43 protein-coding genes, 1 tRNA gene and 2 rRNA genes (1 of these 46 only partly in view) are annotated in these 48,321 nt (G+C 54.5%); 21 read left to right on the top strand and 25 right to left on the bottom strand.

Annotated elements, in window-relative coordinates; all coding sequences use genetic code 11:
- Nucleotides 1–638 precede the first annotated feature (638 nt).
- From rpmH to ACQG03_RS21745, 9 genes are all read left to right on the top strand, one after another.
- Nucleotides 639–779, top strand: a complete 141-nt coding sequence (gene rpmH, locus ACQG03_RS21785) for a 50S ribosomal protein L34 (protein ID WP_000831330.1) — start codon at nt 639–641, stop codon at nt 777–779.
- A gap of 16 nt (nt 780–795) precedes the next feature.
- On the top strand, nt 796–1,155 hold the full coding sequence (rnpA, locus tag ACQG03_RS21780; RefSeq protein WP_006808764.1) for a ribonuclease P protein component: 360 nt from the start codon (nt 796–798) through the stop codon (nt 1,153–1,155).
- Nucleotides 1,119–1,376, top strand: coding sequence for a membrane protein insertion efficiency factor YidD (gene yidD, locus ACQG03_RS21775; RefSeq protein WP_001307474.1), 258 nt, complete (start codon nt 1,119–1,121; stop codon nt 1,374–1,376). Before rnpA ends, yidD begins: the two co-directional genes overlap by 37 nt.
- Before the next feature lie 2 nt (nt 1,377–1,378).
- Complete coding sequence (gene yidC / locus ACQG03_RS21770; protein WP_023298949.1) at nt 1,379–3,022, top strand: membrane protein insertase YidC; 1,644 nt, start codon at nt 1,379–1,381, stop codon at nt 3,020–3,022.
- A gap of 72 nt (nt 3,023–3,094) precedes the next feature.
- Nucleotides 3,095–4,459, top strand: coding sequence for a tRNA uridine-5-carboxymethylaminomethyl(34) synthesis GTPase MnmE (gene mnmE, locus ACQG03_RS21765; protein ID WP_063163369.1), 1,365 nt, complete (start codon nt 3,095–3,097; stop codon nt 4,457–4,459).
- Nucleotides 4,460–4,570: 111 nt separating this feature from the next.
- Entirely contained in the window at nt 4,571–5,746 is a 1,176-nt protein-coding gene (locus tag ACQG03_RS21760; protein WP_063163370.1) for an MFS transporter, read from the top strand.
- Nucleotides 5,715–6,686, top strand: a complete 972-nt coding sequence (gene yidZ / locus ACQG03_RS21755) for an HTH-type transcriptional regulator YidZ (protein ID WP_022649883.1) — start codon at nt 5,715–5,717, stop codon at nt 6,684–6,686. Before ACQG03_RS21760 ends, yidZ begins: the two co-directional genes overlap by 32 nt.
- Before the next feature lie 122 nt (nt 6,687–6,808).
- Entirely contained in the window at nt 6,809–7,555 is a 747-nt protein-coding gene (locus tag ACQG03_RS21750; protein ID WP_063150665.1) for a 4'-phosphopantetheinyl transferase family protein, read from the top strand.
- Nucleotides 7,556–7,591: 36 nt separating this feature from the next.
- The gene (locus ACQG03_RS21745; protein ID WP_022649881.1) at nt 7,592–8,158 is read left to right on the top strand and encodes an NADPH-dependent FMN reductase; all 567 of its coding nucleotides are present in this window, start codon (nt 7,592–7,594) and stop codon (nt 8,156–8,158) included.
- 91 nt (nt 8,159–8,249) lie between these two features.
- On the opposite strand, the gene adeP is transcribed toward ACQG03_RS21745, so the two are convergent.
- Entirely contained in the window at nt 8,250–9,587 is a 1,338-nt protein-coding gene (gene adeP, locus ACQG03_RS21740; RefSeq protein ID WP_139152660.1) for an adenine permease AdeP, read from the bottom strand.
- 165 nt (nt 9,588–9,752) lie between these two features.
- Between adeP and yieH the strand changes: the two genes are divergently transcribed.
- Nucleotides 9,753–10,418, top strand: coding sequence for a 6-phosphogluconate phosphatase (gene yieH / locus ACQG03_RS21735; RefSeq protein WP_022649879.1), 666 nt, complete (start codon nt 9,753–9,755; stop codon nt 10,416–10,418).
- Nucleotides 10,419–10,503: 85 nt separating this feature from the next.
- Here the strand turns inward: yieH and phoU are convergent, their stop codons facing one another.
- From phoU to asnC, 20 genes are all read right to left on the bottom strand, one after another.
- Nucleotides 10,504–11,229, bottom strand: a complete 726-nt coding sequence (phoU, locus tag ACQG03_RS21730; protein ID WP_003861153.1) for a phosphate signaling complex protein PhoU — start codon at nt 11,227–11,229, stop codon at nt 10,504–10,506.
- A 26-nt stretch (nt 11,230–11,255) separates the two neighbouring features.
- A complete protein-coding gene (gene pstB, locus ACQG03_RS21725; RefSeq protein WP_003861154.1) occupies nt 11,256–12,029 on the bottom strand; it encodes a phosphate ABC transporter ATP-binding protein PstB in 774 nt (257 codons plus the stop codon).
- A gap of 47 nt (nt 12,030–12,076) precedes the next feature.
- On the bottom strand, nt 12,077–12,967 hold the full coding sequence (gene pstA / locus ACQG03_RS21720; RefSeq protein ID WP_022649878.1) for a phosphate ABC transporter permease PstA: 891 nt from the start codon (nt 12,965–12,967) through the stop codon (nt 12,077–12,079).
- Nucleotides 12,967–13,926 carry a phosphate ABC transporter permease PstC gene (gene pstC / locus ACQG03_RS21715; RefSeq protein WP_022649877.1) on the bottom strand — a complete coding sequence of 320 codons (960 nt, stop codon included), beginning with the start codon at nt 13,924–13,926 and terminating at the stop codon, nt 12,967–12,969. Before pstC ends, pstA begins: the two co-directional genes overlap by 1 nt.
- 127 nt (nt 13,927–14,053) lie before the next feature.
- Nucleotides 14,054–15,094: a phosphate ABC transporter substrate-binding protein PstS gene (pstS, locus tag ACQG03_RS21710; protein WP_022649876.1), complete on the bottom strand. Its 1,041-nt coding sequence runs from the start codon at nt 15,092–15,094 to the stop codon at nt 14,054–14,056.
- A gap of 278 nt (nt 15,095–15,372) precedes the next feature.
- Nucleotides 15,373–17,202, bottom strand: a complete 1,830-nt coding sequence (glmS, locus tag ACQG03_RS21705) for a glutamine--fructose-6-phosphate transaminase (isomerizing) (protein ID WP_032626716.1) — start codon at nt 17,200–17,202, stop codon at nt 15,373–15,375.
- Between the two features lie 240 nt (nt 17,203–17,442).
- The gene (glmU, locus tag ACQG03_RS21700) at nt 17,443–18,813 is read right to left on the bottom strand and encodes a bifunctional UDP-N-acetylglucosamine diphosphorylase/glucosamine-1-phosphate N-acetyltransferase GlmU (RefSeq protein ID WP_023305126.1); all 1,371 of its coding nucleotides are present in this window, start codon (nt 18,811–18,813) and stop codon (nt 17,443–17,445) included.
- Between the two features lie 138 nt (nt 18,814–18,951).
- A complete protein-coding gene (locus tag ACQG03_RS21695) occupies nt 18,952–19,371 on the bottom strand; it encodes a F0F1 ATP synthase subunit epsilon (RefSeq protein WP_006177560.1) in 420 nt (139 codons plus the stop codon).
- Between the two features lie 20 nt (nt 19,372–19,391).
- The gene (gene atpD, locus ACQG03_RS21690; protein WP_003862362.1) at nt 19,392–20,774 is read right to left on the bottom strand and encodes a F0F1 ATP synthase subunit beta; all 1,383 of its coding nucleotides are present in this window, start codon (nt 20,772–20,774) and stop codon (nt 19,392–19,394) included.
- A 31-nt stretch (nt 20,775–20,805) separates the two neighbouring features.
- Entirely contained in the window at nt 20,806–21,669 is an 864-nt protein-coding gene (gene atpG, locus ACQG03_RS21685; protein ID WP_003862364.1) for a F0F1 ATP synthase subunit gamma, read from the bottom strand.
- A 51-nt stretch (nt 21,670–21,720) separates the two neighbouring features.
- Complete coding sequence (gene atpA / locus ACQG03_RS21680; protein ID WP_006808751.1) at nt 21,721–23,262, bottom strand: F0F1 ATP synthase subunit alpha; 1,542 nt, start codon at nt 23,260–23,262, stop codon at nt 21,721–21,723.
- A 12-nt stretch (nt 23,263–23,274) separates the two neighbouring features.
- Complete coding sequence (atpH, locus tag ACQG03_RS21675; protein WP_063163371.1) at nt 23,275–23,808, bottom strand: F0F1 ATP synthase subunit delta; 534 nt, start codon at nt 23,806–23,808, stop codon at nt 23,275–23,277.
- Nucleotides 23,809–23,822: 14 nt separating this feature from the next.
- On the bottom strand, nt 23,823–24,293 hold the full coding sequence (gene atpF, locus ACQG03_RS21670) for a F0F1 ATP synthase subunit B (protein ID WP_003862370.1): 471 nt from the start codon (nt 24,291–24,293) through the stop codon (nt 23,823–23,825).
- A 48-nt stretch (nt 24,294–24,341) separates the two neighbouring features.
- Nucleotides 24,342–24,581 carry a F0F1 ATP synthase subunit C gene (gene atpE / locus ACQG03_RS21665; RefSeq protein WP_000429386.1) on the bottom strand — a complete coding sequence of 80 codons (240 nt, stop codon included), beginning with the start codon at nt 24,579–24,581 and terminating at the stop codon, nt 24,342–24,344.
- A 49-nt stretch (nt 24,582–24,630) separates the two neighbouring features.
- Nucleotides 24,631–25,446 (bottom strand): F0F1 ATP synthase subunit A, encoded by an 816-nt coding sequence (atpB, locus tag ACQG03_RS21660; protein WP_022649873.1) that lies wholly within the window; start codon nt 25,444–25,446, stop codon nt 24,631–24,633.
- 8 nt (nt 25,447–25,454) lie between these two features.
- Nucleotides 25,455–25,835, bottom strand: a complete 381-nt coding sequence (gene atpI, locus ACQG03_RS21655) for a F0F1 ATP synthase subunit I (protein ID WP_003862375.1) — start codon at nt 25,833–25,835, stop codon at nt 25,455–25,457.
- Nucleotides 25,836–26,451: 616 nt separating this feature from the next.
- Nucleotides 26,452–27,075 (bottom strand): 16S rRNA (guanine(527)-N(7))-methyltransferase RsmG, encoded by a 624-nt coding sequence (gene rsmG, locus ACQG03_RS21650; protein WP_022649872.1) that lies wholly within the window; start codon nt 27,073–27,075, stop codon nt 26,452–26,454.
- Between the two features lie 107 nt (nt 27,076–27,182).
- On the bottom strand, nt 27,183–29,072 hold the full coding sequence (gene mnmG, locus ACQG03_RS21645) for a tRNA uridine-5-carboxymethylaminomethyl(34) synthesis enzyme MnmG (RefSeq protein ID WP_003862379.1): 1,890 nt from the start codon (nt 29,070–29,072) through the stop codon (nt 27,183–27,185).
- A gap of 374 nt (nt 29,073–29,446) precedes the next feature.
- On the bottom strand, nt 29,447–29,896 hold the full coding sequence (mioC, locus tag ACQG03_RS21640) for an FMN-binding protein MioC (RefSeq protein WP_032626719.1): 450 nt from the start codon (nt 29,894–29,896) through the stop codon (nt 29,447–29,449).
- Nucleotides 29,897–29,986: 90 nt separating this feature from the next.
- On the bottom strand, nt 29,987–30,445 hold the full coding sequence (gene asnC / locus ACQG03_RS21635) for a transcriptional regulator AsnC (RefSeq protein WP_003862383.1): 459 nt from the start codon (nt 30,443–30,445) through the stop codon (nt 29,987–29,989).
- 151 nt (nt 30,446–30,596) lie between these two features.
- On the opposite strand from asnC, the gene asnA reads away from it, so the two are divergent.
- Entirely contained in the window at nt 30,597–31,589 is a 993-nt protein-coding gene (asnA, locus tag ACQG03_RS21630) for an aspartate--ammonia ligase (protein WP_063163372.1), read from the top strand.
- Here asnA and viaA read toward each other — a convergent pair whose 3' ends face one another.
- Both viaA and ravA read right to left on the bottom strand, forming a co-directional pair.
- On the bottom strand, nt 31,590–33,041 hold the full coding sequence (gene viaA, locus ACQG03_RS21625) for an ATPase RavA stimulator ViaA (protein WP_048966198.1): 1,452 nt from the start codon (nt 33,039–33,041) through the stop codon (nt 31,590–31,592).
- Entirely contained in the window at nt 33,035–34,531 is a 1,497-nt protein-coding gene (gene ravA / locus ACQG03_RS21620) for an ATPase RavA (protein WP_063163373.1), read from the bottom strand. The genes viaA and ravA overlap by 7 nt, the downstream gene beginning before the upstream one ends.
- 222 nt (nt 34,532–34,753) lie before the next feature.
- Between ravA and kup the strand changes: the two genes are divergently transcribed.
- The 7 genes from kup to rbsR all read left to right on the top strand — a co-directional run bounded on the left by kup (nt 34,754) and on the right by rbsR (nt 43,139).
- Nucleotides 34,754–36,622: a low affinity potassium transporter Kup gene (kup, locus tag ACQG03_RS21615; RefSeq protein WP_006808744.1), complete on the top strand. Its 1,869-nt coding sequence runs from the start codon at nt 34,754–34,756 to the stop codon at nt 36,620–36,622.
- Nucleotides 36,623–37,284: 662 nt separating this feature from the next.
- A complete protein-coding gene (gene rbsD / locus ACQG03_RS21610; RefSeq protein WP_003862392.1) occupies nt 37,285–37,704 on the top strand; it encodes a D-ribose pyranase in 420 nt (139 codons plus the stop codon).
- A gap of 7 nt (nt 37,705–37,711) precedes the next feature.
- Nucleotides 37,712–39,217: a ribose ABC transporter ATP-binding protein RbsA gene (rbsA, locus tag ACQG03_RS21605; RefSeq protein ID WP_022649867.1), complete on the top strand. Its 1,506-nt coding sequence runs from the start codon at nt 37,712–37,714 to the stop codon at nt 39,215–39,217.
- Nucleotides 39,218–39,221: 4 nt separating this feature from the next.
- Complete coding sequence (rbsC, locus tag ACQG03_RS21600) at nt 39,222–40,187, top strand: ribose ABC transporter permease (RefSeq protein WP_022649866.1); 966 nt, start codon at nt 39,222–39,224, stop codon at nt 40,185–40,187.
- A gap of 27 nt (nt 40,188–40,214) precedes the next feature.
- Nucleotides 40,215–41,105 carry a ribose ABC transporter substrate-binding protein RbsB gene (gene rbsB, locus ACQG03_RS21595; RefSeq protein WP_003862397.1) on the top strand — a complete coding sequence of 297 codons (891 nt, stop codon included), beginning with the start codon at nt 40,215–40,217 and terminating at the stop codon, nt 41,103–41,105.
- A gap of 108 nt (nt 41,106–41,213) precedes the next feature.
- Nucleotides 41,214–42,143: a ribokinase gene (rbsK, locus tag ACQG03_RS21590; protein WP_003862399.1), complete on the top strand. Its 930-nt coding sequence runs from the start codon at nt 41,214–41,216 to the stop codon at nt 42,141–42,143.
- Between the two features lie 3 nt (nt 42,144–42,146).
- Nucleotides 42,147–43,139 carry a ribose operon transcriptional repressor RbsR gene (gene rbsR, locus ACQG03_RS21585; protein WP_072202236.1) on the top strand — a complete coding sequence of 331 codons (993 nt, stop codon included), beginning with the start codon at nt 42,147–42,149 and terminating at the stop codon, nt 43,137–43,139.
- On the opposite strand, the gene mdtD is transcribed toward rbsR, so the two are convergent.
- Nucleotides 43,105–44,538: a multidrug transporter subunit MdtD gene (gene mdtD, locus ACQG03_RS21580; protein WP_022649863.1), complete on the bottom strand. Its 1,434-nt coding sequence runs from the start codon at nt 44,536–44,538 to the stop codon at nt 43,105–43,107. The genes rbsR and mdtD overlap by 35 nt on opposite strands.
- On the bottom strand, nt 44,535–45,242 hold the full coding sequence (locus tag ACQG03_RS21575) for a FadR/GntR family transcriptional regulator (protein WP_063163999.1): 708 nt from the start codon (nt 45,240–45,242) through the stop codon (nt 44,535–44,537). Before ACQG03_RS21575 ends, mdtD begins: the two co-directional genes overlap by 4 nt.
- 452 nt (nt 45,243–45,694) lie before the next feature.
- Between ACQG03_RS21575 and ACQG03_RS21570 the strand changes: the two genes are divergently transcribed.
- The 3 genes from ACQG03_RS21570 to ACQG03_RS21560 all read left to right on the top strand — a co-directional run.
- A 16S ribosomal RNA gene (locus tag ACQG03_RS21570) occupies nt 45,695–47,236 on the top strand.
- Nucleotides 47,237–47,320: 84 nt separating this feature from the next.
- A tRNA-Glu gene (locus tag ACQG03_RS21565) sits at nt 47,321–47,396 on the top strand.
- Nucleotides 47,397–47,579: 183 nt separating this feature from the next.
- Nucleotides 47,580–48,321, top strand: a 23S ribosomal RNA gene (locus ACQG03_RS21560); it runs 2,163 nt beyond the window's last position.
- The 16S and 23S rRNA genes sit together here with 1 tRNA gene alongside, the layout of an rRNA operon.

Raw genomic sequence — 48,321 nt, 5'->3', positions numbered from 1 at the left:
GGCGGACTCCACTCGAACAATAAAAGAAAACTATTGAATATTCATGATTGTTGGCGCACATCGACATGACCCCATCAGGGTGATGTGCGAACCGCTATCTGCGGTTATACACGCTATCGTTGATACAGCCTGAACGATGTTGTGTTTATGTCCGGCCAGGATCGCTGGATCCCGATCAGGACCGCGGATCATAGCCTAAACTGAGCCAGAGATCTTCTGTTTCTCACAGATTCTTCCCGATTTATCCACAGGAAGATCCGGAATCGGGTAAGTGTAAACGATCCTGACGCGAGTGCCTCGCGATTTAGGCCGCATATTGGAAAATTTAATGAGCACAGACAATTTTGGGCTTAAATGATCTAACGAAGATCCAGGAGGATCCTTGCGCTTTGTTGGCGAGCCCGTATAATCCTCGACCCGGCGCGTGATGCTCATCTTCCTGCGTCGTTCGTTGCTCATTTTCCACGCGAAATCGTGCGGAAATACGCAGGGATTTAAGGAAAGAGAATTGACTCCGGAGTGTACAATTATTACAATCCGGCCTCTTTAATCACCCACGCTGAGGCGTTAGTCGTTCGAATCTCGTTCGGGTATACGCAAAAGTCAGTGAATTTATTCAAGTTTAGGTAGAAATCGCCATGAAACGCACTTTTCAACCGTCTGTACTGAAGCGCAACCGTTCTCACGGCTTCCGTGCTCGTATGGCTACTAAAAATGGTCGTCAGGTTCTGGCACGTCGTCGTGCTAAAGGCCGCGCTCGTCTGACCGTTTCCAAGTAATAAAGCTAACCCCTGAGTGGTTAAGCTCGCATTTCCCAGGGAGTTACGTTTGTTAACTCCCACTCATTTCACTTTCGTCTTCCAGCAGCCACTACGGGCTGGCACGCCGCAAATCACCATCCTCGGCCGCCAAAATTCGCTGGGGCATCCCCGCATCGGTCTCACAGTCGCCAAGAAAAACGTTAAGCGTGCGCATGAACGCAACCGGATTAAACGTCTGACGCGTGAAAGCTTCCGTTTACGTCAGCACGAACTGCCTTCAATGGATTTCGTGGTGGTGGCTAAAAAAGGGGTTGCCGACCTCGATAACCGTGCTCTCTCGGAAGCGTTGGAAAAATTATGGCGCCGCCACTGTCGCCTGGCTCGCGGGTCCTGATAGCCCTCATTCGGGTCTATCAACGCCTGATTAGTCCGCTACTCGGGCCACATTGCCGTTTCACGCCAACATGCTCAAGCTACGGAATTGAGGCATTGCGCAGGTTTGGAGTGATAAAAGGCAGTTGGTTGACGGTGAAACGCGTATTAAAATGCCACCCTTTACACCCAGGTGGAGACGACCCCGTCCCTCCAGGACCTTTTGATACCAGAGAACACTAACGATGGATTCGCAACGCAATCTTCTTATCATCGCTTTGTTGTTCGTGTCTTTCATGATCTGGCAGGCATGGGAGCAGGATAAAAATCCTCAACCCCAGCAGCAGACCACGCAGACCACGACCACCGCAGCGGGTAGCGCCGCCGACCAGGGCGTACCGGCCAGTGGCCAGGGGAAACAGATTACGGTTAAGACCGATGTGCTTGAGCTGACTATCAACACCCGTGGTGGTGATGTTGAGCAGGCGCTGCTGTTGACCTACCCGAAAGAGCTGAAGTCTACCGAACCGTTCCAGTTACTGGAAACCACGCCTGAGTTTATCTACCAGGCACAGAGCGGCCTGACCGGTCGTGATGGCCCGGATAACCCGGCGAACGGTGCGCGTCCACTGTATAACGTCGAGAATGACACCTTTGTGCTGGCTGATGGTCAGAACGAACTGGTTATTCCGATGACCTACACCGACGCGGCAGGCAACACCTTCACCAAAACCTTCACCCTGAAACGCGGTGAATATGCGGTGAACGTGGGCTACAGCGTACAGAACACCGGTGCGAAACCGCTGGAAATCTCTACCTTTGGTCAGCTGAAGCAGTCCATCAATCTGCCGTCTCACCGTGACACCGGAAGCAGCAACTTTGCGCTGCATACCTTCCGTGGCGCGGCTTACTCCACGCCAGATACCAAGTACGAGAAATACAAATTCGACACCATTGCCGATAACGAAAACCTGAACGTCAGCTCTAAAGGCGGTTGGGTCGCAATGCTGCAACAGTATTTCGCGACGGCGTGGGTACCGAATAACGACGGTACGAACAACTTCTACACCGCGAACCTCGGCAACGGTATTGCAGCCATCGGCTACAAATCTCAGCCGGTTCTGGTGCAGCCGGGTCAAACCGGTAAGCTGGCAAGCACCCTGTGGGTCGGCCCGGAAATCCAGGACAAAATGGCTGCCGTTGCGCCGCACCTGGATCTGACCGTTGATTACGGTTGGTTGTGGTTCATCTCTCAGCCGCTGTTTAAGCTGCTGAAGTTCATCCACAGCTTCCTGGGTAACTGGGGCTTCTCCATCATCGTTATCACCTTTATCGTTCGTGGCATCATGTACCCGCTGACTAAAGCGCAGTACACCTCCATGGCGAAGATGCGTATGCTACAGCCGAAGATTCAGGCTATGCGTGAGCGTCTGGGCGATGACAAACAGCGTCAGAGCCAGGAGATGATGGCCCTGTATAAAGCAGAGAAAGTGAACCCACTGGGTGGTTGCTTCCCGCTGCTGATTCAGATGCCAATCTTCCTTGCGCTGTACTACATGCTGATGGGTTCCGTTGAGCTGCGCCACGCGCCGTTCGCCCTGTGGATCCATGACCTGTCCGCACAGGACCCGTACTACATCCTGCCGATCCTGATGGGCGTGACGATGTTCTTCATCCAGAAGATGTCTCCGACCACCGTGACTGACCCGATGCAGCAGAAGATCATGACCTTTATGCCGGTCATCTTCACCGTGTTCTTCCTGTGGTTCCCGTCAGGTCTGGTGCTGTACTATATCGTCAGCAACCTGGTGACCATCATCCAGCAGCAGCTGATTTACCGTGGTCTGGAAAAACGTGGCCTGCATAGCCGCGAAAAGAAAAAGTCCTGATTCGGTAACTTAACGCTAAAATAAGGGCGGTCGATTGACCGCCTTTTTTATTTGTATTGAACGAGAGCAACCATGAGCCATAACGACACTATCGTCGCCCAGGCAACCCCACCGGGACGCGGTGGTGTAGGCATTCTGCGCATCTCCGGCCTGAAGGCGCGTGAGGTGGCCGAAGCGGTGCTGGGTAAACTGCCAAAGCCGCGCTACGCTGATTATCTGCCATTTAAAGATGCCGACGGCACCTCGCTGGACCAGGGCATTGCGCTGTGGTTCCCCGGCCCAAACTCCTTTACTGGCGAAGACGTGCTGGAGCTTCAGGGTCACGGCGGCCCGGTGATCCTCGACCTGCTGTTAAAACGTATTCTGACCCTGCCTGGCCTGCGCATTGCGAAGCCGGGTGAGTTCTCCGAGCGTGCCTTCCTGAACGATAAGCTCGACCTGGCTCAGGCCGAAGCGATTGCCGACCTGATCGACGCCAGTTCCGAACAGGCAGCCCGCTCCGCGCTGAACTCGTTGCAGGGGGCATTTTCCGCACGCGTGAATCACCTTGTGGAAGCACTTACTCACCTGCGAATCTATGTTGAAGCGGCTATCGACTTCCCGGACGAGGAGATTGACTTCCTTTCTGACGGCAAAATCGAAGCCCAGCTCAACCAGGTGATGAACGATCTGGATGCCGTTCGCGCCGAAGCGCGCCAGGGCAGCCTGCTGCGTGAGGGCATGAAGGTGGTCATTGCTGGTCGCCCCAACGCCGGGAAATCAAGCCTGCTGAACGCTCTGGCGGGCCGTGAAGCGGCGATCGTGACCGACATAGCCGGCACCACCCGCGACGTCCTGCGCGAGCATATCCATATCGACGGCATGCCGCTGCACATCATCGATACCGCTGGCCTGCGCGATGCGAGCGATGAAGTCGAGCGTATCGGTATCGAACGCGCCTGGCAGGAGATCGAGCAGGCCGACCGCGTGCTGTTTATGGTGGACGGCACCACGACCGACGCCGTTGACCCGGCTGAAATCTGGCCAGACTTTATCGCCCGTCTCCCGGCCAAACTGCCGATCACCGTGGTGCGCAATAAGGCCGACGTTACCGGCGAAACGCTGGGCATCAGCGATGTGAATGGCCACTCACTTATTCGTCTGTCGGCCCGTACCGGGGAAGGCGTGGAAGCCCTGCGTAACCATCTCAAACAGAGCATGGGCTTCGACACCAGTATGGAGGGCGGCTTCCTGGCGCGTCGTCGTCACCTGCAGGCGCTGGAAGAGGCGGCACGCCATCTTGACCAGGGCAAAGCCCAGCTGATCGGCGCTTGGGCCGGCGAGCTGCTGGCGGAGGAACTGCGTCTGGCGCAGCAGAACCTGAGCGAGATCACCGGGGAGTTTACGTCGGACGATCTGCTTGGACGAATTTTCTCAAGCTTCTGTATTGGTAAGTAATCCCCGATAGAACATGGTGATTTCCTCCAGGGAAATCACCATTGTCCCAATGGCAACTCGCTTAATCCCCCCATGCCCCCTATCCTGCTTGCCTGCATCTATGGGGGATTTATGGCTCGTTTTCTGTTTTGTAGTTTCGCATTAGTTCTGCTGTATCCGTCCGGTATTGATATGTATCTGGTAGGGCTACCGCATATTGCCCGCGATCTGGGGGCCAGCGAGGCGCAGCTGCACATCGCGTTTTCGGCTTACCTTGGCGGGATGGCGTCGTCGATGGTGTTTGCCGGGAAAATCGCGGACAGAGCCGGCCGTCAACCCGTCGCCATTACGGGGGCGGTTATCTTTGCGCTGGCATCGGTACTGTGTTCAATGGCTCAGGAAAGCACGATGTTCCTGGCAGGGCGCTTTATTCAAGGCATTGGCGCGGGCGGATGCTACGTGGTGGCGTTTGCCATTCTTCGCGATACCTTAAGCGCCCAGCGCCGCGCCAGGGTGCTGTCGATGCTGAACGGCATTACCTGCATCATCCCGGTGCTGGCGCCGGTCGTGGGCTACCTGATCATGCTGAAATTTCCATGGCAGAGCCTTTTCTGGACCATGGCCACCATGGGCACTATCGTCTTTATTCTGTCCGTGACGGTGCTGAAAGAGACCCATCCCGGTTCACAGCAGATGCACCACGCTGCTACCTTTCATCCGGCTGAAAAGCTTCTGAATCGCTTTTTCCTGAGCCGCCTGACCATCATCACGCTCAGCGTGGCGGTGATCCTCACCTATGTAAACGTTTCCCCGGTGCTATTGATGGAAACGATGGGCTTCGATCGCGGTGAGTATTCGACGATGATGGCGCTCAATGCGATGGTCAGCATGGTGGTTTCATTCTCGATGCCCTTTGCACTCAATATTTTCCGCCAGCGCACGCTGATGCTCACTTCACAGACGCTGTTTCTCGCCGCCGGCGTGATTCTGGCGACCGCCACCTCACATGCGCTGATGCTGATGAGTATGACCCTGATCTGCGCAGGATTCTCCGGCGGCTTCGGCGTGGCAATGAGTCAGGCGCTTGGCCCGTTCTCACTGCGGGCTGGTGTGGCAAGCTCGGTGCTGGGCATTGCGCAGGTCTGCGGTTCGTCGTTGTGGATTTGGCTGGCGGCGGTGATCGGCCTTAACGCGCTGAATATGCTGATCGGGGTTCTGATTGGCTGTAGCATACTCTGCATTACCTTACTTATGGTCATCCAGCCCGCGGCGCACTATGAAGAAGCCCATCAGCAGTCTCGATCTTAATCTTTTACTTTGCCTGCAGTTGTTGTTGCAGGAGCGCAGCGTCACCAAAGCCGCGAAGCGAATGAACGTGACGCCGTCCGCAGTGAGTAAATCGCTGGCGAAGCTGCGCGACTGGTTCGACGATCCGCTGTTTGTGAAAACGCCTTTAGGGCTACTGCCCACGCCGCTAACGGTGAGTCTGGAACAGGATCTGGCCGACTGGATGCAGATTGGCAATCAGATCGTCGATAAATTCCACCATAGCTCTCCAGGCGGGCTCAAGTTTGTGCTCGCCGCCGAAACGCCGCTGATGCTGATTCGCTTCAACACCCTGCTGGAGCAGGTGAATGAGCGCTACCCACAGGCGACGGTGAAGTTGCGCCAGTGGGATTATGATTCGCTGGACGCCATTACGCGCGGGGAGGTCGATCTCGGTTTTACCGGCCGCGAAACGCACCCGCGCTCCCGCGAGCTGCTAAAGCTGATGCCGTGGTTTATTGACTACGAAATCCTGTTCAGCGACCGTCCGTGCGTCTATCTGCGAGAAGATCATCCGGCACTTCACGAAGCGTGGAACCTTGAGACGTTTCTGCGCTACCCGCATATCAGCATCTTCTGGGAGCGCAGCGATACCTGGGCGCTTGATGAAGTGCTAAAAGAGATGGGCCGGGAGCGCAACGTCGCCATGAGCCTGCCCGGCTTTGAACAGTCGATGTTTATGGCGGCTCAGCCGGACCACAACTACATTGCCACTGCGCCCTACTACTGCCATCACTACAATCAACTCCACCAGCGTAATCTGGTCTGCCTTCCCATTCCCATCGATGAGGCGCAGGCAGAAAAGCTGACCGTACCCTTCACGCTTATCTGGCATAAGCGGAACAGCCATAATCCGAAAATTATCTGGCTGCGCGAAACTATAAAAGCCCTGTATACCGCGCCAGGTCAGGTTTTTGCCTAAGATAATGTAAAGTTCGGTCCTCAGGCTTCTCTTATTTCTATTTACTGATTAAAACAGAAGCTGAGTTAAGCGATAATCATGTAACCGTTTAACCGACTACGACCATTATCAGGGAGCGAAAAATGGCTACGCACTTTGCACGAGGAACATTAACGGAAGGGCATCTCGTATCGGCCAGAATTTCTTCAGCCTGTCACAGTGAGGCGCTCAAACTACCTGAACACCGCAGGACGCGGTTTTTAGCCTCCAGAGCGCTCCTCGCAGAACTGCTTTTTATGCTGTACGGCACCAGCGAACTACCGGACATACTCACCCAGCCAGAAGGTCGCCCGGTTTTTGCGGACCCGGCACTCCCCCATTTTTCCATTGCGTACACTGGCAACATTGTTGGCGTCGCGCTGACGACTGAAGGTGATTGCGGCCTGGATATGGAGCTGCAACGCGTCACGCGCAGCTTCCATGGTGCTAACGCGCTCGATGAATACCCGCTCTCCAGCAATGAAAAGCTGTGGATACGTAACCAGAACGATCCCGTTGAAGCCAGAGCGCAGCTCATCACCCTTCGCCAGAGCATCCGTAAACTGAGCGGCGCGGCTTCAGACGACGCCAGCCTGTTGCAGCTGCTTCCCGGCTCCGGACGCCTGCGCGCGACAAAAGCCTCGCTGGTAGAGGCGCTCAGCGACGCTGAGGACGTACTGATCTGGTCCGTTGCGGTGAGCCCCGCCATCGAACGGTTGAAAATCTGGGAGTTTGACAGTATTCGCGGTTGGCGTAGTCTTCCGGATGTACCTGAGCGCGCCAACGAGCCCGCCGCGCGCCTGATGCGATTAACCAGTTTACCGGCAGAAAAAGCATACACCCATAGCTGATCCGTCCAGGGTCATCATGATGAAACAGGAGTAATCATGTCTGATACGTTGAAAGTTGTTACGTTACTGGGAAGCCTGCGCAAAGGTTCGTTTAACGGGATGGTAGCGCGCACGCTGCCGCAGCTGGCGCCTGCGGGAATGGAGATCAGCGCCCTGCCGTCTATTGGCGACATCCCGCTTTATGATGCTGACGTTCAGCAGGAAGAAGGGTTCCCGCACAGCGTGGAGGCGATAGCCGAGCAGATCCGTCAGGCTGATGGTGTAGTGATTGTAACGCCAGAATATAACTACTCGGTTCCGGGGGGTCTGAAGAACGCGATTGACTGGTTATCCCGTTTACCGGAGCAGCCGCTGTCAGGCAAACCGGTGCTGATCCAGACCAGCTCAATGGGCGCCATCGGCGGTGCGCGCTGCCAGTATCACCTGCGACAGATCCTGGTGTTCCTGGATGCGATGGTGATGAACAAGCCGGAATTTATGGGCGGCGTGATTCAGAACAAAGTCGACCCGCAGACGGGTGAAGTGGTGGATCAGAGTACGCGTGACCATCTCTCTGGTCAGCTGACTGCGTTTGGGGATTATATTAAGCGGGTTAAAACCTGATAAAAAAGCCCGGTGGCGCTAGCGCTTACCGGGCCTACACTCGTCAGTAGGTCAGGTAAGCGAAGCGCCACCTGACACCACAAACCGCACTTTAGTGCGCGTCAATAAACACAATCTTGAGCACAAACAGCAGCGCCACAATCATCACGCACGGGCTGAGTTCGCGGAAACGGCCGGTACCGATCTTCATCACACAGTACGAGATAAAGCCCAGCGCGATACCTTCGGTGATCGAGAAGCTGAACGGCATCATCACCGCGGTAATAAACGCCGGAACGGCTTCCGTCAGATCTTCCCACTTCACGCGCGCCAGGCTCGAGGTCATCAGCACGCCGACGTAGATCAGCGCGCCAGCTGCCGCGTACGGTGGCACCATCCCCGCCAGCGGAGAGAGGAAGATCACCAGCAGGAACAGCAGACCCACGACTACCGCCGTCAGGCCAGTACGGCCGCCCACGGACACGCCGGAAGAGGATTCAATGTAAGCGGTAACAGACGAGGTGCCGATGAAAGAACCCGCAACGGACGAGATGCTATCCACATACAGCGCCTGCTTCATGCGCGGGAATTTGCCTTTCTCGTCCGCCAGACCCGCTTTGTCCGTCACGCCAATCAGCGTACCGGAGGAGTCAAACAGGTTGACCAGCATGAAGGAGAAAATCACTCCGGCCAGACCCAGGTTCAACGAGCCCGCCAGATCAACGTGACCAATCACGGTAGAAACGCTCGGTGGCGCAGAGACAATACCGCTGTAATGCACGTCACCCAGCATCCAGCCCAGCAGCGTGGTCACGATGATAGAGACCAGCACCGCAGCGTGAATGTTACGCGACGCCAGGATCGCGATAATAAAGAAGCCCAGCACGCCCAGCAGCACGCTGTGAGAGGTCAGGTTACCAATGCTCACCAGCGTTTCCGGGTTCGCCACGATTACGCCAGCGTTTTTCAGCCCCATCATGCCGATAAACAGACCGATACCGCTGGTGATGCCCACGCGCAGGCTCACGGGAATGTTCGCAATCATCCAGTAGCGCACACGGAAGATGGTCAGCAGCAGCAGGCCGACCGCGCCCCAGAAAATAGCGCCCATCCCGACCTGCCACGGCAGGCCCATCGCCTGAACCACCACGAACGCAAAGAACGCATTCAGACCCATTGCCGGGGCCAGCGCCACGGGCAGATTAGCGAAAACGCCCATCAGGATGCTGCCAAGGGCCGCGATCAGACAGGTGGTAACAAAGACGGCGCTGGTGTCCATGCCAGCCACGCCCAGAATTTGCGGGTTAACGAAAACGATATAGACCATCGTCAGGAAGGTAGTAAAACCGGCGATCACTTCGGTGCGTGCCGTTGTGCCGTGCTCGCGCAGTTTGAACACGCGCTCAAGCAGCCCCTGACCAGATGTCTGGGTAGTGTGTTGTTGACTCATCATCAATTTCCGAACAAGGAGGGAAAATTCGTCGCTATCCTATACCAAAATGCGACAATAGTGGCGGTTACGGGATACTTTTTTCATTGATTTTGCTTATACGGCAACGATTGCGTCTCGTTAAACTGTCGTACGTAAACGTTAAACTTGTTAAAAGGGAAAGGCATGTCCGGAATTGAAGCGGTATTTTTCGACTGTGACGGTACGCTGGTCGACAGTGAGGTCATTTGTTCCCGCGCGTATGTCGCCATGTTCCAGGAATTTGGCATTACGCTCGATCTCGAAGAGGTGTTTAAACGCTTTAAGGGCGTGAAGCTGTACGAGATCATCGACATCATTAACGAAGAGCACGGGGTGGATCTGGCGAAAGCGGATCTGGAACCGGTGTACCGCGCCGAGGTCGCACGCCTCTTCGACGCCGAGCTGGAAGTTATCGCCGGCGCTAACGCGCTGCTGGATGCGATGACGGTGCCGATCTGCGTGGTCTCTAACGGCCCGGTCAGCAAAATGCAGCACTCACTCGGCAAGCTGGACATGTTGCACCACTTCCCGGAAAAACTGTTCAGCGGCTACGATATCCAGCGCTGGAAGCCGGATCCGGCATTGATGTTCCACGCGGCGAAGGCGATGAACGTCAACGTGGAGAACTGCATCCTGGTGGATGACTCGTCTGCGGGCGCGCAGTCGGGGATTGATGCGGGGATGGAGGTGTTTTACTTCTGCGCCGATCCGCACAACAAGCCGATCGATCATCCAAAAGTGACGACCTTTACAGACCTGGCGCAGCTGCCGGAACTGTGGAAGGCGCGCGGGTGGGATATTACTCGCTGAAAAAACAAAGCCGGATGGCGCTAACGCTTATCCGGCCTACAAGGATTGTAGGGCGGGTAAGCGATAGCGCCACCCGCCACACACATCACTCTTTCGGATCTTTACCCGCCAGCAGCTTGTCCAGCTCGTCGCCGCCCACGTGACGGAAATCCTGTCCCTTCACGAAGTAGAAGATGTATTCGCAAATGTTCTGGCAGCGGTCGCCAATACGCTCAATTGAGCGCGCGCAGAACAGCGCGGTCAGCACGCTTGGAATGGTACGGGAATCTTCCATCATGTAGGTCATCAGCTGACGCACTATGCCTTCGTATTCCTGGTCAACTTTTTTATCTTCACGGTAGATACGGACCGCTTCGTCCAGATCCATGCGCGCGAAAGCGTCCAGCACATCGTGCAGCATCTGCACGGTGTGGCGACCGAGAGACTCCAGGCTCACCAGCAGCGGCTGGTGCTGCTGGGAGAATTTCTCCAGCGCTGTGCGGCAGATTTTATCCGCCACGTCACCAATACGCTCCAGCTCGGCGATAGTTTTGATGATCGCCATTACCAGACGCAGGTCGCTCGCGGTTGGCTGACGCTTGGCAATGATGCGCACGCACGCTTCGTCGATGGCGACTTCCATCATATTGACGTTGTGATCGCCTTCGATAACGCGCTTCGCCAGCTCGCTGTCCTGGTTGTGCATTGCCGTAATCGCATCAGAAAGCTGCTGCTCGACCATGCCGCCCATGGTCATCACCTGGGTGCGAATGCTTTCCAGCTCTGCGTTAAACTGGCCGGAAATGTGTTTATTAAGATTGAGGTTGTCCATGGTTTCTCCACATGCACTAAGGCAAATCAACCGTAGCGGCCAGTAATATAATCTTCGGTTTGTTTCTTCGCAGGACGGGTGAACAGCGCGTCCGTATCGCTGAACTCAATCAACTCGCCCAGGTACATAAACGCCGTGTGGTCAGAGCAACGGGCTGCCTGCTGCATGTTGTGAGTGACGATCACCACGGTGTAATCCTGCTTCAGCTCGGTGATCAGCTCTTCGATACGCCCGGTTGAGATCGGGTCCAGGGCTGAGCACGGCTCATCCAGCAGCAAGACTTCCGGGCGAATGGCGATACCGCGCGCAATGCACAGACGCTGCTGCTGACCACCGGAGAGAGAGTACCCGCTCTGGTGAAGTTTATCTTTGGTTTCGTTCCATAATGCGGCCTTGGTCAATGCCCACTGCACGCGCTCGTCCATATCCGCACGGGAGAGCTTCTCAAACAGACGCACACCAAAGGCGATGTTGTCATAGATCGACATCGGGAACGGCGTGGGTTTCTGGAACACCATCCCCACTTTCGCACGCAGCAGGGCGATATCCTGGGTATTGGTCAGGATGTTGTCACCGTCCAGCAGAATTTCACCTTCTGCGCGCTGCTCCGGATAGAGCGAATACATTTTGTTAAAGGTGCGCAGCAGCGTGGATTTACCACAGCCAGACGGACCGATAAATGCCGTGACCTGGTTCTTCGCGATATCCAGGTTGATATTCTTCAGGGCATGGAATTTGCCGTAGTAGAAGTTCAAATCACGAACCTGAATCTTACCCGGGGCAGTATCAACCATACTCATTGACTCATTTCCTCATTCGGCGCCGCGATGTGCCGCGCCGTAAAAATTTAACCGTGTTTCTGCTTCGCGAAAATGACGCGCGCCAGAATGTTCAGCAATAGTACGCAAAGGGTGATGATCAGCACCCCGGCCCAGGCCAGCTGCTGCCATTCCGCGAATGGGCTCATCGCAAATTTAAAGATCGTCACCGGCAGGTTGGCGATCGGCTGCATCATGTCCGTACTCCAGAACTGGTTGGAGAGGGCGGTAAACAGCAGCGGTGCGGTTTCACCAGCGATACGGGCGATAGCCAGCAGGATACCGGTCATGATCCCCGAGACGGACGCTTTCAGGGTGATTGCCGAAATCATTTTCCATTTCGGCGTGCCCAGCGCGTAAGCCGCTTCACGCAGGCTGTCCGGCACCAGTTTCAGCATGTTTTCAGTGGTACGAATAACGATAGGCACCTGCAACAGCGCCAGCGCAATCACACCCGCCCAGCCGGAGAAGTGTTCCATTTGCGCCACCACGATGGTGTAAACAAACAGACCTACCACTATCGACGGGGCAGAAAGCAGAATGTCGTTAATAAAGCGGATGACTTCAGCGATCCAGGACTTGCGGCCATACTCCGCCAGATAGATACCCGCCATGATGCCCAACGGCGTACCGAAAACGGTCGCCCACAGGATCAGCAGGCCGCTGCCCGCCAGGGCGTTTGCCAGACCACCACCCGCCGTGTTTGGCGGCGGCGTCATCTCGGTGAACAGCGCCAGGGACATTCCATCAATACCACGGGTGATGGTGGACATCAGGATCCAGATCAGCCAGAACAGGCCGAACGCCATCGTGGCCATGGAAAGCGTCAGCGCAATGCGGTTTTTAATCCGGCGCTTTGACTGCATTTTGCGACGAGATTCCGCAAGCTGAGCGGTGTTTTGCATGTCGAGAGTCGCCATTAGCGTGCCCCCTCGTTTTTAGCCAGACGCATAATCATCAGCTTGGAGATAGCCAGCACAATAAAGGTAATAACAAACAGGATCAGGCCCAGTTCCATCAGCGCTGCGACGTGCAGCCCGGATTCCGCTTCGGCAAATTCGTTCGCCAGCGCAGAGGTAATACTGTTCCCCGGCATGTAGAGCGACACGCTGTCGAGCTGGTAGGTGTTGCCGATGATAAAGGTCACCGCCATGGTTTCACCCAGCGCGCGGCCTAAGCCCAGCATGATGCCGCCGATCACCCCATTTTTGGTGAACGGAAGGACGATGCGCCAGATAACCTCCCAGGTGGTGCAGCCGATGCCGTAGGCCGACTCTTTCATCATCACCGGGGTTTGTTCGAAGACATCGCGCATGACCGCCGCAATGTACGGAATAATCATGATGGCGAGTATCACGCCAGCCGCCAGAATACCGATACCGAATGCCGGGCCAGAGAACAAGGCCCCCACAAACGGAACGGCGGAGAGAACATTACCCACCGGCTCCTGAAAGTACGTCGCAAACAGCGGAGCAAAGATAAACAGGCCCCACATGCCGTAAACGATACTTGGGATGGCCGCCAGCAGTTCAATGGCGATACCCAGCGGACGTCGCAGCCAGCCTGGTGCCAGCTCCGTCAGGAACAGGGCAATACCGAAGCTTACCGGCACTGCAATCAGCAGAGCGATAAAAGAGGTCACCAGCGTGCCGTAAATCGGCACCAGCGCACCGTAGATATCGTTCGGCGCATCCCACTCTTTGGTCCACAGGAAGGCGAAACCAAATTTTTGAATGCTCGGCCAGGAGGAGAAAATGAGGGACACGATAATGCCGCCCAGCAGCAATAGCACAATCAGCGCAGCCAGTTTCACCAGCGCGCTGAAAATCATGTCACCTTTTTTACCCGGAGGGTTAAATGCAGGCTTGGTTGCAGCCATAAATTACTCTTCTTTATGAGACGTCTTACGAATATGCCCGGTGGCGCTGGCGCTTACCGGGCCTACAGGATGAACCGTAGGGCGGGATCGCTGCGCGCCACCCGCCATCTTCGTCAAAAATATCCTGTTAGTACAGCGCTTTACCGCTGCTGTCTTTCACGTTGGTTTTCCATGCAGCACGGATCTGCTCAACCACGCTGTCTGGCAGGCTGGCGTAATCCAGGTCATTCGCCTGTTTGCCGCCGTTTTTGTATGCCCAGTCGAAGAACTTCAGCACTTCAGCACCCTGCTCAGGCTTCTTCTGCTCTTTGTGGACCAGAATGAAGGTGGTAGACGTGATAGGCCATGCATCGTCGCCTTTCTGGTTGGTCAGGTCCTGAGCGAAGGATTTGCTCCAGTCAGCGCCTTTTGCGGCGTTAGCGAAGTTCTCTTCGGTCGGGCTAACCGGTTTGCCGTCAGCAGAAACCAGTTTGGTGTAAGCCAGGTTGTTCTGCTTCGCGTAAGCGTACTCTACATAGCCGATAGAGCCAGGCAGACGCTGTACGAAGGCAGCGATACCGTCGTTGCCTTTACCGCCCAGACCGGTTGGCCAGTTAACGGTAGAGCCGGAACCGACTTTAGATTTCCACTCTTCGTTCACTTTCGCCAGGTAGCTGGTGAACACGAAAGAGGTACCAGAGCCGTCAGCACGACGAACCACCGCGATATTCTGCGAAGGCAGCTTAACGCCCGGGTTCAGTTTCGTGATGGCTTCGTCATCCCATTTTTTGATTTTGCCCAGGTAGATATCACCCAGGGTTTTGCCGTCCAGCACCAGCTCGCCTGATTTCAGGCCAGGGATGTTAACAGCCAGCACAACGCCGCCGATCACGGTCGGGAACTGGAACAGGCCTTCCTGATTCAGTTTCTCATCAGACAGCGGAGCGTCGGATGCGCCGAAATCAACGGTATTCGCGGTAATTTGTTTTACGCCACCGGAGGAGCCGATACCCTGATAGTTGACCTTGTTACCGGTCTCTTTCTGGTAGGTATCCGCCCATTTGGCATACACCGGCGCAGGGAAGGTTGCACCAGCGCCAGTCAGGCTTGCTGCTGCGAAAGCAGAGAAAGCGCTCAGAGATAAGGTCGCGGCGACAACAGTTGCGACAGTGGTACGCATAACTTTCATAATGTCTCCTGCAAGGATTTCGTAAATCATTGTTTAAGTGGCTACGATGAGCAAAATAGGACAAACAGGTGACAGATAAATGTACGAAATATGACAGTTTTATGACAAAGAAAATTTCACTTAAAATTAAGCAAAAATCCATAAATAAATCATAAACTTAATGATTATTATGACAGCTTGTTTTCAGTAATATTTTCTTTATGTGACACTGATAAAATAGCTGAAAATGACGGATTGTCATAAAAAAAGGCTCCACCGGATGGCGGAGCCTGGAAGGATTATTCTACGGTAACGGACTTCGCCAGATTTCGCGGCTGGTCAACGTCGGTGCCTTTGATCAGCGCGACGTGGTAAGCCAGCAGTTGCAGCGGTACGGTGTAGAAGATCGGCGCAATCACCTCTTCCACATGCGGCATCTCGATGATGTGCATGTTGTCGCTGCTGGCGAAACCGGCATCTTTATCCGCAAAGACGTACAGTACACCACCACGGGCGCGCACCTCTTCGATGTTAGATTTCAGTTTTTCCAGCAGTTCGTTGTTCGGTGCCACCACGATAACCGGCATATCCGCGTCGATCAGCGCCAGCGGACCGTGTTTCAGCTCGCCTGCCGCGTAGGCTTCCGCGTGGATGTAGGAGATCTCTTTCAGCTTCAGCGCGCCTTCCAGCGCGATAGGGTACTGATCGCCACGGCCCAGGAACAGAGCGTGGTGCTTATCAGAGAAATCTTCAGCCAGCGCCTCAATGCGCTTGTCCTGAGACAGCATCTGCTCGATACGGCTCGGCAGCGCCTGGAGACCGTGAACGATATCATGCTCAACGGAAGCATCTTCGCCTTTCAGACGCGCCAGCTTCGCCACCAGCATCAGCAGAACGGTCAGCTGAGTGGTAAACGCTTTGGTGGAAGCGACGCCGATTTCGGTGCCCGCTTTAGTCATCAGCGCCAGATCGGATTCACGCACCAGCGAGGAGCCCGGTACGTTACAGATGGCCAGCGAACCCAGGTAACCCAACTCTTTAGACAGACGCAGCGCCGCCAGGGTATCGGCCGTTTCGCCAGACTGGGAAAGGGTGATCATCAGGCTGTTACGGCGCACAGCGGATTTACGATAGCGGAACTCAGATGCGATTTCGACGTCGCACGGCACGCCCGCCAGGGATTCAAACCAGTAGCGAGAGACCATACCGGAGTTGTAAGAGGTACCGCAGGCCACGATCTGAATGTGCTCGACTTTGCTCAGCATTTCGTTGGCATTGGCGCCCAGCTCGCTCAGATCCACTTCACCATGGCTGATGCGCCCGGTCAGAGTGTTTTTAATGGCGTTTGGCTGTTCGTAGATCTCTTTCTGCATGTAGTGACGGTAAGCGCCTTTGTCGCCCGCGTCGTATTGCAGGTTTGATTCGATTTCCTGGCGCTTAACCTGCTCGCCTTTCGTGTCGAATACGGTCACGCTGCGACGTGTCACCTCGGCAATGTCGCCCTCTTCCAGGAAGATAAAGCGACGGGTAACCGGCAGCAGCGCCAGCTGGTCGGAAGCGATAAAGTTTTCACCCATGCCCAGACCAATCACCATCGGGCTACCGGAACGCGCGGCCAGCAGCGTGGACGGGTCACGGGAATCCATGATCACCGTACCGTAAGCACCACGCAGCTGAGGGATAGCGCGCAGCACCGCATCACGCAGTGTACCGCCCTGTGCCAGCTCCCAGTGCACCAGGTGAGCAATTACTTCGGTGTCGGTTTCAGAGACGAAGGTATAGCCGCGCGCTTTCAGTTCTTCACGCAGCGGTTCGTGGTTTTCGATAATGCCGTTATGCACCACCACAATGTGTTCAGACACATGCGGGTGTGCGTTGCCTTCAGATGGCTCACCGTGAGTCGCCCAGCGGGTATGCGCAATACCGGTGCCACCGTGCAGCGGATGTTCCTCCGCCGCCTGGGCCAGCATCTGCACTTTACCGAGACGACGCAGACGGGTCATATGACCTTCTGCATCGACGACAGCCAGACCGGCTGAGTCATAACCACGGTATTCCAGACGACGTAAACCTTCGAGAAGGATTTCAGCAATATCACGCTGCGCAACTGCGCCAACAATTCCACACATAGTTAGATTTCCTGATTATGGCGTTATGCCATGCGTTGTCGCTGACCTGTATTTGCCCTTTCCGGGCACCCCGAGCCTTGTAGAGAGTGGGGTTATTTTTATGGGTACTGCTGGTGGGGGGAGGATTATGTTATCCCCTCACCCCAGCCCTCTCCCCATAGGGGAGAGGGTGAAAACCGCACCATTCAGTTCCCCTCTCCCCTATGGGGAGAGGGTCAGGGTGAGGGGTGTATATTGTCGTTACTTTTTCTTCACCGGGCGTTTCCAGCCCTGCTTGCTGACCTGCGGAACGCGGCTTAACACCAGCTCGTTCTCGGCCACATCGCGCGTAACGGTTGTCCCGGCGGCAATGGTCACGCCTTTGCCCACGGTAACAGGCGCCACCAGCTGGGTATCGGAACCTACAAACACGTCATCACCGATGATGGTTTTAAACTTATTGGCACCGTCATAGTTACAGGTAATCGTCCCTGCACCGATGTTTACGTTGTCGCCAATTTCCGCATCGCCCAGATAGGTCAGATGACCGGCTTTCGAGCCTTTACCGAGACGTGCTTTTTTCATTTCCACGAAGTTACCTACATGAGCGCCTTCCAGCAGCTCAGCGCCCGGACGCAGACGCGCAAACGGGCCGATGGTACAGGCGGAATCCAGACGCGCATCTTCTACCACGCTGTACGGGCTGATTTCGCAGTCGTCACCGATCACGCTGTTTTTAATCACACAGCCGGTGCCGATTTTGACGCGGTTGCCCAGCGTGACGTTACCTTCCAGGATAACGTTAGTATCTATTTCAACGTCGCGCCCGTGGGTCAGCGTGCCACGCAGATCGAAACGCGCCGGATCGCGCAGCATAACGCCCGCCAGCAACAGTTTTTCTGCCTGCTCGGACTGGTAAATACGCTCCAGGCGTGACAGCTGTAGACGGTTGTTTACCCCGTCCGTTTCGCTGATACGCGCCGGATGAACGGCGGCAATCTCACGCCCTTCCTGGTACGCCATCGCAATGATGTCGGTGATGTAGTATTCACCCTGCGCGTTGTTATTATTGAGTTTGGACAGCCAGCGCTTCATATCTGCACCGTTCGCAATCAGGATGCCGGTGTTGATCTCCTGAATCTGACGCTGTTCGTCAGTGGCATCTTTATGCTCAACAATCCCGGTTACCTTGCCGTTTTCACGCGTAATGCGGCCATAGCCGGTTGGATCGTCCAGCACGACGGTTAACAATCCAATGCCACCCTGCGGTTTGGCTTCACGCAGGCGAGTGAGGGTTTCAACGGAGATCAGCGGGACGTCGCCGTAGAGCATCAGGATGTCTTCATCATCAGCGAAGAAGGGTGCAGCCTGCTGCATTGCATGACCCGTACCCAGCTGTTCTGCCTGTAGCACCCAGTTGAGATTGTCGTCACGCAGCGTTTTTTTCAGCAGATCGCCGCCATGTCCATAAACCAGATGCACCTGGCTGGCGCCTAATTCATTAGCTGCATCAATAACATGCTGCACCATTGGCTTTCCTGCCAGCGTGTGGAGCACTTTAGGCAGATCGGAATACATGCGGGTACCTTTGCCTGCGGCAAGGATCACCACGCTCATCGCACTGTTTAACATACGCATCCTGACGGTAGTTTGTGTGAGAAGTAAAAACGTTTGATGCTTAAAATTCTACATCTTTTTCATCATGAATTAAGGCCGAAAAAAAAAGCCAGCCTGGGATCCAGACTGGCTTTTGTGCTTTTCAAGCCGGTGTTACATCGCTTTTTTGGTCAACTCGATAACGCGCAGTTTCGCGATCGCTTTGGCCAGCTCCGCAGACGCCTGAGCGTAATCCACGTCACCATGAGAGCTGCTAATGTGCTCTTCAGCCTTACGCTTCGATTCCAGGGCTCGCGCTTCGTCGAGATCCTGGCCACGAATAGCGGTATCGGCCAGAACGGTCACACTGCCTGGCTGCACTTCAAGAATGCCGCCGGACAGATAGATAAACTCTTCATGACCGAACTGTTTAACGATGCGGATCATACCAGGCTTAATGGCGGTGAGCAGCGGTGCGTGACCCGGGAAAATACCCAGTTCACCTTCACTACCCGTTACCTGGATTTTCTCGACCAGACCAGAGAACATTTGTTGCTCTGCGCTGACGACGTCCAGGTGGTAAGTCATTGCCATATCACCCTCCGATTAAGGCGTTAAAGTTTTTTGGCTTTTTCCACGGCTTCTTCGATGGAACCAACCATGTAGAACGCCTGCTCTGGCAGGTGATCGTATTCGCCTTCCATGATGCCTTTAAAGCCACGGATGGTGTCTTTCAGGGAAACGTATTTACCTGGAGAACCGGTGAATACTTCCGCAACGAAGAACGGCTGGGACAGGAAGCGCTGGATCTTACGCGCACGTGCTACCACCAGTTTGTCTTCTTCAGACAGTTCATCCATACCCAGGATGGCGATGATGTCTTTCAGTTCCTGGTAACGTTGCAGCAGGGACTGTACGCCACGCGCGGTGTCGTAGTGTTCCTGGCCAACAACCAGTGGATCCAGCTGACGGCTGGTAGAGTCCAGCGGGTCAACGGCCGGGTAGATACCCAGAGACGCGATCTGACGGCTCAGTACCACGGTTGCATCTAAGTGAGCAAAGGTGGTGGCTGGAGATGGGTCAGTCAAGTCATCCGCAGGTACGTATACCGCCTGAACGGAGGTGATAGAACCAGTTTTGGTAGAGGTGATACGTTCCTGAAGAACACCCATCTCTTCCGCAAGCGTAGGCTGATAACCTACCGCTGAAGGCATACGACCCAGCAGTGCAGATACTTCAGTACCGGCCAGGGTGTAACGGTAGATGTTATCAACGAACAGCAGAACGTCACGGCCTTCGTCACGGAACTTCTCAGCCATCGTCAGGCCAGTCAGCGCAACGCGCAGACGGTTTCCTGGTGGCTCGTTCATCTGGCCGTAAACCAGGGATACTTTATCCAGAACGTTGGAGTCGGTCATTTCGTGGTAGAAGTCGTTACCCTCACGAGTACGTTCACCAACACCCGCAAACACGGAGTAACCGGAGTGCTCGATCGCGATGTTACGGATCAGCTCCATCATGTTTACGGTTTTACCTACACCCGCACCACCGAACAGACCAACTTTACCGCCCTTCGCGAACGGGCACATCAGGTCGATAACTTTGATGCCGGTTTCCAGCAGTTCCTGAGAGCTGGACAGCTCTTCGTAGGAAGGTGCCGCGCGGTGGATAGCCCAACGCTCTTCTTCACCGATGTCGCCTTTCATGTCGATTGGTTGACCCAATACGTTCATGATACGACCCAGTGTTGCTTTACCTACCGGGACTTCGATCGGGTGCTCAAGGTCTTTCACTTCCAGACCACGACGCAGACCGTCGGAAGAACCCATGGCGATGGTACGCACGATACCGCCGCCGAGCTGCTGCTGAACTTCCAGCACCAGGCTCTCGTTACCATTTTGTACCTCAAGCGCGTCGTACACGCGTGGTACGGCGTCCTGAGGGAACTCGACGTCCACCACGGCGCCGATTACCTGGACAATCTTTCCAGTAGCCATCTTGAATCCTCTACGTAATTCGTAAACCTGGTTAAACCGCGGCGGCCCCCGAGACGATCTCGGTGAGTTCCTGAGTAATGCTGGCCTGACGAGCTTTGTTGTAAACCAACTGCAGCTCTTTAATCAGGCTGCCGCCATTATCGGTCGCGGCTTTCATCGCCACCATTCGTGCGGCCTGCTCGCTGGCCAGGTTTTCTACAACGCCCTGATAAACCTGAGATTCAACGTAACGACGCAGCAGGGTATCCAGCAGCGGTTTCGGATCGGGTTCATACAGGTAATCCCAGGCTTTCTGTTTCAGCTCGTCATCTTCTGATGCCGGTAACGGCAGCATCTGAGTGAGCGTAGGCACCTGAGACATGGTGTTAATAAATTTGTTGCTGACAACGTACAGTCTGTCCAGACGGCCTTCATCGTAGGCCTGCAACATCACTTTAACCGGGCCGATCAGTTCGGACAGGGACGGGTTATCACCCATACCGGTCACCTGAGCGACAATGTTGCCACCAACGGAGTTAAAGAAAGAGACGCCTTTAGAGCCAATCAGTGCCAGATCGCACTGAACGCCTTTATCGGACCAGCCTTTCATATCCGCCAGCAGTTTTTTGAACAGGTTAATGTTCAAGCCGCCACACAGACCACGGTCAGTCGACACCACCAGGTAGCCCACGCGCTTAACGTCGCGTTCTTCCAGGTAAGGGTGCTTATATTCCAGATTACCGTTTGCAAGGTGACCAATCACTTTGCGCATGGTCTCTGCATAAGGACGGCTGGCCGCCATGCGATCCTGCGATTTACGCATTTTGGAAGCGGCGACCATCTCCATCGCTTTAGTGATCTTTTGCGTGTTCTGGACGCTTGCGATCTTACTACGTATCTCTTTTGCGCCGGCCATGAGCTTCTCCTCAATGCCAGACGGCTTGTCCTGAGACAAGCCGCCGGACGATTACCAGGATTGGGTTGCTTTGAAGGAATCGAGGATAGCTTTCAGCTTGCCTTCGATTTCGTCGTTATAGCCACCGGTCTGGTTGATCTCTTGCATCAGCGGAGCGTGATCACGGTCGACGTAAGCCAGCAGAGCGGCTTCGAAGCTACCGATTTTCGCCAGTTCCACATCTTCGAGGTAACCGCGTTCAGCCGCGAACAGTACCAGGCCCTGCTGAGCAACAGACATTGGCGCGTACTGTTTCTGCTTCAGCAGCTCGGTCACTTTCTGACCGTGGCTCAGCTGTTTACGGGTTGCTTCGTCCAGATCGGATGCGAACTGAGAGAACGCAGCCAGTTCACGATACTGTGCCAGCGCGGTACGGATACCACCGGACAGTTTCTTGATGATCTTGGTCTGAGCAGCACCACCCACACGGGATACGGAGATACCCGGGTTAACCGCCGGACGAATACCGGAGTTAAACAGGTTGGTTTCCAGGAAGATCTGACCATCGGTAATGGAGATTACGTTGGTCGGAACGAACGCAGAAACGTCACCCGCCTGGGTTTCAATGATCGGCAGAGCGGTCAGAGAACCTGTTTTACCCTTCACTTCACCTTTGGTGAAGTTCTCGACGTATTCCGCGTTAACGCGGGAAGCACGCTCCAGCAGACGAGAGTGGAGGTAGAATACGTCGCCCGGGAATGCTTCACGTCCTGGTGGACGACGGAGCAGCAGGGAAACCTGACGATAAGCAACAGCCTGTTTAGACAGGTCATCGTATACGATCAGCGCATCTTCACCGCGGTCACGGAAGTATTCGCCCATTGCGCAACCAGCGTATGGTGCCAGGTATTGCAGTGCAGCAGATTCAGACGCGGTAGCTACCACAACGATGGTGTTAGACAGTGCGCCGTGCTCTTCCAGTTTACGAACCACGTTGGAAATGGTGGACGCTTTCTGGCCGATAGCCACGTACACACATTTGATGCCGGAATCACGCTGGTTGATGATGGCGTCGATTGCCATCGCGGTTTTACCGGTCTGACGGTCACCGATGATCAGTTCACGCTGACCACGACCGATTGGGATCATGGCATCAACGGACTTATAACCCGTCTGCACTGGCTGATCAACGGACTGACGGTCGATAACGCCTGGTGCGATAACTTCGATTGGAGAGAAGCCATCGTGCTCAACCGGACCTTTACCGTCGATTGGCGCACCCAGGGTGTTAACAACGCGACCCAGCAGGCCACGGCCAACCGGCACTTCCAGAATACGGCCAGTACACTTAACCTTCATGCCTTCGGCAAGGTCAGCGTATGGACCCATCACAACGGCACCTACGGAGTCGCGCTCCAGGTTCAGTGCGATAGCGTAACGGTTACCCGGCAGGGAAATCATCTCACCCTGCATACAATCGGCCAGGCCGTGGATGCGGATAACACCGTCACTTACAGAAACAATAGTACCTTCGTTGTGAGCTTCACTCACAACACTGAACTGAGCAATGCGCTGCTTGATCAGTTCGCTGATTTCGGTGGAATTCAGTTGCATGCTCCAGTCCCCTTAAGACTGCAAGACGTCTGCAAGGCGCTCAAGACGGCCGCGTACGCTGCCATCAATGACCATATCACCCGAACGGATGATTACGCCTGCCATTACAGACTTATCGATTTTGCAATTCAGCTTAACTTTGCGTGACAGACGTTTTTCCATCGCGGCGGTGATTTTCGCAAGCTGTTCATCACTCAGTTCAGTCGCGGAAGTTACTTCAACTTCAGCGGTAGCTTCACTAAGGGCACGTAAGTGCTCAAACTGCTCGAGAACATCCGGGAGCACACGGAGACGACCATTTTCCGCCATCACCTTAATCAGGTTCTGGCCGTTGGCATCCATTTGCTCTCCGCACACGGCGATAAACGACGCGGCGAGGGTTTCAGGCGCTAACGCACCAGAAAGCAACTCGGCCATTTGTTCGTTTTTCGTCACCTCAGCGGCAAACGCCAGCATATTCTGCCAGCGATCGACATTTTGGTGTTCGACAGCAAAGTCAAAAGCTGCTTTGGCGTAGGGGCGAGCTACCGTAACAAATTCAGACATCAGCCCCTCCCTCCTTACAGTTCAGCGACAAGTTTGTCCACGATGTCGCTGTTAGCAGCTTCATCCACGGAACGTTCGATGATCTTCTCGGCGCCAGCAACAGCCAGAATCGCAACCTGCTTACGCAGTTCTTCACGAGCACGTTTACGCTCAGCTTCAATTTCAGCCTGAGCCTGTGTCACGATCTTAGTACGTTCCTGTTCTGCTTCAGCTTTGGCTTCGTCCAGGATCTGAGAACGGCGTTTGTTAGCCTGTTCAATGATTACCTGAGCTTCAGCTTTCGCTTTTTTCAGCTGGTCTGTCGCGTTGGCCTGTGCAAGGTCCAAATCTTTCTTAGCGCGTTCTGCGGAAGCCAGACCGTCAGCAATTTCTTTCTGACGTTTTTCGATGGCAGCCATTAAAGGCGGCCATACATACTTCATGCAGAACCAGACAAAGAGAATAAACGCGATGGCCTGGCCGAGGATTGTTGCGTTCATGTTCACAGCACAATACCTCTTAAATTTCTGTGGCTTGGGGTTTTAAAACAACTACTACGCGACAGCAAACATCACGTACAGACCCAGACCTACAGCGATCATTGGGATTGCATCCACCAGACCCATAACGATAAAGAACTGAGTACGCAGCAGAGGAATCAGATCAGGTTGACGCGCTGCGCCTTCCAGGAATTTGCCCCCGAGGATGCCGATACCGATCGCAGCACCGATAGCCGCCAGACCCATCATCACAGCGGCAGCCATGTACAGCAGATCCATATTCAGGTTTTCCATGACAGTCTCCAGTTTGTTTCAATTAAAACGTAGTAGTGTTGGTAAAAAATCAGTGCTCTTCAGACGCCATCGACAGATAGACGATCGTCAGAACCATGAAGATAAAGGCTTGCAGCGTAATGATCAGGATGTGGAAAATGGCCCATGGCACATTCAGAATCCACTGTGACCACCACGGCAGAAGACCCGCGATCAGAATGAAAATCAGCTCACCCGCATACATGTTGCCGAACAGTCGCAGACCCAGTGAAACAGGTTTGGACAGCAGGCTAACGCCTTCCAGGATCAGGTTGACCGGAATAAACGCCCAGTGGTTGAACGGCTGCAAGGTAAGCTCTTTCACAAAGCCGCTTACGCCTTTCATTTTGATGCTGTAGAAAAGAATCAGGATAAATACGCCCAGCGCCATCGACAGGGTGATGTTCACGTCGGCAGACGGAACCACGCGCAGGGCAGGCAGACCGAAGACATGCTCGCCGATCCACGGCAGGAAATCGATAGGCAGAAGGTCCATCAGGTTCATCAGGAAGACCCAAACGAACACGGTCAGGGCCAGCGGAGCAATCAGCTTGCTCTTACCATGGTACATGTCTTTGACGCTGCCATGGACAAAGCCGATGATCATCTCGATGAACGTCTGGAATTTCCCTGGAACACCGCTGGTCGCTCGTTTAGCAACACCGCGGAACATGGCCAGGAACAGAAGACCCAAAACCACCGAGAAGAACATGGAGTCGATGTTGATCGTCCAGAAGGTGGCCGGGGGGTTATGTGGATCCACCAGCGAGAATGTACGCAGGTCCAGCTGAAGGTTATTCAGATGGTGACCTATGTAATCCTGCGGCGTCATATTTTCTGAAGCCATGATGCCTTTTACCCTTTGTTATTGATTACAGCTGGAGCCAGAACTTGTACCACCAGCACCAAAACCCACGTTGCTATCAGCGGCATGAATACCACTTTCAAAACCGCCAGCGCCATCACCAGTAGAGCAAAGGTCAGCAACACCTTACACACTTCGCCGAGAGCGAAGGACCAGGCCACGCGGCCTTTGGCGGGTGTATGCGCCTGATGACGCCAGGCAAAAATCATAAACAACACGTTTGGCAGAACCACCGCCAAACCTCCGCACGCGGCGGAGATGCCCCAGAAGGGGTCTTTGAGGCTAAACAGCAGTCCACTTGCTATCACAGCCAGAAACTGAATGAACAGAAGCTTACGAGCAACGTTTCTACTCAAGAGCGACACAGACATCACGTTTTTACTCCTGCTCCCTTCGAGGTATGCCGCGTGTCGTATAAAACGTCCTTTAAGGCTCAGAGTCAAGCATCAAAAAGCGGTCAAATTATACGGTGCGTACCCGTGATTTCAAACATTAAGTAGCGAAAAGGTGAATAAATGTTTAAATATTTTTCCCCAGTCCTATTTTTCAACTTTTGAACTCAGTGCCAACCTTCAGGCAAAACTGCAAACAGCGCGGAAACGTTGGTGATAAAGCGTGCACGAGATCACAAAATACACATTTGCGATAAAGTGGTATTTATCAAAGACGTAAAACGATTTATTTCATCCGATTGAAATTAAAGCAAAAAAATCGCAACTATTTTTAAAACAGAGCCGTATACAACAAAAACCTTTTATTGACATTCTTAATAAATATTTAACATCTCATTCTTGTTGCCTTTACCCATTTTTAGCAGGCTGATATTTTCATGGTTGACTATCTTCAGGGTGAACGAATCACTTCAGGTTAACCATAAGAAAATCCATGGTGACAACAAGGTTAAATTAACTACGGCCAAATCAGACTGGATGTGCTGCTTTTTAACACCATCAGAACAGCACAAATTCCACATTTTTTATTAATTTTTTAAAATGTGTTTGGCTTAATTATCACCAGATGACGCTCACCTTCGAGCTGAGGGATCTGGAGTTTTTCAATGGATTCCACTGCAAAACCGTCCGGAAGCTGCTCTATTTCGTCCCCCGGAAGTTGTCCTTTCAGCGCATAAAAACGGCCCTTATCCGCCGGCAGGTGTTTGCACCAGCTCACCATGTCATTGAGTGAGGCAAATGCGCGGCTGATAACGCCGTCAAACGGTGGCTCTGCCGGGAACTCCTCTACCCTGCTCTGCACGGGCGTGATGTTTTCCAGCTTCAGCTCATGCTGAACCTGTCGTAAAAAGCGTACGCGCTTGCCCAGACTGTCCAGCAGCGTGAAATGACTCTCCGGTCGAACAATAGACAACGGAACGCCCGGCAAGCCCGGACCGGTGCCCACGTCGATAAAACGTTCACCGGTAAGATACGGCGCCACAACGATGCTATCGAGAATATGGCGAATCAGCATCTCGTTGGGATCGCGTACGGAGGTGAGGTTGTACGCTTTATTCCATTTGTTCAGCATATCGACATAGGCCACCAGCTGATTTTTCTGGTGATCGGTGAGCGAAATACCTGCCTGTTCCAGCAGACGAGAGAGTTTATTGAGCACGGTGGATACCTGTTAAGAGATTTTTCGCCCGGTGGCACAGCCGCTTACCGGGCCTACGATTAAGTAGGGCGGGTAAGCGAAGCGCCACCCGCCAAAAGCAATGTTAATTACGCGCTGCGGCGCAGCATACCCTGCTTTTTCAGCCACACCAGCAGAATCGAAATCGCGGCAGGTGTGACACCGGAGATACGTGAGGCCTGGCCAATCGACACAGGTTTGTGATCGTTCAGCTTAGCGATCACTTCGTTGGAAAGCCCCGTCACCTGACGATAGTCCAGCATTTCCGGCAGTAGCGTATTTTCGTTGCGCTGCTGTTTTTCGATCTCATCCTGCTGACGCGCGATGTAACCTTCGTATTTCACCTGAATCTCGACCTGTTCAGCCGCTTCAGCGTCTTCAAGGCCCGGTGCGAACGCGGTCAGTTTGACCAGATTCTCGTAGGTGACTTCAGGACGGCGCAGCAGATCTTCACCACTGGCTTCGCGCGAAAGCGGCGCAGTTAAGTGAGCGTTCACTTCAGCAGCAGTTTCCGCCTGCGGATTCACCCAGGTGGTTTTCAGGCGCTGACGTTCCTGTTCGATACGCTCTAGCTTCTCGTTGAAGCGCGCCCAGCGTTCGTCATCCACCAGACCCAATTCGCGGCCCACCTCGGTCAGACGCAGATCGGCATTGTCTTCGCGCAGCATCAGGCGATATTCCGCACGAGAAGTAAACATGCGGTACGGTTCTTTGGTCCCCAGCGTGCAGAGATCGTCGACCAGAACGCCCAGGTAAGCCTGAGAACGCGCCGGTGCCCAGCCCTCTTTCTCGGCAGAGAAGCGAGCGGCGTTCAGACCGGCCAGCAGCCCTTGTGCGGCAGCTTCTTCGTACCCGGTAGTGCCGTTAATCTGGCCTGCGAAGAACAGACCCTGGATGAATTTGCTTTCCAGCGTCGGCTTCAGGTCACGCGGATCGAAGAAATCGTACTCAATAGCGTAGCCAGGACGAACGATCTTCGCGTTTTCCATCCCCTGCATTGAACGCACAATCTGCATCTGCACGTCGAACGGCAGGCTGGTGGAGATGCCGTTCGGGTAAATTTCGTTCGAGGTCAGCCCTTCAGGTTCGAGGAAGATCTGATGCTGGTTACGATCGGCAAAGCGCATCACTTTATCTTCGATCGACGGGCAATAACGTGGGCCGATCCCTTCGATCACGCCGGCGTACATTGGGCTGCGATCGAGGTTATTGCGGATCACGTCATGGGTTTTTTCATTGGTGTGCGTGATGTAGCACGGCACCTGCTGCGGATGTTGCGCCGCATTGCCCATGAACGAGAACACCGGCATCGGGTTATCACCGTGCTGCTGTGCCAGAACGCTGAAATCAATGGTACGCGCATCAATTCGCGGCGGCGTACCGGTTTTCAGGCGGCTTACGCGCAGCGGCAGCTCACGCAGACGACGAGACAGCGGAATCGACGGCGGATCGCCCGCACGGCCACCGCTGTAGTTGTCCAGACCAATATGGATTTTACCGTCCAGGAATGTCCCGACCGTCAGCACCACCGCTTTTGCGCGGAACTTGAGACCCATCTGGGTCACGGCGCCAACAACACGATCGTTTTCCACGATAAGATCTTCTACAGCCTGCTGGAAGATCATCAGGTTCGGTTGGTTTTCCAGCGCGGTGCGCACAGCCTGACGGTAAAGCACGCGGTCTGCCTGTGCACGGGTGGCGCGAACAGCCGGACCTTTACTCGCGTTTAGTATCCTAAACTGGATGCCCGCATGATCGATCGCTTTCGCCATCAGGCCGCCAAGTGCATCCACTTCTTTTACCAGGTGTCCTTTCCCAATGCCGCCAATCGCCGGATTACAGGACATTTGTCCCAGCGTGTCGATATTGTGTGTCAAAAGCAGGGTCTGCTGACCCATTCGCGCTGCGGCCATTGCGGCCTCAGTGCCTGCGTGACCCCCGCCAATGATGATGACGTCAAAAGGATCCTGATAAAACATGGTGGTCTGCCTCGCGTAAAGCGGTATGAAAATGGATTGAAGCCCGGGCCGTGGATTCTACTCAACTTTAGTCTTTCGAGAAAGCATTGGGATCCTGGGCTATTAAAAAGAAGATCTTTTTATTTAGAGATCTGTTCTATTGTGATCTCTTATTAGGATCGCAGACCTTTGTGGATAAGTCCGATCCCATAAATAAGATCATGCAGTTAGGAAGGATCGTTTGCTGTGAATGATCGGTGATCCTGGACCGTATAAGCTGGGATCAGATCGCCACTTTATACACAGGTCAAAAACTAAACTAACGTTGTTCTTTGGATAACTACGGGTTAATACGAGCTTTTAACCAGAGTTATCCACATCTGATCGCACGATCTTTAATCGTTTTTGAGTAAATTTTTCCATTCCGCGAGCCAGATCTCGGCTGGATCTTCGGGAATATCATGATCGAGGATGTTGATCTTCAGTGTTTCACCCAGCTGTTTTGCTCCGCAGGCGGTCACCGCAGCTTCTACTTTCTCTATGGCGCCACAGAAAGTGTCATATTCACGGCTGCCGATCCCCACAGCGCCAAACCGGACGTTTGCCAGATCGGGCTGTTGTTCCAGCAGTTCGTCATATAAAGGTTGCAGGTTATCTGGCAGATCGCCCGCGCCGTGCGTGGAGGTGATCAGCAGCCAGACCCCGTCAGTCGGGAGATCTTCCAGCAGCGGTCCGTGCAGCGTTTGTGTAGAAAAGCCCGCGTCTTCCAGCTTCTCAGCCAGATGTTCCGCTACATATTCCGCACCGCCCAGGGTGCTGCCGCTGATAAGAGTAATGTCCGCCATTGATCGCTCGCTCAGATAAAGAGGCGGCCATTGTACGCTGTGAACGAGCTGGGATCTACCTGTGGAAAATGTGGGAATGAAATTGCCCGATCACGGGCGGATAGTACGCATGATCGGGTTTTGCAGAGAGATCAGGGTTTCGGTGGACTGAATTTCATCGATTGTTTGGATCTTGTTGATAAGTACCTGCTGGAGGGCGTCGATGGATCGGCACATGACCTTTATAAAGATGCTGTAGTGCCCGGTGGTGTAGTACGCCTCAGTGACTTCATCCAGCGCGTTCAGCTTCTCCAGCGCGGAGGGGTAATCTTTGGCGCTTTTCAGAATAATGCCAATGAAGCAGCAGACGTCGTAGCCGAGTTGCTTCGGGCTGACATCAATGCGTGCGCCGGTGATGATCCCGGCCTGCTTCATTTTCTCTACGCGAACGTGAATGGTCCCCGGGCTGACGCCAAATTGTTTCGCCAGTTCGGCATACGCGGTGCGTGCGTTGGCCATGAGCGCTTCCAGAATGCCGCGGTCCAGATTGTCGATCTGATAATTTTCCATAGGTTTTTCTTATGAAGATTAATGATTCCTTCTATTCTAGCGCCTTATTTTAACGAATCAAAAGTGAAGGTGGCTTTTTGTTGATGGGTTATTGAATTAAGCGCCTGTTCTGTTGCTTAATCAGTATCAACAGGACGCAGGAGTATAAATAATGAAAACCGCTTACATCGCAAAACAACGCCAGATCAGTTTCGTTAAATCCCATTTTTCTCGGCAGCTGGAAGAGAAGCTTGGCCTTATTGAAGTGCAGGCGCCGATTCTGAGCCGCGTGGGTGACGGGACGCAGGATAACTTGTCTGGTTGCGAAAAAGCGGTACAGGTAAAAGTGAAAACACTGCCAGACGCCCAGTTCGAAGTGGTTCATTCCCTGGCGAAGTGGAAGCGTCAAACCCTGGGACAACACGACTTCAGCGCGGGCGAAGGGCTTTACACACATATGAAAGCCCTTCGCCCCGATGAAGACCGCCTCTCCCCCATTCACTCTGTCTACGTTGACCAGTGGGACTGGGAGCGCGTAATGGGTGACGGCGAGCGTCACGTCGGTACGCTGAAATCTACCGTTGAGGCGATCTACGCCGGGATCAAAGCGACCGAAGCGGCCGTGAGCAAAGAGTTTGGTCTGGCACCGTTCCTGCCGGAAACGATCCACTTTGTTCACAGTCAGGAGTTGCTGAGCCGTTTCCCGGATCTGGATGCCAAAGGCCGTGAACGCGCGATCGCCAAAGAGCTGGGCGCGGTATTCCTGATCGGCATTGGCGGGAAATTGTCTGATGGTAAACGTCACGACGTCCGTGCGCCGGATTACGATGACTGGAGCACCGTGGGCGAGAGCGAATATGCCGGTCTGAACGGCGATATTCTGGTCTGGAACCCGGTTCTGGAAGATGCGTTTGAACTCTCTTCGATGGGGATCCGCGTGGATGCTGAAGCACTGAAGCGTCAGCTGGCCGTGACCGGTGATGAAGATCGTCTGCAACTGGAGTGGCACCAGGCGCTGCTGCGCGGTGAAATGCCGCAGACCATCGGCGGTGGTATTGGCCAGTCTCGTCTGACCATGCTGCTGTTGCAACTGTCCCATATCGGTCAGGTGCAGTGTGGGGTCTGGCCGCAGCAGGTACGTGAGAACGTCGGTTCTCTTCTTTAATTAACGTCGCCAGCGTCTGAGCAGGCGGCTACGCAACCCGGTATCAAAGCGCCAGATGTGATCGAAGATGCGCATGATGCCGGGTTTTCCATGTGCAGACATCGCCACGGCATGGAAGCGGTGCTGATGCACGCGCTGCATCTCCTTCACTTTATTCACGACGTCGTCCGGCAGCCGCTGGGCAATAAAATCGGAAATCACCACCGCATCCGCGTCGTACCAGTCTCCGCCCTGCATGCGCTCAATGATGCTGCGAAAACAGCTGGCCAGATCGGTGCCGCCGCGAAAGCGCTGGCTTAAAAAGCGGATCGCCTGCTCCAGCCCCTGTGGGCTGGTCAGTTCATACCCCACCACTTCGCTGGAAAATAACATGATGTAGCAGCGACGACGATCGGCGAGCGCCACGCGCATCAGAGCCAGGCAGAACGCTTTTGCACACTGCTCGTTAAATCCCCCCATCGATCCGGACGTATCTACGCAAACAATGAATGGACCGCGCGGTTGCTCATCAAAGTCCTGATGCACCACCGGGCGCTGGCTGATTTTTTCGCGCCAGGCTTCGCCATGCAACCGATAGGTAAGAAGCTGTTTTTCCACCAGACGGCGATAAAACTCATACTCCAGTTCGGTCATTCCCAGCGTGCTGAGTTCCGTAGGCAACAGGCGCAGGATATCATCGCTTTGCTGTAAGCCGTCCACCTGCTCCGGTACGGTAGAGGGCTCGCGTACCAGCGTACGAAAGGTTTCCATCGGCGCATCTTTCTTTGGAACTGACCTGGCCTCCCGGGAACGACCAAGCTGTTCTGCAAGCTTCATCAGCTCCGGCTGTTGTGCCAGAAAGTCGCCGTACTTCACGATCAACTGATAATCGCCACGTTTTAACTGACCGGCACTCATATCCCAGAGTCGACCGGCGGCGTTTTCATTCTCCACCAGCACCTGTTCTAGCTGGCCGCTTAACGTCATCCGCTCCTGAACTTCGCTTAACAGCTGTTCGCGCTCTTCGTCCAGCAACTGCTGGTTGAGAGAGGTGGCCTGAACGACAAGACTGAGCCGCCAGCGCTGTAAAAACAGCGTATGCAGGGCAGGAGTAAAGCTGGGGTTGTCCGTGACCAGCGCTCTGGCCTGGCTGGCAAACGGGGAGTGAACGTTATCTAGCAGCGTCAGGGTTTGCTGTAGCTGGGCAATAAACTGCGGCGTTGAAAGCCGCTGGCACTGCTGGTAACCAGCCACTTCCTCTGTCAGTTCCGGCGGGACTTCCGTCTCCTTAAACCGCTGGCGCAGGTTATCGCGCCAGCGGGGAAGATCGTCCGTCATTGCTTTTCTGAGCTTCGGAAATTTTTCAAAGAAGGCCGCCAGCTGCGGTGAAGCGAGCAGGGTAATGACGACCTCTTCGATCAACCCTTCCTCGCTAACCGCCAGCATGACGTTAAGCGTGTCCAGCGTTAGCATTGACGCGCCTGTTTAATCTGCGCGCTGACATCCTGCAAGCTGGCTTCAATGCGACCTAACCAGTCGCTATGGATAAAGAGGCATTTCTGCTGCTCGCTGAAGCGCGTGTGCTGCTGATGCCATTCGTTATCCAGCGCTTCGAGCTGCTGTTTGATCTCCTCCGGAAGACCGTCAGAGGCCGTGCCCGGCAGCGCCAGGCGCGATCCCTGAAGGCTGACGTCGCGGATCACAAGGTGCTGGCTGCTGTCGACTTCCATCGACAGCGGCTGTGCAAAGCCGATACCGTTGAGTTTACCGCGGATCTCGCCGCCCTTATCCAGCCACTGAACCAGCGCAACGCGTTCGATCGTCACGTGCACCACCTGCATATCATGAAGCTTTAGCGGCTGCTGAAGAAGAAGCGTGAGCGAGGCGTCAGTCAGCTCGGCTGGCAGTTCATAGTGCGGTTTACGGGCAAACATCCCGCCAAGACGGTTCACCTTCAGCGCGGTTTTGTCACTTTGCTGCTGCTGAAGCTGAAGACGACGTTGGGCAATCGCCCCCAGTTGATTAAGCATGGATTGCTGACCCCACGCGTGCCCGGTCATCAAAACGTCCAGCTGCTGCTGCATCAGATTCATCCCTTCTGCGTCGTGCCACAGACAGTCTTTCAGCAGGATCAGATCGATGGGGGCGACAGCATCGCGGCCGCTGAACAGGGCGCTTGCCTGAAGCAGACGAATGGCTTTTTTCCAGCGACGGTCGGAGACGTACGGCGCGGAGGGCAATAAATCAAGCTGCTGGCGCAGCATGAAGATCAGCTCAAAGACGGCATCGGGCAGCTTAATTTTGCCTATCTCTTCCTGCCACTGGTCATACTCTTCGTCCGTGACCTGTAATGATGGTGCCACCGGATTTTCGTTTTCGTCCTGCTGGCTTACCAGCATTGAGCGGAAGTTCGATTTGTCCTGGACTTTATCCAGCCACAGGCGGATCAGCATGCGGTCATACAGCGCTTCAAGGCTGCTGTCGGCTTCGGGAAGTTCGTTAGACGCGGCCACCAGCAACCGCATGGGGATCTTCTCTTCGCTCGCGCCGTTGCGGAAGCGGCGTTCGTTGATTGCCGTCAGCAGGGTATTCAGAATGGCCGGGCCGGCTTTCCAGATCTCATCAAGAAAGACGATTTCCGCTTCCGGGAGATAGCCCGCCGTCAGACGTTCATAGCGTCCCTCATCTTTTAACGCCTGAATGGAGAGCGGGCCGAAAACTTCTTCCGGCGTGGAGAAACGCGTCATCAAATACTCGAATGCGCGAGCGTTCTGGAAAGCGAATTTGAGGCGGCGTGCGATCAGACTTTTGGCAATGCCCGGCGGACCCAGCAGAAACACGCTTTCCCCGCTCAGCGCCGCCAGTAAACAGAGGCGAATGGCGTGGCTACGCTCGTAAAGGCCTTTCTCCAGCGCACTGCTGAGGCGGGAAATTCTTTCTGCTAATAAATGTGAGTGAGCCATAATAGTTTTGCATCCTTTCGCCGTCGTGGCGGCTAATTGAAGCGAGTATAGACGTTTCGGTCTGGCCTGGTAATAGGCTGAAGTGCGGCGCTATTTTCTTTGCGCTACATTAATGCGGCTGCATTTAGGGGTACGATTTTGCATTGAATCGTGCATACTGTGCGCTTTTTGTGGGCCAAGGGACTAAGCACACATTTGTTATTCAAACGAAAAGACTAGTCTATGAGCACTGATAATAAGCAATCATTACCCGCAGTAACGCTTGCAGCGATCGGGGTTGTCTACGGTGATATCGGCACCAGCCCGCTTTATACGCTTCGTGAATGTTTGTCCGGTCAGTTTGGTTTTGGTGTAGAGCGTGACGCCGTATTTGGTTTCCTCTCGCTCATCTTCTGGCTGCTGATCCTGGTGGTCTCCCTTAAGTATCTCTCTTTCGTTATGCGGGCTGATAACGCGGGCGAGGGCGGTATTCTGACCCTGATGTCCCTTGCTGGGCGCAATACGTCTGCAAGAATGACCTCCGTGCTGGTCATCATTGGCCTGATTGGCGGCAGCTTCTTCTATGGGGAAGTCGTGATTACGCCAGCGATTTCGGTGATGTCGGCCATAGAGGGGCTGGAGATTGTCGCGCCTCAGCTTGATACGTGGGTGGTGCCACTCGCTATTATCGTGCTGACGTTGCTGTTTGCTATACAAAAACACGGTACCGGGCTGGTGGGTAAGCTGTTCGCGCCTATTATGCTGGCCTGGTTCCTGATCCTGGCGGCGCTGGGCTTACGCAGTATTATTGCCAACCCGGATGTCCTGCACGCGCTGAACCCAATGTGGGCGGTGCATTTCTTCCTGGAATATAAAGTGGTGTCGTTTGTGGCGCTGGGCGCGGTAGTGCTTTCCATTACCGGTGTTGAAGCGCTGTATGCAGATATGGGCCACTTCGGGAAACTCCCAATTCGCGTCGCCTGGTTTAGCGTTGTTCTGCCTTCACTGGTGCTGAATTACTTCGGCCAGGGCGCGCTGCTGCTTGCCCATCCTGAAGCGATTAAAAACCCGTTCTTCCTGCTGGCGCCGGACTGGGCGCTGGTTCCGATGCTGATCCTGGCGACGCTGGCGACGGTCATTGCCTCTCAGGCTGTTATTTCCGGCGTATTCTCCCTGACGCGTCAGGCCGTGCGTCTGGGGTATCTCTCGCCGATGCGCATTATCCATACCTCTGAGATGGAGTCAGGCCAGATCTACATTCCGTTCGTCAACTGGCTGCTCTATTTCGCGGTGGTGATTGTTATCGTCAGCTTCGAGCACTCCAGTAACCTGGCGGCGGCGTACGGTATCGCGGTGACCGGAACGATGGTGTTGACCTCTATTCTCTCTACCACCGTGGCGTACCGTAACTGGCACTGGAATAAGTTCCTCGTGGGGCTGATCCTGGTTGGCTTCCTCTGTATCGACGTACCGCTGTTCTCTGCGAACCTCGATAAGATTGTCTCCGGTGGCTGGCTGCCGCTGACGCTGGGTCTGGTGATGTTCATCGTGATGACGACGTGGAAGAGCGAACGTTTCCGCCTGCTGCGTCGTATGCATGAGCACGGTAATTCTCTGGAGGCGATGATCGCCTCGCTGGAGAAATCCCCGCCGGTGCGAGTGCCGGGTACGGCGGTGTATATGTCTCGTGCGCTGAACGTGATCCCGTTTGCGCTGATGCATAACCTTAAGCACAACAAAGTGCTGCACGAGCGCGTGATCCTGTTGACGCTGCGTACCGAAGATGCGCCGTATGTTCACAACGTGCGACGCGTACAGATTGAGCAGCTGTCGCCAACCTTCTGGCGCGTGGTGGCAAGCTACGGCTGGCGCGAAACGCCGAACGTGGAAGAGGTATTCCACCGCTGCGGTCTGGAAGGGCTGAGCTGCCGCATGATGGAGACGTCGTTCTTTATGTCCCACGAGTCGCTGATCATCGGCAAGCGCCCATGGTATCTGCGCCTGCGCGGCAAGCTGTATCTCATCCTGCAACGTAACGCCCTGCGTGCGCCTGACCAGTTTGAGATCCCGCCTAACCGCGTGATTGAGCTGGGGACGCAGGTCGAGATTTAATTCTCAGTGCGGCCTGATGCCCTCACCCAGCCCCTCTCCCACAGGGCTGAGGGATCCCCAGTAATTTTTTTATGCAGAAGCAATAAAGTTGCTTTCTAAATGACTGAGGGCTGTCAGCGATGCCCTGGTCCGGCTGTAAATCGCTGAGGCGTTTCCTGCAGGCCGGGGCGAGGCGCAGGGATGCGCCGAGAGGGCGGCTTTACAGGGACGTTGCCTCCGCCCGTACCCGATAAGCCGGAAGGAATAAGCCGAGGGCACCGCGAAGCGGCGATTTACCGCCGGGAGCCCGGGTCGCCAGGGTGGTGGCGACTGAGCCACCCTGGCACGTTCACCGGTCATGTCGTTACAGAGTAGCAAGGAACATAAAGTGAACGGAATGACCACCACCGCCGTATGTTCCCCTCACCCTAACCCTCTCCCCGGAGGGGCGAGGGGATTGCTCAGTGCTCGCATTAATTTGTGGGGAACCCTCAGCCCACAGGGAGAGGGCGCAACCATAAAAAACGGTAACCTGACGGTTACCGTTTTGCATTTACCTCCTTTGCATTTCACTTAGCGAAACGTTTCGACGCCGATCACAAATCCGTTACGTCATGATGGTTTTCTGAACACTTCTGCGGCTACACTGTTTTTAGCGAAACGTTTCGCTAGTGGAGCAAAAAATGAAGAAAGGCACAGTACTCAACTCAGAAATATCATCGGTAATTTCCCGTCTTGGGCATACCGATACGCTGGTGGTTTGCGATGCAGGCTTACCGGTTCCGCGCAGCACAACCCGTATCGATATGGCGTTAACGCAGGGCGTACCCTCGTTCATGCAGGTACTGGAAGTCGTGACGGCGGAGATGCAGGTTGAGGCGGCCATTCTCGCGGCGGAAATCAAACAACATAATCCGCAACTCCACGAAACGTTGCTCAGCCACATTGAGCAACTGCAACAGCACCAGGGAAACACCATAGAAATTCGTTACACAACGCACGAGCAGTTCAAACAACAAACCGCAGACAGTCAGGCGGTGATTCGCAGCGGGGAGTGTTCCCCGTATGCGAATATCATTCTCTGTGCTGGCGTCACCTTCTGAGGCCATCATGGACGCATTACTGCAACTCAAAGGGATCGATAAGTCGTTCCCGGGCGTTAAAGCCCTCTCTGGCGCGGCGCTGAACGTCTATTCCGGGCGTGTAATGGCGCTGGTGGGCGAAAACGGCGCCGGCAAATCCACCATGATGAAAGTGCTGACCGGTATCTACCAACGCGATGCCGGTTCGCTGCTGTGGCTGGGTAAAGAGACCACCTTCAACGGCCCGAAATCCTCTCAGGAAGCGGGCATTGGCATCATCCACCAGGAGCTGAACCTGATCCCGCAGCTCACCATTGCGGAGAACATCTTCCTCGGCCGTGAGTTCGTGAACCGGTTTGGCAAAATCGACTGGAAAACCATGTATGCCGAAGCGGACAAACTGCTGGCGAAGCTGAATCTGCGCTTTAAGAGCGACCGACTGGTGGGCGACCTTTCCATCGGCGATCAGCAGATGGTGGAGATCGCGAAGGTGCTGAGCTTCGAGTCGAAGGTCATCATTATGGATGAACCGACCGACGCCCTGACCGATACCGAAACCGAATCCCTGTTCCGCGTGATCCGTGAGTTGAAATCCCAGGGGCGCGGCATTGTCTATATCTCTCACCGCATGAAAGAAATTTTCGAGATCTGCGACGACGTCACCGTCTTCCGCGACGGGCAGTTCATTGCCGAGCGTGAAGTGGCCACGCTGACCGAAGATTCGCTGATTGAAATGATGGTGGGACGTAAGCTCGAAGACCAGTATCCGCGTCTGGACAAAGCGCCAGGAGAGATCCGCCTGAAGGTGGATAACCTCTGCGGGCCGGGTGTGGATGACGTCTCCTTTACCCTGCGCAAGGGCGAGATCCTTGGCGTCGCGGGCCTGATGGGCGCGGGACGTACCGAACTGATGAAAGTGCTCTATGGCGCACTGCCGCGCACCAGCGGCTACGTTACCCTTGACGGCCATGAGGTGGTCACCCGCTCGCCGCAGGATGGCCTGGCGAACGGCATTGTCTATATCTCCGAAGACCGTAAGCGTGACGGCTTAGTGCTGGGCATGTCGGTAAAAGAGAACATGTCCCTGACCGCGCTACGCTATTTCAGCCGCAGCGGCGGCAGCCTGAAACATAAAGATGAGCAGCAGGCGGTCAGCGATTTTATCCGTCTCTTTAACGTTAAAACCCCATCGATGGAGCAGGCGATTGGCCTGTTGTCCGGCGGTAATCAGCAGAAAGTGGCGATTGCCCGCGGGTTGATGACGCGCCCGAAAGTACTGATCCTCGATGAGCCAACTCGCGGCGTTGACGTGGGCGCGAAAAAAGAGATCTATCAGCTGATTAACCAGTTCAAGGCCGACGGTCTGAGCATCATTCTGGTCTCTTCCGAGATGCCAGAAGTATTAGGCATGAGCGATCGCATTATCGTCATGCATGAAGGGCATCTCGGTGGTGAATTCACTCGCGAGCAGGCCACCCAGGAAGTTCTGATGGCTGCCGCTGTAGGCAAGCTTAATCGCGTGAATCAGGAGTAAGAAGATGACTACCCAGGCTGTTTCTGGTCGCCGCTATTTCACAAAGGCATGGCTGATGGAACAAAAATCGCTGATTGCCCTGCTGGTGCTGATCGCGATTGTCTCGACCATGAGCCCGAACTTTTTTACCGTCAATAACCTGTTCAACATTCTTCAGCAGACCTCCGTCAACGCCATTATGGCGGTGGGGATGACGCTGGTGATTTTGACCTCGGGTATCGATCTGTCCGTCGGTTCCCTGCTGGCGCTCACCGGTGCGATTGCCGCGTCGATTGTCGGTATTGAGGTCAACGCGCTGGTGGCCGTTGCTGCTGCGCTGGCGGCAGGTGCGGCAATTGGCGCGGTAACCGGCGTGATTGTGGCAAAAGGCCGCGTACAGGCGTTTATTGCCACGCTGGTGATGATGCTGCTGCTGCGCGGCGTCACCATGGTGTACACCAACGGTAGCCCGGTGAATACCGGCTTTACCGAAAACGCCGATCTATTTGGCTGGTTTGGTATCGGACGCCCGCTGGGTATTCCGACGCCAGTCTGGATCATGGCTATCGTCTTCCTGGCGGCGTGGTACATGCTGCATCATACCCGTCTGGGTCGTTATATTTATGCGCTGGGCGGTAACGAATCGGCAACGCGTCTGTCCGGTATTAGCGTCAACAAAGTTAAAATTATCGTTTACTCCCTGTGCGGTCTGCTGGCATCTCTGGCGGGCATCATCGAAGTGGCGCGCCTCTCTTCCGCGCAGCCAACGGCGGGTACGGGCTATGAGCTGGATGCCATCGCGGCAGTGGTTCTGGGTGGTACGAGCCTTGCGGGCGGTAAAGGTCGCATTGTTGGGACATTGATCGGCGCACTGATCCTCGGTTTCCTGAATAATGGCTTGAATTTGTTAGGTGTTTCCTCCTATTACCAGATGATCGTTAAGGCAGTGGTGATTTTGCTGGCGGTACTGGTAGACAACAAAAAACAGTAACTGACGACACTACAGGACATCTTAGATATGAACATGAAAAAACTGGCTACCCTGGTTTCTGCTGTCGCGCTGAGCGCAACCGTAAGTGCTAACGCCATGGCGAAGGACACCATCGCGCTGGTTGTCTCTACCCTGAACAACCCGTTCTTCGTCTCCCTGAAGGATGGCGCGCAGAAAGAAGCAGACAAACTGGGTTACAACCTGGTGGTGCTGGATTCTCAGAACAACCCGGCGAAAGAGCTGGCTAACGTTCAGGACTTAACCGTTCGTGGTACCAAAATCCTGCTGATCAACCCAACCGATTCCGACGCGGTCGGTAACGCCGTGAAGATGGCAAACCAGGCGAAGATCCCGGTAATCACCCTGGACCGTCAGGCGACCAAAGGCGACGTTGTTAGCCATATTGCGTCTGATAACGTACTGGGCGGTAAAATCGCCGGTGACTACATCGCGAAGAAAGCAGGTGAAGGCGCGAAAGTGATCGAGTTGCAGGGTATCGCCGGGACTTCCGCGGCCCGTGAACGTGGTGAAGGTTTCCAGCAGGCTGTAGCGGCGCACAAATTTAACGTGCTGGCGAGCCAGCCGGCAGACTTCGACCGTACAAAGGGTCTGAACGTCATGCAGAACCTGCTGACCGCGCATCCTGATGTGCAGGCGGTATTCGCACAGAACGACGAAATGGCGCTCGGTGCGCTGCGTGCGCTCCAGACTGCGGGTAAATCAGATGTGATGGTTGTCGGATTTGACGGCACGCCGGATGGTGAAAAAGCAGTAAATGATGGCAAACTGGCTGCGACCATTGCTCAGCTGCCTGAGCAGATTGGCGCGACTGGCGTGCAAACTGCCGATAAAGTGCTGAAGGGCGAAAAAGTTCAGGCCAAATATCCTGTTGACCTGAAACTGGTCATTAAGCAGTAAAGGCGATTCAGGCAGTCGCTGGCTGCCTGAGGGACACCAAATAAAAGAAAAGTGTGGCATACGCCACCGGGTAATACCGGTGGCGCTCTCAGATGGACACCTCAATACATGAAAACCGCAGGCAACCTCGTCGTCCTTGGCAGTATCAATGCCGATCACATTCTTAACCTTGAAACGTTCCCCACTCCGGGCGAAACCGTCACCGGCAATCAGTATCAGGTCGCGTTCGGCGGTAAGGGTGCAAACCAGGCAGTTGCCGCCGGACGCAGCGGGGCAAATATCGCGTTTATCGCCTGTACGGGTGATGACGATACCGGCGAGCGCGTACGCAAACAGCTGGCAAGCGACAACATCGACATCGCACCCGTCAGCGTGGTTGCAGGGGAATCTACCGGCGTGGCGCTGATTTTCGTCAATGCGGAAGGTGAGAATGTCATCGGTATTCATGCGGGGGCTAATGCCGCGTTAACGACTGAACGCGTCGAAGCGCAGCGTGGAATCATCGCCGGAGCGGAAGCTCTGCTGATGCAGCTGGAGTCACCGGTTGAAAGCGTGCTGGCCGCTGCGAAAATTGCGCATGAAAATCATACGTCTGTCGTACTTAACCCGGCGCCTGCCCGTGTATTATCAGACGAGCTGCTGGCGCTGGTGGATATCATCACCCCGAACGAAACCGAAGCGGAAAAGCTGACGGGTATCCGTGTCGAAAATGATGACGATGCCGCGCGTGCCGCGCTTGCGCTGCATGATAAAGGCATCGGCACCGTGATCATCACCCTCGGCAGCCGTGGGGTGTGGGCTAGCGTCAATGGCGAAGGCCGTCGCGTACCGGGCTTTAAGGTCAAAGCCATTGATACCATCGCCGCAGGTGACACCTTCAACGGTGCGCTGGTAACGGCGCTGCTGGAAGGAAAAGCAATGGATGACGCGATTCGCTTCGCGCATGCCGCCGCCGCGATTGCGGTGACGCGTAAAGGCGCTCAGCCTTCTGTTCCATGGCGTAAAGAGATTGATGAATTCTTAAGTCAGCAGGGGTAACGCTTGGCCACAATGAAAGATGTCGCCCGTATGGCGGGCGTTTCTACCTCGACTGTCTCCCACGTTATCAATAAGGATCGCTTCGTCAGCGAGGCGATTCGGGAGAAAGTTGACGCTGCAATTAAAGAACTCAACTATGCGCCGTCTGCGCTGGCCCGCAGCCTGAAGCTTAACCAGACGCGCACCATCGGCATGCTGATCACCGCCAGTACCAACCCTTTTTATTCTGAACTGGTGCGCGGCGTGGAGCGCAGCTGCTTCGAGCGCGGCTACAGCCTGGTGCTGTGCAATACCGAAGGCGATGAGCAGCGCATGAACCGAAACCTGGAGACGCTGATGCAAAAACGCGTCGACGGGCTGCTGCTGCTCTGTACCGAAACGCATCAACCCTCGAAAGAGATCATTCAGCGCTACCCTTCTATTCCTACGGTCATGATGGACTGGGCGCCGTTCGATGGCACCAGCGATCTGATCCAGGATAACTCGCTGCTGGGTGGCGATATGGCGACCCAGCATCTGATAGATAAAGGCCATACCCGCATCGCCTGTATTACCGGCCCGCTGGATAAAACACCGGCGCGCTTGCGTCTGGAAGGCTATCTTTCGGCCATGGAACGGGCGGGGCTTGCCATTCCTGATGGCTATCGCATCACCGGCGATTTCGAATTTAATGGTGGATTTGAAGCAATGCAGAAACTGCTGGCGCAAGAGCCGCGCCCGCAGGCGGTGTTTATCGGTAACGATGCGATGGCATTCGGAGCTTATCAGGCGCTGTATCAGGCGGGATTACGTGTTCCGGACGACATGGCGATCGTCGGTTATGATGATATCGAACTGGCGCGCTACATGACGCCGCCGCTGACCACCATTCATCAGCCGAAGGATGAACTGGGTGAGCTGGCCATCGATGTGTTGATCCACCGCATGGCTCAGCCCACGCTGCAACAGCAACGTTTGCAGCTTACTCCTGTTCTGATGGAACGCGGTTCGGTTTAGCCTTATCTTTATGACGCTCTTTAATCAGATTCCGGCCGTCTTTTGGTTTTAACAACATAAAGACCACCGCCGATACCACGGTAAGCGCGCCCATGGTGATAAAGGTATAGTGGAACTGCTCAACGGTATTTGTACCGTCAAACCCTTCATAAAACCGCAGTACCGCCGCGCTCACGGCAACCCCGAGGCTGATCGACAGCTGTTGAGTGACCGCCAGTACGCTGTTGCCGCTGCTGGCATTCTCGTCGGTGAGGTCCCCAAGGGTGATGGTGTTCATCGACGTAAACTGCGTCGACATGGCCATACCCAGCACAAACAGCGGCAGGATCAGCATCCAGATGGGTAACGCCGCAGATTGCAGGGAGAACTGCGCAATCATCAATCCAATAAAGATCGTCACGCCAACCAGCGTCTTACGATAGCCAAACCAGCGCAGCACCTGCGTGACCGTCGATTTTGCCAGAATTGAGCCCATCGCTGTGGGGGCCATCATGCAGCCAGCAATCAGGGCCGGATAGCCGAAACCGACCTGGAGCATCAGCGGCATCAGGAACGGTACGCAGCCCGTGCCCAGACGCGAGGCAATATTGCCCGCGATCCCGACGGAAAACGTTCGGGTGTTAAACAGAGATAAAGAGATAAGCGGTGTCGGATGGCGACGCGCATGACGGATATATAGAAGGAACAGCAGAATACCGCTAAGAATGATGGCCAGCGCCAGCCACGTCGCTACGATTTTCTCGCCAAACAGCTCCATCCCGCTGGAGAACAGGACCAGGCTCAGGCCAAACAGGAAGAAGCCGCCCATATCGAAGCTGCGTCGTGGTGTGGTGAAGTTCGGCATATATTTGCGGGCATAGATTAGCCCTGCCACACCAATCGGAATATTAATCAGGAAGATCCAGTGCCAGCTTGCCCAGGTCACCAGTACGCCGCCGAGAACCGGGCCAAGTATCGGGCCGACCAGCCCCGGCATAGTCACAAAGTTGAGCACCGGGAGCAGTTCGCTGCGCGGATAGGCGCGCAATAACGCCAGACGCGCGACGGGCATCATCATCGCGCCGCCTATCCCCTGTAGAACGCGGAAGATAACCAGTTCCGTCAGAGAGGTAGAAAGGGCGCAAGCCAGAGAACCGAGGGTGAACAGCGTCACCGCCAGCATAAACACTTTGCGCGTGCCGAAACGATCGGCCAGCCAGCCGCTGACCGGAATGAGCATCGCCACCGTCAGGGTATAACTGATGATGGCGGATTGCATCGCCAGTGGGGAGCGGTTAAGGCTTTGGGCTATTGCGGGAAGGGCGGTATTGAGGATAGTGGCATCCAGTGCCTGCATAAAGAACGCCATGGCTGCAATCCACGGCAATCCGGCCATACTGCGTGCTTTTTTCTCTGTCATTTATTTACCTGCTGGTGGGTTGGCGCGGCCAGCAACGCCTGGCACGCACTCAGGGCTCGCTGCCCGTCGCTTTCCTGAATGGCATCGACTATCGCCTGATGCAGATCCAGCTTCACCACCTCATCCTGTGTGATAGAGGCAAAGTAAGTGTGGTACACAGAATGGAATAAAGAAGCAAAGGAGGTCAGGAAAGGATTTCCGCTCATATTATAGATATGTTCATGCCAGGCCATATCGACTTCTATCCAGCGCTCGCGGTTAAAGTGCTTTTTCAGATCCACCATCTCTTCCATAAAAGTATTGAGCTGCGCTTTTTGCTCTGCTGTGCCGAGCGTGGCGGCAAGCAGACAGGCCTGAGGCTCAAGACTGCTGCGCATGACCAGAAAGTGATCGACGACCTGATTAAAGTTATCTTCGGTCATCCACCAGGTGAGTAACTCCTGATCGAGAAAGTTCCAGTTTCTCTGAGGCATAACGCGGGTGCCAATGCGCGGGCGTGGAAGCACCATCCCTTTCGCCGTTAATGTTTTTACCGCTTCGCGAACGGCGGTACGGCTTACACCAAACTGATCCCCCAGCTCCATCTCGCTGGGCAGGATGCTACCTGGGGCATATTTACCCGCTAAGATCAGCTGAGCCAGCTTTTCTGCCAGCACATAGGACAGGTTTTTTTGAGCTGCCAGCTGTTGTGCGCTTAATGGCATCGCTTTTATTCCTTAAATATTGATGCGGCTAATTATGCCATCTCAGGTGTGATTGTGGTTGCAGATACATCAATTAGAACAATTTGTAGCTTGATCTCATCGCTTTTGGTGAAAAAAAACACGGTCAGAAACTTTTTTTAAATTACCTCTTGTCACTTCAGAAGAACTCCCTATAATGCGCCTCCACTGACACGGAACAACGGCACGCAAGCCGCCGGGTCAGCAGAGAAAAGCAAAATAAACGCTTGACTCTGAAGCGGGAAAGCGTAATATGCACACCCCGCGCCGCAGCGAAAACGTAGCGGCACTGCTCTTTAACAATTTATCAGACAATCTGTGTGGGCACTCAAAGTGACATGGATTCTTAACGTCCTCGGACGAAAAATGAATACCAAGTCTCTGAGTGAACATACGTAATTCATTACGAAGTTTAATTCACGAGCATCAAACTTAAATTGAAGAGTTTGATCATGGCTCAGATTGAACGCTGGCGGCAGGCCTAACACATGCAAGTCGAACGGTAACAGGAAGCAGCTTGCTGCTTCGCTGACGAGTGGCGGACGGGTGAGTAATGTCTGGGAAACTGCCTGATGGAGGGGGATAACTACTGGAAACGGTAGCTAATACCGCATAACGTCGCAAGACCAAAGAGGGGGACCTTCGGGCCTCTTGCCATCGGATGTGCCCAGATGGGATTAGCTAGTAGGTGGGGTAACGGCTCACCTAGGCGACGATCCCTAGCTGGTCTGAGAGGATGACCAGCCACACTGGAACTGAGACACGGTCCAGACTCCTACGGGAGGCAGCAGTGGGGAATATTGCACAATGGGCGCAAGCCTGATGCAGCCATGCCGCGTGTATGAAGAAGGCCTTCGGGTTGTAAAGTACTTTCAGCGGGGAGGAAGGCGACAGGGTTAATAACCCTGTCGATTGACGTTACCCGCAGAAGAAGCACCGGCTAACTCCGTGCCAGCAGCCGCGGTAATACGGAGGGTGCAAGCGTTAATCGGAATTACTGGGCGTAAAGCGCACGCAGGCGGTCTGTCAAGTCGGATGTGAAATCCCCGGGCTCAACCTGGGAACTGCATTCGAAACTGGCAGGCTAGAGTCTTGTAGAGGGGGGTAGAATTCCAGGTGTAGCGGTGAAATGCGTAGAGATCTGGAGGAATACCGGTGGCGAAGGCGGCCCCCTGGACAAAGACTGACGCTCAGGTGCGAAAGCGTGGGGAGCAAACAGGATTAGATACCCTGGTAGTCCACGCCGTAAACGATGTCGACTTGGAGGTTGTGCCCTTGAGGCGTGGCTTCCGGAGCTAACGCGTTAAGTCGACCGCCTGGGGAGTACGGCCGCAAGGTTAAAACTCAAATGAATTGACGGGGGCCCGCACAAGCGGTGGAGCATGTGGTTTAATTCGATGCAACGCGAAGAACCTTACCTACTCTTGACATCCAGAGAACTTAGCAGAGATGCTTTGGTGCCTTCGGGAACTCTGAGACAGGTGCTGCATGGCTGTCGTCAGCTCGTGTTGTGAAATGTTGGGTTAAGTCCCGCAACGAGCGCAACCCTTATCCTTTGTTGCCAGCGGTCCGGCCGGGAACTCAAAGGAGACTGCCAGTGATAAACTGGAGGAAGGTGGGGATGACGTCAAGTCATCATGGCCCTTACGAGTAGGGCTACACACGTGCTACAATGGCGCATACAAAGAGAAGCGACCTCGCGAGAGCAAGCGGACCTCATAAAGTGCGTCGTAGTCCGGATTGGAGTCTGCAACTCGACTCCATGAAGTCGGAATCGCTAGTAATCGTGGATCAGAATGCCACGGTGAATACGTTCCCGGGCCTTGTACACACCGCCCGTCACACCATGGGAGTGGGTTGCAAAAGAAGTAGGTAGCTTAACCTTCGGGAGGGCGCTTACCACTTTGTGATTCATGACTGGGGTGAAGTCGTAACAAGGTAACCGTAGGGGAACCTGCGGTTGGATCACCTCCTTACCTTAAAGAACCTGCCTTTGTAGTGCTCACACAGATTGTCTGATGAAAAGTAAATAGCAAGGCGTCTTGCGATTGAGACTGTACGTCCCCTTCGTCTAGAGGCCCAGGACACCGCCCTTTCACGGCGGTAACAGGGGTTCGAATCCCCTAGGGGACGCCACTTGCTGGTTCGTGAGTGAAAGTCACCTGCCGTCATATCTCAAAACTGACTTGCGAGTCATGTTTGAGATATTTGCTCTTTAAAAATCTGGATCAAGCTGAAAATTGAAACGACACACAGCTCATGTGTGTTCGAGTCTCTCAAATTTTCGCAATCATGAAGTGAAACATCTTCGGGTTGTGAGGTTAAGCGACTAAGCGTACACGGTGGATGCCCTGGCAGTCAGAGGCGATGAAGGACGTGCTAATCTGCGAAAAGCGCCGGCGAGGTGATATGAACCTTTGACCCGGCGATGTCCGAATGGGGAAACCCAGTGCAATCCGTTGCACTATCGTTAACTGAATACATAGGTTAACGAGGCGAACCGGGGGAACTGAAACATCTAAGTACCCCGAGGAAAAGAAATCAACCGAGATTCCCCCAGTAGCGGCGAGCGAACGGGGAGCAGCCCGGAGTCTGAATCAGCTTGTGTGTTAGTGGAACGGTCTGGAAAGTCCGACGGTACAGGGTGATAGTCCCGTACACGAAAGCACACTTGCTGTGAACTCGAAGAGTAGGGCGGGACACGTGGTATCCTGTCTGAATATGGGGGGACCATCCTCCAAGGCTAAATACTCCTGACTGACCGATAGTGAACCAGTACCGTGAGGGAAAGGCGAAAAGAACCCCGGCGAGGGGAGTGAAAAAGAACCTGAAACCGTGTACGTACAAGCAGTGGGAGCCTCTTTATGGGGTGACTGCGTACCTTTTGTATAATGGGTCAGCGACTTATATTCTGTAGCAAGGTTAACCGTATAGGGGAGCCGAAGGGAAACCGAGTCTTAACTGGGCGTTAAGTTGCAGGGTATAGACCCGAAACCCGGTGATCTAGCCATGGGCAGGTTGAAGGTTGGGTAACACTAACTGGAGGACCGAACCGACTAAT

The organism is Enterobacter cloacae complex sp. 342H5, from assembly GCF_050030905.1.
Lineage (GTDB): Bacteria > Pseudomonadota > Gammaproteobacteria > Enterobacterales > Enterobacteriaceae > Enterobacter > Enterobacter intestinihominis.
Note: the sequence above shows the minus strand (reverse complement) of the source record. Positions and strands in the feature narration are given on the sequence as shown.

Bases quoted from the DNA above. Each gene is read 5' to 3' on its own strand.
- rpmH (WP_000831330.1), top strand. From the start codon at position 639: ATGAAACGCACTTTTCAACCGTCTGTACTGAAGCGCAACCGTTCTCAC.
- yidD (WP_001307474.1), top strand. From the start codon at position 1,119: ATGGCGCCGCCACTGTCGCCTGGCTCGCGGGTCCTGATAGCCCTCATT.
- yidC (WP_023298949.1), top strand. From the start codon at position 1,379: ATGGATTCGCAACGCAATCTTCTTATCATCGCTTTGTTGTTCGTGTCT.
- mnmE (WP_063163369.1), top strand. From the start codon at position 3,095: ATGAGCCATAACGACACTATCGTCGCCCAGGCAACCCCACCGGGACGC.
- ACQG03_RS21760 (WP_063163370.1), top strand. From the start codon at position 4,571: ATGGCTCGTTTTCTGTTTTGTAGTTTCGCATTAGTTCTGCTGTATCCG.
- yidZ (WP_022649883.1), top strand. From the start codon at position 5,715: ATGAAGAAGCCCATCAGCAGTCTCGATCTTAATCTTTTACTTTGCCTG.
- ACQG03_RS21750 (WP_063150665.1), top strand. From the start codon at position 6,809: ATGGCTACGCACTTTGCACGAGGAACATTAACGGAAGGGCATCTCGTA.
- ACQG03_RS21745 (WP_022649881.1), top strand. From the start codon at position 7,592: ATGTCTGATACGTTGAAAGTTGTTACGTTACTGGGAAGCCTGCGCAAA.
- adeP (WP_139152660.1), bottom strand. From the start codon at position 9,587: ATGAGTCAACAACACACTACCCAGACATCTGGTCAGGGGCTGCTTGAG.
- yieH (WP_022649879.1), top strand. From the start codon at position 9,753: ATGTCCGGAATTGAAGCGGTATTTTTCGACTGTGACGGTACGCTGGTC.
- phoU (WP_003861153.1), bottom strand. From the start codon at position 11,229: ATGGACAACCTCAATCTTAATAAACACATTTCCGGCCAGTTTAACGCA.
- pstB (WP_003861154.1), bottom strand. From the start codon at position 12,029: ATGAGTATGGTTGATACTGCCCCGGGTAAGATTCAGGTTCGTGATTTG.
- pstA (WP_022649878.1), bottom strand. From the start codon at position 12,967: ATGGCGACTCTCGACATGCAAAACACCGCTCAGCTTGCGGAATCTCGT.
- pstC (WP_022649877.1), bottom strand. From the start codon at position 13,926: ATGGCTGCAACCAAGCCTGCATTTAACCCTCCGGGTAAAAAAGGTGAC.
- pstS (WP_022649876.1), bottom strand. From the start codon at position 15,094: ATGAAAGTTATGCGTACCACTGTCGCAACTGTTGTCGCCGCGACCTTA.
- glmS (WP_032626716.1), bottom strand. From the start codon at position 17,202: ATGTGTGGAATTGTTGGCGCAGTTGCGCAGCGTGATATTGCTGAAATC.
- glmU (WP_023305126.1), bottom strand. From the start codon at position 18,813: ATGTTAAACAGTGCGATGAGCGTGGTGATCCTTGCCGCAGGCAAAGGT.
- ACQG03_RS21695 (WP_006177560.1), bottom strand. From the start codon at position 19,371: ATGGCAATGACTTACCACCTGGACGTCGTCAGCGCAGAGCAACAAATG.
- atpD (WP_003862362.1), bottom strand. From the start codon at position 20,774: ATGGCTACTGGAAAGATTGTCCAGGTAATCGGCGCCGTGGTGGACGTC.
- atpG (WP_003862364.1), bottom strand. From the start codon at position 21,669: ATGGCCGGCGCAAAAGAGATACGTAGTAAGATCGCAAGCGTCCAGAAC.
- atpA (WP_006808751.1), bottom strand. From the start codon at position 23,262: ATGCAACTGAATTCCACCGAAATCAGCGAACTGATCAAGCAGCGCATT.
- atpH (WP_063163371.1), bottom strand. From the start codon at position 23,808: ATGTCTGAATTTGTTACGGTAGCTCGCCCCTACGCCAAAGCAGCTTTT.
- atpE (WP_000429386.1), bottom strand. From the start codon at position 24,581: ATGGAAAACCTGAATATGGATCTGCTGTACATGGCTGCCGCTGTGATG.
- atpB (WP_022649873.1), bottom strand. From the start codon at position 25,446: ATGGCTTCAGAAAATATGACGCCGCAGGATTACATAGGTCACCATCTG.
- atpI (WP_003862375.1), bottom strand. From the start codon at position 25,835: ATGTCTGTGTCGCTCTTGAGTAGAAACGTTGCTCGTAAGCTTCTGTTC.
- mnmG (WP_003862379.1), bottom strand. From the start codon at position 29,072: ATGTTTTATCAGGATCCTTTTGACGTCATCATCATTGGCGGGGGTCAC.
- mioC (WP_032626719.1), bottom strand. From the start codon at position 29,896: ATGGCGGACATTACTCTTATCAGCGGCAGCACCCTGGGCGGTGCGGAA.
- asnC (WP_003862383.1), bottom strand. From the start codon at position 30,445: ATGGAAAATTATCAGATCGACAATCTGGACCGCGGCATTCTGGAAGCG.
- asnA (WP_063163372.1), top strand. From the start codon at position 30,597: ATGAAAACCGCTTACATCGCAAAACAACGCCAGATCAGTTTCGTTAAA.
- viaA (WP_048966198.1), bottom strand. From the start codon at position 33,041: ATGCTAACGCTGGACACGCTTAACGTCATGCTGGCGGTTAGCGAGGAA.
- ravA (WP_063163373.1), bottom strand. From the start codon at position 34,531: ATGGCTCACTCACATTTATTAGCAGAAAGAATTTCCCGCCTCAGCAGT.
- kup (WP_006808744.1), top strand. From the start codon at position 34,754: ATGAGCACTGATAATAAGCAATCATTACCCGCAGTAACGCTTGCAGCG.
- rbsD (WP_003862392.1), top strand. From the start codon at position 37,285: ATGAAGAAAGGCACAGTACTCAACTCAGAAATATCATCGGTAATTTCC.
- rbsA (WP_022649867.1), top strand. From the start codon at position 37,712: ATGGACGCATTACTGCAACTCAAAGGGATCGATAAGTCGTTCCCGGGC.
- rbsC (WP_022649866.1), top strand. From the start codon at position 39,222: ATGACTACCCAGGCTGTTTCTGGTCGCCGCTATTTCACAAAGGCATGG.
- rbsB (WP_003862397.1), top strand. From the start codon at position 40,215: ATGAACATGAAAAAACTGGCTACCCTGGTTTCTGCTGTCGCGCTGAGC.
- rbsK (WP_003862399.1), top strand. From the start codon at position 41,214: ATGAAAACCGCAGGCAACCTCGTCGTCCTTGGCAGTATCAATGCCGAT.
- mdtD (WP_022649863.1), bottom strand. From the start codon at position 44,538: ATGACAGAGAAAAAAGCACGCAGTATGGCCGGATTGCCGTGGATTGCA.
- ACQG03_RS21575 (WP_063163999.1), bottom strand. From the start codon at position 45,242: ATGCCATTAAGCGCACAACAGCTGGCAGCTCAAAAAAACCTGTCCTAT.